Below are 56,951 nucleotides of genomic sequence, written 5' to 3' on the forward strand. Positions count from 1 at the left end.
AGGCACAGAAGCGCCGGAAGCTGAGAAAGGAGATCGCGTTGGGTTTGGGAGCATTCGCGATCGTATTTGCTGGAGGGATGCTGGCACTCAACTGGTCAGTCCATGATGCCAGCCTTGCTAACGACGATCAGCAGCCTCAGGCTTTATTCCAGCAAGCAAGCTCCCCACAATTCGACATCTGCGGATCCGTCCGGCGCACATGCGTCGTGGATGGAGATACTTTCTGGCTTGATGGCGTGAAAATCCGGATTGCCGACATCGACACTCCCGAGATCAGCGAGCCTCGTTGCGACTATGAATACCAGCTCGGCATGCGCGCGACGCACCGCCTTGTCGAATTGCTGAATGGCGGGCCCTTTGAACTGAGGACCATCGGTAGCAGAGACGAGGATCAGTACGGTCGCAAATTGCGGGTTGTAACGCGCGGCGGCCGCTCGCTTGGCGATCAGCTGGTCAGCGAAGGCCTGGCGCGAACCTGGACCGGGAGACGTGAACCATGGTGCTGAACCGCGATCAGGAATTGTGGGCCGTCGCGCTCTGGGTCGAAAAGAACCATGGCGGAGAGGGAACCGCGTATATCGCGCAGCAAATCCAGCGGCTATCCAACGAAGGGGACGAGGCTGGCATAGCAACGTGGAAGACTGTTGCTGAACGGTTCGATCAGCTTAGCTGCCAAAGCTCTACGAACTGAGGCTCGGCACGATGCGGAAGTGGCTTAAGGTCTGGGGCATCAGAATTGAGTTCGCCTTGCTCGCGTCAGTGTCCCTGATAGGGCTGGTCCTGAGCCTTCAATCCTGCACTGGCTGAGAAGAAATTCGATCTCCCGATCAACCCTTCGCAAACTTCCCCATGATGACCTTTCCTCCAGTCCGGAGCTCATCGAGGTAGTCGCTCCACCATTGAGCCATCCGCACGCGCTCGTCCCAATGCTTGCCGCGATGGTAGATGCCACGCACAACATTGCTGTCGCCATGTGCCAAGGCACGCTCGATCGCATCAGGATTCCAAAGGCCCGACTCGTTCAGGAATGTCGATGCTGTCGCCCGGAGTCCATGAGCGGTGACTTCTTCCTTCGAGTATCCCATGCGACGGAATGCGGCATTGAGCGTGTTTTCACTCATGGGACGCTTGGAGCTGCGCGCAGATGGGAAAACATATCCTTCGCGGCCGAGCATCTCGGCCAGATCAGTGAGATAGCCTCTAACCTGCTTGGAAAGTGGGACGGCATGCGCTCGGCGCGCTTTCATTTTACCGGCAGGGATCTTCCAGACCCCATCGACGAGGTCGATCTCATGCCATTCGGCGTGCCGGAGTTCGCCGGGGCGTACGAACACATGCGGCGCTATCTGCAAGGCCAACTTCGTCACCATGTAGCCAGTAAAGTCGTCGATTGCGCGCAGCAGCCCACCTAGCTCGGTGGGCTCGAGGATTGCTGCATAATGCGTGGCTCTCGGCGTTACGAGAGCGCCCTTCAGCATACTGGTCGGATCGGATTTGCAGCGGGTGGTAGCAACACCGTAGCGAAACACGCGGCCTGCGAACGACCGACATTTCTTCGCAGTCTCGTGCTTACCGGTGGCTTCCAGCCGTTTGAGGGGAGCCAGAACTTCGAACGGCTCGATCTCGTTGATGGGTCGGTTCCCGATGGCAGGCGCAAGCTTGTCGAGGAAATAGTTGGCCTTGACGATCGTGCCATCGGCGCGGCCGTTCTGGACCATCATCTGTTCAATATACTCACGTGCGACTGCCTCGAACGTCTGTGCAGAAAGGAACTCTGCGCGGATTTTCCGCTTCCGCTTCTCAAAAGCCGGGTCGCCCCCTGAAGCAACAGCTCGTCGCGCCTCGTAGGCCGCGTCTCGCGCTTGCTTGAGGCTGATGTCGGGATAGCTGCCGATGCAGAGCTTCTTTTGCGCGCCGCCGATCCGGTATCGGAATCGCCAAAGTTTGCCGCCGGTCGGCGTGACCTCAACATATAGGCCGCGCTCATCGGTTACCTTGTACGGCTTATCCTTGGGCTTGAGTGCGCGGAGGCGAGTATCTGTCAGCGGCATGTGGGGGCCTTTTCATCTGGGCCTTTGCGAAACGGCCTCAAAAGGCCCACAAAAGTGTCTGGAACCCCCGAGAACAGGCGGGACGATCCGGAACGATCCAAGGGCCAAATCCCTAGGATTTCTGCGGGTTTTATAGATTATTTGGGAGAACGTGAGAAGAACAAATGGTGCCCAGAAGAGGACTCGAACCTCCACGCCCTTGCGAGCGCCAGCACCTGAAGCTGGTGCGTCTACCAATTCCGCCATCTGGGCACACTTTGCAGAGAGCGGTCATCTAGGTCCGCACTGCAGGTAGGAGCGGGCCGATAGCGACCGCCGTAGTCTCTTGTCAACAAGATTGCCCAGTGCGCTCCAAAGAAAACGCCAAGCTACTCATCGTTCGAAATTCAATCCACTTGAGCTCGCTATAGCCGTCCGAACGCCATCCTTCAGAATGCCGCTCAATGTACTGAGCAACCGCGTCTGCGATTGCCTCGGATTCGGATCAGAAAGAACTCGTAATGTCTGCATAGTACGGGTTGAATATGGCGGAATCGGGGTTCTCAGTTAGCGCTGAATTTGCATCCCTTGACCGCTTCCCTATGAATGGGGAATGGCTTCAGGAACCGACACCCGCATGACACCGCCGCTGGTGGATCTGCCCATTGCCACCCACGACAGTGGATTTTACGATGGGTTCAGCCGGGCTGTAACGATCCCATCGAAGATCATCGTCTCGCTGCTGATCATGTGGGCGATCTTCTTCCCGGTCAGCGCCAATGAAACGCTATCTGCGGCCAATTCCAGCATTATCGCCAGTTTTTCAGGCTGGTACGTTTATCTTGTCGCGGCACTCATGGCCGTCTGCTTCCTCCTGGCTCTTTGGCCGAGTGCCGGACGACTCAGGATCGGTGCCGAGGACGAGGTACCCGAATTCAATCGTTTCTCCTGGTTCGCAATGCTGTTCGGTGCGGGGATCGGCATCGGTATGCTCACCTATTCGACCGGCGAGCCACTGGCCCATTTCGCCAATAATCCCGAGATCATTCGCGGTTCTATCGAGGCCCAGTCCGCCGAGGCGGTGCGTCCGGCCTTTATCTATACCTTCCTCCATTGGGGTTTTGCCGCCTGGGGAAGTTATGCCCTCGTGGGCTTGGCCATCGGCTATGTCGCCTATCGGCGAAACCTGCCCCTCACCATACGTTCGGCGCTTGCCCCACTGTTCGGGGTTCGCTTGTCAGGCCTTTCCGGCCATTTAATCGACATCGTTGCGGTAGTGGCGACGATACTGGGGGTGGCGGTAACCATGGGCCTCGGCGTCGAGCAATTCGTTGCCGGGCTTGCCCGCCTTGGTTTGGGGGACTGGCTTCTGGATGCCGATGGATCATCCTCTGCCGCCGCGGTAGTCGTGTCTCTCGTGATCCTTGTGGGAGCATCGACGCTGAGTGCCCTTTCGGGCGTCGGCCGCGGGATCAAGTGGCTGTCGAACCTCAATATGGGGCTATCGTTCGCGCTTCTTGCACTTTTCGCTATTATTGGCTCGGGTATGGTGGGCCTGAATATTCTGGGCGTAGGCCTGTGGGACTATTTCCGGACGCTGATACCGAATTCCCTGACCCTGTTTTCCGGCGGCAACGAGATAGGCGACGCGCTGGTTCGGTGGCAGCTGGACTGGTCGGTCTTCTATTGGGCCTGGTGGATCGCATTCGCGCCCTTCGTGGGCATGTTCATCGCCCGCATCTCCAAGGGAAGAACAATCCGCGAGTATGTCCTCGGTGTGGTCCTCGTTCCTTCACTGATGTGTTTCGTCTGGATGGCGCTGGCCGGGGGAACGGCCATCGACCTGGAATTGAGTGGAGCCGCTGGCGGTACGATCGTGAACTCCGGTATTTCGGACCAGCTCTTCGCGACACTGTCCGTGCTTCTGTCCCCTCCGGTATTTTCCGTCGTCTCGGGCCTCGTCGTGATTCTTTTAATGACCTACCTCATCACTTCGACCGACAGCGCCATATTGATCGTCAACACGATCAACGGTGCGGGGGAAACCGAGGGTCAACGCCGCCGCCATATCGTGTTCTGGGGCGTCGCCCTGGCCTTTGTGGTCGGTTCGATGCTGATTCTCGGCGGGATCGACGCCATCCGGATCACCATGATAATCGGCGCCCTGCCCTTCTCTTTCGTTGTTGCCCTGATGGCCGTATCGATCGTGAAGGCGGTTGTGTACGACCTGAAGCGGGAGCGCCACGGCGTGCCCACCACTGCCGCCGATTGCGCCGAGTGGACCGGGCAGAAATAGCCGCACAGGGGCAGGATAATTCCAGCCCGTTCTTTGCAACTCCGTTCAGGCCAGCCGCGCGCCATTGGGTACATCGCCCGGCGAAGCGAGCACTATCCTGCCCTCCCCGTCCGGAAAACCGAGCACCAGGACGTCGGACATGAAAGGTCCGATCTGGCGCGGCGGAAAATTGACTACGGCCATCAACCTTCGACCGACCAGCCCATCGCAAGTGTAAAGCTCGGTGATCTGAGCTGAACTCTTCTTCACGCCGATTTCGCTGCCGAAGTCGACTTGCAGTTTGATGGCGGGCTTGCGTGCTTCCGGAAAGGGCTCTGCGCTGATCACCGTGCCGCTGCGGATATCCACATTGAGGAAATCGTCGAACGTAATCTTATCCATACCCGATGATTAGGAGCGCCTGCCGTTTTTGTCGAACGGCAGACACAGGTTGAAGCCGGAGCATTGCGGGAATACGGGACAGGCTATGCTTTCCCCCGCCATCCCCGCGCGCACCTTGTTGCTGGCGATCTTCGTGCTGATGGCGGGAAGCGGGTTTCTTTCAACGCTGATCGCTATCCGGCTCGAACTGGCAGGGGCCTCCGCGCTTCTTATCGGATTGGTAGCCACGAGCTATTTCGGCGGCCTGATGGTCGGCTCGCTCCGCGTCGAAAGGGTGATCGCACGCATCGGGCACATCCGGGCCTTTGCTGCCTTCGTGACCGTCTACTCAGCGACCAGCCTGTCCTACGCTATCCTGGACCATCCCGGCATCTGGATAGCCCTGCGCTTTCTCGACGGGTTCATGATGGCAGGGGTATTCGTCTGCCTCGAAAGTTGGCTGAATGAGCAGGCGAGCCCGCAGACCCGCAGCACTGCGCTCGCGGCATATATGATTGCGCTCTATAGCGGGCAGGCGGCAGGGCAATTCCTGCTCAATCTCGGTGACAGGTCTCCCGATCTGCCGTTCATGGTTTCGGCAATACTCCTGTCGATCGCCTTGCTGCCCGTCCTTCTGACTCGGATGGAGCAGCCGAAGATGGAGGCCATCAAGCCTTTCTCGATCAGGCGACTGTACGAGGTTTCGCCACTGGGCATTGTGGGCACACTGGTGAACGGGGCGATGCTGGGGGCGTTCTACGCGCTCGGCGCGGTTTACATCCAGCGCATCGGCATGGGGCTTTCGCAGGTCGCGCTGTTCACCTCCTGCGTGATCGCGGGGGGAGTACTTCTCCAGTATCCGCTCGGTGTCCTGTCAGACCGGTTCGACCGGCGGCTGGTGGTAATCGGATGCTTCCTGGCGGCGGCGGCGATCTGCGCCCCTCTCGGTCTGTTTGTCCTTCCCGCGACGGCCACCATCGCCCTGGGCAGCCTGTTCGGCGGCTTTGCCTTCGCCCTTTACCCGCTCTGCGTCGCGCACTCGAACGACCATCTGGACGAACAGGAACGGGTGGGGGCAAGCAGCGGACTAGTCCTGACTTATTCGGCAGGTGCCGTGGCCGGTCCCCTCCTCGGTTCTGCAGGGATGGGCATTCTCGGCCCCTCGGGGCTTTTCGCTGTCCTCGGGAGCCTCGCACTGATGGGCGGCATTTTCGGCATCTGGCGGAGTTTCGCCCGAAGTGCTGTCCCGGCGGAAGATCAGCAGGCCTTTCAGAGCCTGCCCCGCACGACACCGATGGCTTCCGTCTTGGAAGGCGAGGACAACGGCTAGCCGTTATTCGAGACCTGCGCTTCACGACGGGCCAAGGAAAAGGCCGCCCATCCGGACGGCCTTCTCGTTGATATCAGGAAGCCTTCTCGTTGATATCAGGAATTGGTTACGCGGCTTCCGCAGTATTGCCTGTCTTGGGGGAACTCGCTTTCGCGCCGGGCGCAGCCTTCTCGCGTTCGTTCTTGTCGAACAGCTTTTTGGCCACGAAACCGCCGACACCCAATGCCAGCATCGCAGGAAGGCTCATCCGGCGCAGCGCCGTTGCCGCAACCACGCCCAGTGCCGCGCCTCCGGCGCCACCAATGCCGCTTGTCTTCTTGGCTAGCTTGTCGCCCGCATACGCTCCGATAATCTTGCCGATCATGTAAATTCTCCTTTGGTCAACCAACGGCGCCGACCGGCAAGCGTTCCTGTATGGATCAGCCCTCGATCCCCTTGCGAAGAAAGCGATTTGCGACCCTAGCCACCTCTTTCGGTCCCGGGTCCCCTTCGCGGCGCCAGATTGCATAGCGAAGCCCCAGGAACACGTTCATCCCCATGAGCGACCACGCCTCGATCTCGCCGAGGTCGCCGCGCATGGCCCCGTCTTGTCCTCCGCGCTGCAAACGCTCGACAATGCGCGTTCCGACAGTTTCATAGTGGCTTCGATAACTGTCCGGATCCACGAACTCGGCCTCGTCGATGATCCGGTAAACTTCCTTGTGATCGCCCGCGAATTGAAGGAACGCTTCCAGCGCGGCGCGTTCGATCTCGAGCGCCTGCATATCGGGTCGGATCGCCTCGCGGGCAGCGAATTTAACGGCCTCGCTCATGTCCGCGACCAGGGCGCGGAAGATTTCGTCCTTGCTATCGAAATAGGTGTAGAAAGTGCCGAGCGCCACACCCGCACGCCGCGTTATCGAACTGATCGACGCTTCGTGAAACCCGTGATCGCCGAACTCTCCGGCCGCAGCATCCAACAACTTGCGGAGCGTCTTGCGCCCCCGCTCGGTTCGCGGCGCCTTGTGATCTTCCGTCGCGCTTGCAGCCATTTTCATCCCTCCAGCCTCTCTTGGCTAAGCACCGCCCGCATCTCTTGCAAGAACAAACTTGAAAGGTGGTTCAGTTTTCAATAATGGTGCTGGAGAGAGATATTTTTGGGAGGGAATCAATGAAGTTTCACGTCTCACGTTCGTTCGCCGCCTTGATGGCTGGCACTGCGTCGCTCTGCTGGTCGCTGCCCGCAGCGGCTCAATCCCAGCAAGAAACCGTTGCCGATAGCGACAGCGGCACTGCTGCCGATCCCGATGCGGAAGAGAGCGATGTCATAATCGTGACCGCGCGCCGCCGCGAAGAGCGCCTGATCGACGTCCCTGTGGCAGTTTCCGCTTTCAGTGGCGAAGAACTCGCGCGACGAGGCGCACTCGATGTAACGGACATTGCGCAGACGGTACCGAACGTCACTCTCGAGGCGAGCCGCGCCACCAACTCGACGCTTTCTGCCTTCATTCGAGGCATCGGGCAGCAGGACCCTGTTTCGGGGTTTGAGCAGGGCGTCGGCATTTACCTCGACGATGTATATCTGAACCGCCCGCAGGCAGCCGTGCTCGATATTTACGACGTCGAACGGATTGAGGTGCTCCGCGGACCGCAGGGTACACTCTACGGACGCAATACCATTGGCGGAGCGGTCAAATACGTGACCAAGCGCCTCCCGCTCGACCCTTCCTTCAAGGCACGCGCCACCTACGGGACCTACGACCAGGCTGAAGGTGTTGTCACTGCTTCAGTTCCCATGGGCGATCTGGTTCGCGTCGGCGGTTCGGTCGCCCGCCTTTCGCGTGGCGGATTCGGAGACAATCTCACCACCGGCCTCGAAAACTACAACAAGGATATCTGGGCCGGACGCTTGAGCATGGAAGTCGGCGGTTACGGCGAACCGGGCTTCATCCGAATCCAGGGCGATTACACCAAGGACAAGAGCAATCCGCGCGGTGGACATCGCCTGATCCCCGGCCTCGCTTCCGGCGCTCCGATCCTCGACAATGTCTACGACACGCGTGGTGGATTGCTCGACCCGGAACAGGATGTCGAATCCAAGGGACTTTCGCTTCACGCCGAAATCGAGCTGGGCGATATGTTCACACTCCGCTCCATCTCCGCATGGCGCAAGGACGACAGCTTTTCCCCAATAGATTTCGATGCACTGCCCGCCGTCGACCTCGACGTACCTGGGGCATATTTCAACGAGCAGATCAGCCAGGAATTCCAGATCCTTCTGGACAATGGCGGAGCGCTGAACGGTTTGCTGGGCTTCTATTATCTCGATGCTAAGGCGGACACGTTGTTCGATGTGCGTATCTTCACGACTGTTCCGGGCCTGACAGCATTCACTCAAGCAAATGTTGATACCGAAACCTATGCGATATTCGGTGACTTCACCTACGATCTGACCGAGCAGCTGAGCGTTTCAATTGGCGGCCGCTATACTTGGGACGAGCGCTCTGCAGAAATTCTCAGACAGAACTATTTCGGCGGCGGCTCACCATTTTTCGGAGGCACAGGTCTCGTCCTGACGCCGCCGGACACGAATTTCGACGGTAGCGCCGACTTCAAGAAATTCACGCCGCGCGCCTCGATCAGCTACATGCCCACGCCTGATCACAACCTCTACGCAAGCTATTCTAAAGGCTTCAAGGGTGGCGGCTTCGATCCTCGCGGCGTGGGCAGGAACGCGCCTGCAGCTGATCCCGGCAATCCGACAGACGCGGAAGTCGCTGACTTTCTCAGCTTCGCGCCAGAGGAAGTGGACAGCTACGAGATCGGCTACAAGGGTAGCCTAGGCATCTTGAACGTGGCTGCAGCTGCATTCTATGCGGATTACACGGACGTGCAGATCCCCGGTTCGGTAGCTTGCGAAGTGGCTGGTACTCCGTCGTTCTGCGGCGTCGTATCGAACGCTGGCGCCGCGACATTCAAGGGACTTGAACTTGAAGCCAATGCCCGCTTCGATGGCGGCTTCGGCCTGTCCGGTTCGCTTGGCTACATCGACGCTGAATATGACGAATATATAACCAATATTGGCGGCGTTCCCACGGATGTCGCCCAGTTCCGCGTGGTGCAGAATACGCCCGAATTCACCGGCAGCATCACTGCGAGTTACGATGCGCAGCTGGGCGCGGGCGACCTCTATCTCGGCTCGACATTCTCCTACCGTAGCAAAACGAGCCAGTTCGAAATTCCGAACCCCTACCTCGACCAGGATGGATACGGCCTGCTCGATGCCAGCGCTGTATACACCGCGCCAAGCGGGCGCTGGACTTTCGGTGTTTATGGGAAGAATCTGCTCGACAAGGAATACAAGACCAGCGGCTATACCTTCGTGGCGACCGACCCGACTACCGGCGAGATCGCGAACGGCTCCAATGGTTTCCCGATACCGACCCTCGGGCCTGAGGGGACGCTGACGGCATTCTACGGCAACCCGCGGCAGGTTTTCGCTACAGTTACTTTCACCTACTGAACGACCTGCATTCTTTTCTGATGGCGGCGACCGGGCAACCGGTTCGCCGCCTTCATCTTATCCTGCAGCGATCGCTGGTCGCGTTTCTCCAATGCCACCTTCCACCGGAATGCCGTAACAACTCGCGTATTCGCCGAGCCGTTCATAGACCTCGCCTTCGCTGAGGCCGAATTCCTCGAGCGAGTAGGAATGCGGGACGCGTTTCGATGCAGCAGTTCGCGCCAGATAGGTTTTCATTCCGGGCAGCGCGGGCTCGATATCGAGATCGAGGAAGCGGTAGATACGCTCCATCGACGAACGCCAATCATTGTCCATGTCATCATATTGCACGTCGATCATCCGCTCTGCCGGGATGCTTTCGCGGGCGCTGCGCATGCGTTCGATCATCAGTTCTGTCTTGCGGAGCCACTCGCGTCCGTGCGGCTGCGGCATCACATCGTCGGAATAAATGATCGTCTGGTTCCAGGCGAGTGACGCTGCGCTGCCCACCACGGATTTGGGATCGCGATGGGTGAAGATCAGCCTCGCATCGGGAAAGACCTCCAGCAAGGCGGGCAGGTCCAGCATGTGTTGCGGGGTCTTGAGTATCCATGGCCGCAGCGAACTTTCCTGCTGCGACCACCCGATCAGGCGCAAGAGGTTGGCCATGTGCCGGTAGGCGGGTACGGCGCTCTCCTGCTCGCACCAGCGGGTATAGGTGGGCACGCGCCACTGCGCTTCGAACTTCATGCCGTAGAAGCTGGCAGCGATCAGCCCGAGTTCCTCTTCGGGTTCGAAGGGCCCGGTCGGATGGATCGATAGTGTGCGGGGATTGGCCAGCCGCGCAACCTTCAGGATCCGCCGGGCGAGGACCGGCCGGAAATCCTGTTTCTCGCCCGCCATGACCTGTTCGAAGTCTGGACGCGGCACGGGGCTGATCGTTTCGAAGCTGCGCAAATGCGCAAATCGCCTGTCGGCCGACAGGAGCCTGTGGAGGCGTGTCGTCCCGGATCGCATCGGCCCCACGATAACAACCGGGTTCTTTATCGGGCGCGCGAGAATTTCCGGATGCCTGTTGTACCACATCTGCGCATACAACCGGTCGCGGAGCAGGTGGTGGAACTGCTGCATCGCCGAAAAATCGCCAGCCGCGTTCAAATGGGCTTCGGCACGAGCGGAATCGAGCAGCACGTCGAGAGGCCGCGTGAACCATTCATCCCCGAAATCATCAAGACCGTAGGCATCAGCCGCCTCGCCCATCAGATCGTCGCGGCTCCATCGGGCATTCTCCACCATACCGAACTTTCGCCCGGTCCTGATGCCTGCATCGACGAGGTCGATGAAGCGGCTGCGCCGCGGAGGTGCGTAATTCTGGCTTTGCAAGTCTCTCGGCCTCGTCTTCTGTTCGGCGGCGGTCGGGAGGAGCGCCATAGACTGACAAACAGTCTGCCATCCAATCGGTGCCAGCCCTTTTCTGCACTGGAAATGAAGCCCGCCAATCGGCATAGCGCCAGCCCATGCACGATATCGCTTTCATTCGAGCCAATCCCGAAGCCTTCGATGCCGCCATGAAAAGGCGGGGGGCGGACCCTGTCGCCGACCGTATCGTCGCCCTCGATGCCAAGAAGCGCGAGGCGCAGACCCGCGTGCAGGAAGCCCAGAGCCGCCGCAACGAAGCCTCCAAGGCGATCGGTCAGGCCATGGGTCAGGGTGACAAGGACAGGGCCGAGGCGTTGAAGGCCGAAGTGGCCGAGATCAAGGCGGGCATGCCGCAGTGGGAAGAGGCGGAGCACGCTGCAGATGCCGAGCTGGAAGACCTGCTCGCCCGCCTGCCCAACATACCTGCCGACGACGTACCCGAAGGGGCCGACGAAACCGAGAACGTCGAGGTTGCAAGCTGGGGCGAAAAGCGCAATTTCGACTTCGAGCCCAAGGAGCACGCCGATCTGGGCCCCGCGCTCGGAATGGATTTCGAAACCGGGGCGAAACTATCCGGTGCGCGGTTCACCTTCCTGCGCGGCGACATCGCCCGCCTCCACCGTGCCCTCGCCCAGTTCATGCTCGACACGCAGACGCGCAAGCACGGCTATACCGAATGCAATCCGCCGGTGCTCGTAAACGATGCGGCGATGTATGGCACCGACAAGCTGCCGAAGTTCGCAGAGGATAGTTTCAGGACCACCGACGACCGCTGGCTGGTCCCCACTTCGGAGGTCAGCCTGACCGCCTCGGTGGCCGACCAGATTCTCGGCGATCTCGCCGAACCGGTGCGGCTTACTGCCCATACGCTCTGCTTCCGCAGCGAGGCGGGCTCGGCGGGACGCGATACGCGCGGGTTCATCCGCCAGCACCAGTTCGAAAAGGTGGAACTCGTCAGCATCTGCCGCCCGGATGATAGCGCCGCCGAGCACGAGCGCATGGTTCGATGCGCTGAACACATCCTTGAAGCGCTTCATTTGCCTTACCGCCGAGTGTTTCTTTGCACCGGCGACATGGGGTTCGGCGCGCGCAAGACCTTCGATCTTGAGGTCTGGCTGCCGGGCCAGGGGGCCTATCGCGAGATCTCCTCCTGCTCGAATACCGGCGATTTCCAGGCCCGTCGCATGAATGCGAGATACCGTCCCGAAGGCGAAAAGAAGACCCGTTTCGTCCACACCCTCAACGGCTCGGGGCTAGCAGTGGGCCGCACGCTGGTGGCGGTGATGGAGAATTACCAGAACCAGGATGGCAGCGTCACCGTCCCGCAATGCCTCGCCTCGTATATGGGCGGTGTCGATAAACTGGAGCCTGCGGCGTGAAGATCCTCCTGACCAATGATGACGGCGTCCACGCACCCGGTCTGGAAGTGCTGGAAGCGATAGCGCGCCAATTCTCGGACGATATCTGGATCTGTGCCCCGGACGAAGAGCAGTCCGGCATGGGCCATGCGCTCACCCTCACCCGTCCGGTCCGCCTGCGCAAGCATGGCGAGAGGCGCTTTTCGGTTACCGGTACGCCGACCGATTCCGTAACCATGGGCCTCAGACAAGTCATGGACGGCCCGCCCGACGTTATCCTTTCCGGCGTCAACCGAGGCGCAAACTTGGGCGATGACATTACTTATTCCGGCACGGTTTCCGCTGCCATCGAAGGCGCGCTTGCGGGCATCCGATCGATTGCGATGAGCCAAGTCATCGGGCGAGAAGACGCGGGTGGCGACATGTCTTTCGCAGCGGCGCAGGAATGGGGCGCCAAAGTGCTCGCTCCCTTGCTGGATACTCCCTTGCCGGAGCGAACGCTGGTGAATGTGAATTTCCCTCCACGCGCCCCGGCTGACGTAAAGGGTATTCGCGCAGTCTCCCAAGGCTTCCACGACTATTCGCGCGGCACAGTCGTGGAAGGCCGCGATCCTCGCGGGTTCCGTTATTTCTGGTTCGGTTTGCAGGCCATCGAACACACGCCCGACCATGGGACTGATCTTGAAGCAATTGCAGACGGTTACATCTCGGTCACACCCCTGCAACTGGATCTGACTCATCATTCCTCTCTGGAAGCGCTCGGACAGCGTTTCCTGAGGTGATTGCTATTGACCGCGTCCCTGCGGTCCCGCACCTAGGCGCCGGATGAGCGAGAGAAAGCAACTCGACCGTATTACACCGGGTGGTCGCACCAATCGGGTATATCGTGGCCCGCGATTCCAGCCGCTGCGTCGTGCGACGAGAATTCCCGTCTGGGGCGATCTGGGAATCCGGCTGGGTCTGGCGCTATTCCTGATATTCCTGGTGGTCATGATCCACTGGTGGGATCGAGAGGGTCTCGTCGACAATCTCGACGGAGAGGTCAGCTTCCTCGACGTGATCTATTTCACCATGATTTCCATCACCACCACCGGCTTTGGCGATATCGCCCCGATTTCGGATCGCGCGCGGTTGGTGGAAGCAGTCATCGTGACACCCGTGCGTTTCGCCGTCCTCTTTATTTTCGTGGGCACTGCCTACAACTTTCTTATCAAACGAACCTGGGAGAAATTCCGTATGGCCCGCATCCAGGAACAACTCAGCGGACACATAGTCGTGCTGGGCTATGGTATTTCGGGCAGCGAGGCTGTGGCCGAATTGATAGAACGCGGCACCGATCCCAGCACGATCGTGGTGATCGACCCGAGCGAGGAGAGACTTCTTGCAGCGGAATCGCTTGGCTGCAATGTGATGGCCGCAGATGCCACGCGCGACGAAACGCTGAAAGCGGTACGGATTGCCGAGGCTCAGAATGTTCTGATTTCCGCTGGCCGCGACGATACCACCATCCTGATAACGCTTACCGTGCGTGCGCTTGCGCCGCACGTGCCGATCAGCGTGGTGGTACGTGCGGACGACAACGAATCTCTCGCCCGTCAAGCAGGCGCGAACAACGTCATCAATCCCGTGCGTTTCACCGGCCTGTTGCTTGCCGGGAGCGCAAAGGGCGAACATATCGCCGAGTACCTGGCAGATCTCGCCAGTATTTCCGGCCGCGTACAATTGGTGGAACGCAAAGTCACGGAGGAAGAGATCGGATTTGCAATTAGCGAACTGCGAACCGGCGGCCGGGGACTGCGAGTCTACCGCGAAGGACGGGCAATCGGGTTCTGGGAAGAAGAATGCGAAAACCTGCAAGCCGGCGACATCATCGTCGAAATCATCGCCACTCCGAATGGCGAAAGCAAGGGCGACGGGCACATCAAGGATGATGTGATACGCCAAGGTCGCTGATGAATTTTTAGCTCATTAGCGCATGAACCAACCCCATGACCGTATAGAAAATCAGCCAGTAGCCGGCGTCTATCCAATAGAGCGGTCGCTTAGCGCCCTGAAATAGATAATTCGTCCACAAAGCGGGCACGATAAACCCGAGAGCAACGCCAAAAGCAGTCAGAATTTTGACGATGTCGCTGAGGTCGATGGCGTAGGTCGCGAAGGTGTGGGCCAGAGTCCAGCTCGCCAGCAAGGCGAGCAGGAAGGTGTAGCCATACGTTTTTACCGGATTGCTGCTTTTGAAATCGTCTTCCGTCTTGCCGACAGCAGACATCCAGCGTTTGCCCATGACAGGGCCATACCAGATGCCGCCTACCAGAAATCCTCCGAGCGCCGCCAAGACGACCGCCAGCCAGTTCACATCTAGCAGATTCATTTCCCCTCTCCCTGTAGCAACCCAAGGTGATGCTAGCGCAAAGCAGCGAAGCCGTGTAGGGCCGCGCCCGATTCACGGACATTGCTATGAACAATTTTACCACCTCGATCCCCGACCAGAAAAAGGTCGGCATGGTCTCCCTCGGCTGCCCGAAAGCGCTGGTGGACAGCGAACGCATTCTGACCCGCCTCCGCGCCGACGGCTATGCGATGAGCCCCGATTATGCCGGTGCCGACGTCGTTCTGGTGAACACGTGCGGCTTCCTGGACAGTGCGAAGGAAGAGAGCTTGCAAGCTATCGGGGAAGCCATCGCTGAGAATGGCCGGGTAATCGTGACCGGTTGTATGGGGGAAGAAGCCGACGCGATCCGCGCGGCGCATCCGCAGGTGTTGGCAGTGACCGGCGCGCACCAGTACGAACAGGTTGTAGAAGCGGTGCATCAATACGCCCCGCCCACCCAGGGGCCCTTCATCGACCTGATACCCCAGCCCGATGTGAAATTGACGCCGCGTCACTACAGCTATCTGAAGATCTCCGAAGGCTGCAATCATTCGTGCGCTTTCTGCATCATTCCTGACCTGCGTGGGAAGCTCGCCAGCCGCCGGATCGATGCAGTGCTACGCGAAGCGGAGAAGCTGGTTGAGGCCGGAACCAAGGAATTGCTGGTAATCAGCCAGGATACTAGTGCCTATGGTGTAGATACGCGCCACGAGAGCCGTGATTGGAAGGGCCGCGAAGTACGCGCGCATATGACCGATCTCGCGCGGGAGCTCGGTAAATTGGACATCGGCGGCGGCACCCCGCCATGGGTCCGGCTGCATTACGTCTATCCCTATCCCCATGTCGACGCGGTCATCCCGCTGATGGCAGAGGGATTACTGACCCCCTATCTCGACATACCCTTCCAGCACGCGAGCCCCAAAGTCTTGCGATCGATGAAACGGCCGGCCAACGAAGCCAAGGTCTTGGAGCGGTTGAAATCTTGGCGTGAGATCTGCCCTGAAATCGCCATTCGATCGAGCTTCGTTGTCGGATTCCCGGGTGAGACCGAAGAAGATTTCCAGTATTTGCTCGACTGGCTGGAAGAAGCGCAGCTCGATCGCGTTGGCGCCTTCCGCTTCGAACCCGTCGAAGGAGCGCAGGCAAACGCCTTGCCCGACCCTGTACCCGAAGAAGTTAAAGAAGCGCGTTACGCCAGAATTATGGAGGTTACCGAACGGATCAGTTCAGCCAAGCTGGCAGCCAAGGTCGGAAAGATCTTCCCAGTAATCATCGACGAAGTTGGCGAACCGGATGAGGATGGCGATGTTGGAGCCACTGGCCGCAGCGAGGCCGATGCGCCAGAAATCGACGGCGCGGTTTACCTGCGCAATGTACCGAAAACGATGGCCCCGGGCGATATCGTGAAGGTCGAGATCGAGGACGCCGATCCCCATGATCTTTTTGGCCTCGTGCACGTAGACTAGCGATTGAAGGTGGCGCTGTATCGAGTGTTTAGATATGCAGCACATAGTAAGAACCTGTTTAAAATAGGTAAAATACGACAGGATCAAACGCGTTCGGTTGGATTTCGTAGCTTTCCTTAACCTATTCTTCTTCTGCGGCCTTAACCACCAGAAAGCGCGGATTTACGTCGGTTGGTGAAAAAAGTGACCTCCGCGTAAAAACATTCTTAAACCTAATCTGACCATACGGGTGCGAGATGAACCTCGTCCGCACCCTGGACCGCGATGAAGCGCGCCCGCTAAACCAGCTCTCCGGCTTGCCGGCGGACGTATGGGAGCGCCTGAAGCAATTGCTGCTGGGAGGAATCTTGGCACTTGTTCTCTTCCTGCTAAGTGTTCTCGATCCGGTGGATCAATTGAGCTGGATTTTCCAGTCACGCATCGCAGAACACGATCCGTCAGGCGACATCGTATTCGTCGGTACCGAGCGCGACATGGCGGACCCGAATTTGCCTTATCGCCGTGTGGAACTGGCCAATGCATTGCGCAAACTCGACGAGCAGGGCGTCGGCCGAGTATATCTCGATATCCCATTTCCGGAACACTCTTCGGTGGACGCGGACCAGAGGCTAGCAGAGGCCATCGGGGCACTCGGCCCAAGGGCGATTATCGTCGATAAAATCGAGCGGACGGGATCGTCGAACGATCGCGTAATTACCACCATGCCCGGCATTGCCGGCGACGCAAAGCGGGTTGTTTCCCGTCAAGCGAGTAATTGGCTCGGCTTTTCTTGGACTCGAGAATTTACCAATGTCGTTGATGGTCAGCGCCTGCCTTCCCTAGCGGCCTCCATGGCCGGAATAGAGGATATGCGGGAAGGCAGCTTTCAAATCGACTACGCAATAAATTCGCAAGAGATTGCAGCATTGGATTTGGCCGAGATCAATTCTGGTACCAGTGGAGTTGAACTGGCCGGTCGCACCGTTATTATCGGGGAAGATGCGGGCCTGTCGGAGACGCAGCAAAGAGTGCCGGGTAACTATTCCGTTCCCGATAGCTTTGTCGCTATTTACGGGGCAGAAACCCTCAAAGCTGGTAGGACGGGCTTTCTCAATGCCCTCCTTGCCCTTGCAGTTTTTATTTCGGTGTTCGCAGCACTTGTGATGGTTGCCCGTTCGCGGAAGCGGCGGCGAATTGGCTATGCCATTATTATCGCTTCTCTTCCCCTAGGGCTTTTTGCAGGCAGCCTAGTTGGTTTCCGTGCCGAACTGTCTTACTGCGCTGCCACCCTTGTCGCCTACGCGATGCTTCGATCACGCACCCGATGGAAGAACCGGATGGCGCTGGTCGACAACGAGACCGGGCTGCCGAAACTTCGCGCTCTCGAACTCAATACCTCGCAGGATATTCATATCCGCGGCCACTTCGTAGTAGCGCGGATTCACGGCTACGAGCATGTATTCAAGACGCTCCCGAGGGTGGAACGTGCCCAGTATATTCTGAAATTGGTCGATAGGCTTCGAGCGACAGATGCGGCACTTACGATCTATTCGGAAGGTCACCATCTTGCTTGGCATGCAAAGGAAGAAGATGGTGAGAGGCTGGCGGAGCATCTCGAAGGTTTGCGAGCCATGTTCGCAGCTCCAGTCAATGTCGCTGGCTCTTCGATCGATGTAGGTATCAGTTTTGGTGTCGCAAAGCTGGATGGCGATCCTGCAGCGCGGCTCGCTGCCGCTGTGGCAGCCGCCGAGGAAAGCTCAGAGGCTCTTCAACCGATCAAAATTGCCGAAAGCAGTTCGCGCTTTGACGAACTTTGGGATCTCTCATTGCGTGCACGTATCGACGAAGCGATGGCGGCAGGTGAAATTTTCTGCGTTTACCAACCAAAGTTCGATACCAGAAATGGTACTATGACCGGTGTAGAAGCACTTGTTCGTTGGCAGGATCCTGCACGCGGCTTCATTCCACCGATGCACTTCATCGCCCAGTGCGAAAAAGCAGGGCGTATGGAAGCTTTAACTGAATTTGTGTTTGAACATGCTTGCGCTGCCGGCCGTCTAATGCACTTCAGCGGGCAAACGATCTCTATGTCCATCAACATCTCCGCAACCTTGCTTGCGGACATGAGAATTGTCGGCATGGTACGCAATATTCTTCAGGCAACCGGATTTGACCCTAGGTTCCTCGTACTCGAAGTTACGGAGACCTCACGTATCGGCAATCTCGAAACCGCCGAAACGGTTCTCAACGAACTCAAGGCATTGGGTACAAGAGTTTCGATGGACGACTTTGGGGTGGGCGAGACAAACTTCGAAACCTTCTTCGAATTGCCGTTCGATGAGGTGAAAATCGACAGACTTTTTATCGCGAATATGGCGAGGAGCCAGAAAGCCAAGGCAATAGTCGCTAGTATTGTCCAGATGGGGCGCGATGCGCGAATCGGCGTGGTCGCGGAAGGTGCTGAAGACACTGAGACTTTGAAATTGTTAACGGAAATCGGGTGCACGCACGTGCAGGGGTATATACTTGCTAGGCCCATGAGCCTCGATAACCTTATGAATTTTCAAGGATTTGATCTTAAGAATGCTCTAAAAGTATAGTTAATGCTTTACAAACAATCATAGTTAACAGACTATCTGCTCCTGTCCGTCAACAGGAGGCAAATTATGTGGAACATTTGGGAATGGCTCATGGGCAAGTAAGCCCACAAGCTTGTAAACGTTTTGAAAGGGCCCCTTGAAAGGGGCCCTTTCTGTTTTGAGTGCATGTTTGACCGCGCGGTTAGAAACTCCAAGGGCACTGCAACGTTGAGACGGTATGACTATCTCTATCGCGTCTCGCTTCTCCTTCTGCCTGCCCCAGACAACAGATATACTCCTTCAATTCGAGGCTGCTGCGATCCCAGAGCAGCGAATCTTGTCGAGCGACACTAACCTGACCGAAGCGGAACATTGCGCTTGGGTCCCGGCGCAAGATGACATCGGCGAACGCATCTGGATCAGGGCGCAAGGCGATTTCAGTGTCTCATATCGGGCGGAAGTGGAGCTCGAACGCCAACTCGCCGACATTTCCACGCTTCGCCGTCTTGAGCCTCACGACATGCCGGGCGAGGCAGTCCAGTATCTTTTCGATAGCCGTTATTGCGCTGCCGACCGATTTCAGACCTTTGTCGATGAAGAGTTCGCCGGCACTGACGGAGGCGAACGCATCGCAGCCATCAGCGACTGGATGAAGCGCAAGCTGACATACAGCCCGGGCGCCTCCGGCCCGCAAACGACCGCGCTCGATACCTTTATCGAACGACGCGGCATTTGCCGCGACTATGCGCACGTCATGATCGCTCTTGCCCGAGCCAGCACCATACCGGCGCGTTATGTAGCGTGCTATGCACCGGGCGTTGACCCGCCTGACTTTCACGCCGTGGCCGAAGTATTTCTAGACGATCCGAACACAGATGGCGGTGGTACCTGGCAGTTGGTGGATCCGACCGGCATGGCCGACCCGTCAGAAACAGTGAAGATTGGCGTGGGTCGTGACGCTGCGGATGTGAGTTTCCTTACCAGCTTCGGGATCGCCGACTTCGGCGACAAGAGCGTGGTGGTGAAGGCATTTTGATCGTCCTTAACGAATAGGAATGCGGCGGTCTGGCGCAGTTCCTGCCACGCTGATAACACGATGACCAAGGGAGAAGCGTGTCAATGGATCGTATATGGCGGAAGTGAAGTTCGAGGCCGATCGGCTGCTTTTGTTCGGAGCGACCGGCGATTTGTCGCAGCGGATGCTGTTGCCCTCGCTCTGCGCACTACACGCCGATGGATTGCTCGATCCAGACCTGAGGATCATTGCCACCGCACGATCCGAAATGACGACAAAGGATTTTCGGCAGTTTGCGCGCGAAGCACTGGAAAAACATCTGCCGAAGAACAGGCGCGGCCCGATGGCCGACTTCCTTAACCGGCTTAGCTACATCCCGGTCGATGCTACCACCCCGGAAGGCTATGACGCGCTCGCAGCAGAGGTGGGCCAGTACCGCGGCCTTGCCATTTTCCTATCGACTGCCCCGAGCCTTTTCGAACCAACAATTTCCGGACTTAAGTGGGTCGGACTGACGAATGGCACTGCCCGCATCGCGCTCGAGAAACCGCTCGGCACCGATCTGGCCAGCAGCTGCGAAATCAACGATGCGGTAGCAAAGGCATTCAGCGAAGACCGTATTTTTCGCATCGACCATTACCTCGGCAAGGAGACAGTGCAGAATCTTCTGGCACTGCGTTTCGCCAACATTCTGCTCGAGCCCGTCTGGAACTCGAACTACATAGAGCACGTCCAGATCACGGTTGCGGAAACCGTCGGCCTGGAATCGCGCGTTGCCTATTATGATGACAGTGGCGCCCTGCGCGACATGGTTCAGAACCACATGCTGCAGCTGCTGGCGCTCGTTGCGATGGAGCCGCCCACCAGTTTCGAAGCTACGGCTGTGCGCGACGAGAAGGTCAAGGTCCTGCGCGCATTGCGGCCGGTCAATGCGGAGGAGGTCGTCACCGGCCAGTATCGCGCCGGTGCGGTCGAAAGGAAAAGCGTGCCCGGCTATGATGAGGAACTGGGCAAGGACAGCGTTACCGAAACTTATGTCGCACTCAAGGCACATGTCGACAACTGGCGCTGGCGCGGCGTGCCCTTCTACCTTCGGCACGGCAAACGCATGCCTGAACGCGTAACCGAAATCGTGGTCCAGTTTCGCTGCATCCCGCATTCGATTTTCGAAGGTCGTGGCGCGAAGACCGAGCCAAACCGGTTGGTGATAGAAATCCAGCCGAAGGAAAACATTCAGTTGACCATGATGGCGAAGGTACCGGGCCTCGGAAACGAAGGGCTGCGACTGCGGCCTGTCCCGCTCGATATCACCATGCCCGATGCATTTTCGGACGTGGTGCGTCGCATCGCCTACGAGCGACTACTGCTCGATCTCATCAACGGCGACCAGACATTGTTCGTCCGTCGTGACGAGATCGAAGCACAGTGGGACTTTATCGACCACATTCGAAGGCTCTGGACAGAGAACGGCACGCAGCCGAAGCCTTATGCTGCGGGCACCTGGGGGCCGAGCGCCGCCATCGCGCTCGCCGAACGAGACGGGGTCACCTGGCACGATGACTAAACAGCTTAACGATACGATCCACCGCGTAACCCAGCGAGTGATCGAAAACTCGCGCAGATCGCGCAACGACTATCTCGACCTGATGGACCGCGAGGGTGATCGGCAGGTAAACCGCGGAACCATGTCCTGCTCCAACCTCGCGCATGCCTACGCGGGGGCCGAGGAAGACCAGACGGCAATCATGGCCGCGCGCGGACCAAACCTCGGCATCGTATCGGCTTATAACGATATGCTGTCGGCCCACCAGCCATACTATCGCTACCCGGAACGAATGAAGATTTGGGCGCGCGAAGTGGGCGCGACCGTGCAGGTTGCTGGCGGTACGCCAGCCATGTGCGACGGCGTGACGCAAGGCGAAGACGGGATGGAACTCTCGCTCTTCAGCCGCGATACCATCGCGCTCTCCACCGTCGTCGCGCTTAGCCACGCGATGTATGATGGCGTGGCACTGCTGGGAATTTGCGACAAGATCGTGCCCGGCTTGCTGATGGGCGCTCTGCGGTTCGGACACCTGCCAGCGATCTTCGTGCCTTCGGGACCGATGGGGACGGGCATCTCGAACAAGGAAAAGCAGCGGACCCGCCAGCTCTATGCCGAGGGCAAGGTTGGGCGCAAGGAATTACTGGCGAGCGAAATGGGCAGCTATCACTCGCCAGGCACCTGCACCTTCTACGGCACCGCCAATTCCAACCAGATGATGATGGAGATGATGGGTCTCCACGTACCGGGTGCAGCCTTTGTGCCTCCGGGTGTCAAGCTTCGGCAGGAAATGAGCCGGGCGGCGACGCAGCGGCTTGCCGCGATAAACAAGGACGGCGACGATTTCCGTCCGCTCGGTCGCGTAGTAGACGAAAAGGCGATCATCAACGCCGCCATCGGACTCCTCGCCACAGGCGGCTCGACGAACCATGCAATCCACATTCCTGCCATGGCCCGGGCGGCGGGCATCATCTTCGACTGGACCGACCTCGCCGAACTTTCGCGCGCCGTACCGCTGGTGGCACGCGTCTATCCTAACGGATCGGGCGACGTGAACCACTTTCATGACGCGGGCGGCATGGGTTATGTCATCGGGACGCTTCTCGATGAAGGGCTGGCGCATGGTGATATCCTCACGGTCTGGGATGGCGGTTTCGAAGCCTATTCGCACGAGCCGGGCATGGATGGCGATACGCTGACCTGGCGTGATCCCGGGCCTAGCGGCGATACCGAGATGCTTCGTCCCGCTTCCGACCCGTTTCAAAGCGATGGCGGAATGCGGCTGGTCGAGGGCAACATTGGCCGCGCCTGCTTCAAATCTTCCGCAGTCGACCGCGAGCGCTGGACGGTGGAAGCCCCCTGCCGCATTTTCGAGGACCAACCCTCGGTCAACGAGGCCTTCCGCAAAGGAGAACTCGACCGCGACGTTGTGGTTGTCGTCCGCTTTCAGGGTCCGCGCGCAAACGGAATGCCCGAACTGCACAAGCTCACTCCTGCTCTTGGGGTGTTACAGGACCGGGGCTACCGGGTAGCGCTGGTAACCGATGGACGCATGTCTGGAGCGAGCGGCAAGGTCCCGGCGGCGATCCACTGCACGCCCGAGGCCTTGGGGGGAGGCCCTCTATCCAGACTGCGCGATGGGGACGTGGTCCGGGTGTGTGCCGAAACCGGCACGCTTGCGACTACCGCTGACCTCGGCACCCGGGACCCGGCACCAGAGCCCCAGCCCAAAATCGGTATGGGACGCGAATTCTTCGCCATGTTCCGGGCTAACGCAGATGGTGCCGAGCAGGGTGCTTCGTCAATGCTAGCCATGGCGGAATTGTAAGATGGACCTCGTCAGCGTCGACATCGGCGGCACCCATGCGCGTTTTTCGATTGCCAGCATTTTGGCCGATGGATCGATCTCGCTCAGCGACCCTGAAACGATCCACACAGAGGATCATGCGAGCTTCCAGACAGCTTGGGAGGATTTCCGCGAGCGTATGGGGGGCAATCTCCCCCCGCGCGTTTCGATGGCGATCGCTGGCCCGGTGGGCGGCGAAGTCATCCGCTTTACCAATAACCCGTGGATCATCCGCCCAGCGCTGGTGCAGGAAAAGCTCGGGTCCGAAAAATACACCATCGTCAATGATTTTGAGGCCGTGGCGCATGCAGTTGCCCGGGTTGGTCAAGACGAGTTCATTCACCTCTCTGGTCCCGACAAACCGCTCTCTCCCACTGGGCGGTTGAGCGTGCTCGGCCCGGGCACGGGTCTTGGCGTCGCCCACCTGTACCGCGAGCCCGACGGGACATATCGCGTGTCGGCCACCGAAGGCGGCCACATCGATTTCGCTCCGCTCGACCAGATCGACGATGCGATCCTTGCCCGGTTGCGAAAGCGCCACAACCGCGTCTCCGTTGAACGCGTAGTTGCAGGGCCGGCAATCTCCGACATTTACCAGACGCTCGCCGTGATGGAAGGCAAGCCGGTCGCGGAGGAAGACGATATCGCGATCTGGACCCGCGGGCAGGATGGCAGCGACAGCCTCGCTGCTGCGGCCGTCGATCGCTTCTGTATGGCTCTCGGCAGCGTAGCCGGCGACATCGCGCTGGCCCAAGGCGGCTTCGGCGGTGTCGTTATCGCAGGCGGTTTGGGCTACAGAATTCGCGAAACGCTGGTGAAGTCAGGCTTTGCCGAGCGTTTCAAGGCCAAGGGCCGCTTTCAGGAGCTTATGGCCTCAATCCCGGTCAAGCTTATCGTTCACCCGCAGCCAGGCCTCTTCGGTGCCGCGGCAGCCTATGCTTCAGAACACGGGATTTCCGACTCATGACGACCATCGCCGACATCATGCAGACCGCGCCGGTTATCCCGGTGATCGTGGTAGACGAGGTGGAACATGCCGTACCGCTCGCACGCGCTCTCGTAGCAGGCGGATTGCGCGTGCTCGAAGTCACTTTACGGACGCCCGCAGCGCTCGATGCGATCCGTGCGATGAAAAACGTGGACGGCGCCATCGTGGGCGCGGGCACTGTCACCAATCAGCAAGAACTTGCCGCTGCCATCGAGGCGGGCAGCGAGTTCATTGTCTCGCCAGGCCTTACCGATACCCTCGGGAAAGCGGCGATCCGCGAGCGTATCCCTTTCCTTCCGGGCATCGCCAATGCGGGCGACATTATGCGAGGCCTGGATCTCGGCCTCACCCACTTCAAGTTTTTCCCGGCCATGGCGGCAGGCGGACTACCTGCGCTCAAGGCACTTGCAGCACCGTTCGGGCAATGCCGCTTCTGCCCGACCGGCGGCATCACACTCGAGAATGCACCCGAATGGCTTGGATTCGATCCGGTCCATTGCGTGGGCGGCAGTTGGGTAGCGCCGCGCGGCGCGGTCGATGAAGTCACGGTTGAGAAGGTGGCACGCGAAGCGGCTTCATTGGCCAGCTAGCCGGTTCGTCGGGGATTTTCGCGGCGGAAAATCCACAATCTTTCGCCTTCCAGATCGCGCACGTCCGCTTGCAACCCGGCAATATTGGTCTTGATACCCCGCGTGAGACTCTCGACCAGAGCCGCCCCCACGCGCTGGTCGATCTGCAAACCAAAGCGGCGAAAGATTGCGCGGATCACACCGCCCTTCACCAACGTCCCGCGGACGCCTGTGCGCAGTGCTTGATAGATCGCCTCCTCGCCGTCGAAACTCACGCGTTCGATATATTCGCGGTCGACCACCCATTTCAGTGTTTCATCGGCCTCCGCCAAGTAGCGAGCACTTCGACCGATTGCGGTCACATCGAGCCAGTCGCAACGGGAGAGGTTCTGCCGCATTCGCACCCGATCGAAATCGACATTCTCGTTCGAGGGGTCCTCGACAGGCGACCATCCCAAACTCTTCACCAAGTCGACCAGTTCGGCTCGCTTCCAGCCGAGCAGCGGTCTGACCAGTCTTATCGGTGCATTGGGCAAACTTCCCAAAGCTCTAATAGATGCGAGGCCTGATATTCCGCTGCCGCGATTGAGCCGCATCAGGAAGGTCTCGGCCTGGTCGTCCATCTGATGTGCTGTGGAAAGCCCGTCGAGATCGCGATCCACGCACCATTGCCCAAGCGCTTCGTAACGGGCGGCGCGGGCGCGGTCCTGGAGGTTACCCTCGGCCACTTCGACCTGAAGCGTCTGATGGGGTACGCCTATCTCTGAGCAATAGTTCGCCGCTAATTCTGCCTCCCTGGCGCTTTCCCTACGCAAACGGTGATCGACAGTTGCCGCCTCTACCCTCTCCGGCAAAGCTGCATGGGCCAGCAGCAGCAGGGCAAGGCTGTCACCCCCGCCGGACAACGCAATGCCCAGTTTCTGCGGTCCGCCCTCGGTGTATGGCCACAGTGCGGAAAGATCCGCCCGGAACCGCTCGACCAGTTCCGGATCGACAATCATCTCAGCTGCAAGTCACTTTGCTACGCGCGGCAGCATAGTCTCCCTGCAATCGACCGGTCGCGAGCGCAGGATAAGTCGCGCCAAACTCGGACAGTGCGATGCAGGCGCGCTCGGTGTCTTTCAGGGCGATCATAGCTTTCGCAAGATAGAGCAGGCTATCGCCGGCCCGTGCGCCGTTCTTGTCAGCCTGATAGTTGCGCAAGAACCAAGGCGCAGCTTCGGTGGGCTTACCATCGTCCAGATAGGCGCGGCCCAGCAAATTGCGGCCATAGCTGGTGCGGGAATGGTTCGGATACTTCTCAACGAACATCGTCAGTTGTTGCTGAGCTTCGGGAAAAAAGCCTGCATCCCACAATCGAAAACCATAGGAATATTCATCGTCCCCGGCATCGTCGGTCTGCGGCTTGGCAATAGCCTGAACGGCGGCAAGGCGCGCGGGGTCCGGCCGGGAAACGGGCGCAGGCGTGGAAACTGCTCCGGCCGAGGGATTTGTCCGGACAGGTTCCGGAGCAGGCGCCCTTGCTGTTTCCAATGTTTCGAGGCGAGTCTCCAGGAGCCTCATTGAATTGGCTCCTTCCTCATATTCGGAGGTCAGACGCTGAAGCTGACTTTCAAGCGCATCGAGACGGGCGAGAATATCCGTCACCGCCGTGGTCGATGGTGCGGGCGAAGCAGTCGCTCCGCCCGTCGTCGGGGCCGTGATCTGCGGCTCGAAATAACGCCCATCCCCACCTGGGAATACCTTGCGCTGCAATGCACGAACTTCCGATTCCAGCTTGCGGATTCTCGCTTCTTCACCATCTTGCGCTGCTAGCGGCATGGAGGTGGCGATCAGAGCCATTGCGATGCCGCCTAGGCCGAAAATGCGAGCACTACGAAAGATCATGGGGTGCAAGTTCCTTGCTGGATAATTCATCGATGCGAAAAATGCCGTAGCCCGGCGATGCTGTCGAGGGGATGAAGGCACCTTATCCGCCGCTGGCGTTGATGCGGCGGCTAGGTGTCAGGAGAAGCTGCCCCAGCAGATTCCGGGGGCTGCGAAGAGGTCGCCTGGTCACTGCGCGCCAGTAGCGCTTCCGCACTGACGGGGACATCACGTACGATGGTGTCTTCCTCAGTCAGCTTGGGTACCTCGCGACCGCCTATCGTGATGGCGAGCGCATAGGGACGACCGGTCCAAAGCTGCGGACCTTCGGCACCTTCAGGTACCGTGTAACTATCCCCTTGGTCCATCTGCGCCTCGTACAGGCGCGTCCCCCTCGCGTCGTAGAACTTCACCCATGTGCCATCCATCTCGCTTGTGAAGACAACCGGTCCCCCAACCGGCTGAGGCGTGGGCACTGCTTCTTGGGGAGGCGTGTCGCTGCTCGCGACCTGCTCTTCCGGTCCCTGCAAGGGAGCAGGTCCAAGTCCGGGCGCGAAGTAGCTCGAATAAAAGGCATAAACCCCGCCGAGCAGCAAAACACCAGCTAGGATAGCGAACCACACCAAGCCGCGACCCGGCACGCGCGCCGGATCGCCAGGCTCGAACTTGGCCGGTCGTTCGATTGCTTGCGGACGATCCTCTGCAAGTTCTGCGCGCACCATATCCAGCATCTCTTTCTCGTCGAGATTGAGCGTTCGGGCATAGGTGCGGGTAAAACCGATCGCGTAGGTTCGCGACGGCAGGGCCGCAAAATCACCGGCTTCTATGGTTTGAAGGTGTCGCTTGGGAATACGCGTTTCGGCTGCGACCTGATCAATTTCGAGGCCTTTCGCCTCGCGCGCCTGGCGCAATCGATCGCCCACCCGTCCTGAAGGCGCGGTGTTCTCTTCGACGATGTCGTCTTCTTCTTCCATGCGATTCCCGAATTCCTGAGGCCCCGCGGGTATTTTCGGTCCCGCGAAAACGCACAGAAGGTGTAGCAGCTACCATGTCAACCGGCCAGTCGGTACCGGAACGACCCGAAACCGACGAAGTGCGCCGGACGAGCGACGGTTCAATCGATATCGATATCGTTCGTTATCGCCCAATCGCTCAACGCTTCGCGCATATCTGGCGGCGGGCTGATCATCCAGCGCTGCATCTGTGCGGTCAGATCGGGCAGATAGACTTTCCGCACCAGTTCCTTGATGGGCCCCACAGCCGCGGGCGTGATCGAAAAGCGAGTGTAACCCAAGCCCATGAGCGCCAGAGCTTCCAGTCTGCGCCCGCCCATCTCGCCGCACACACCGATCCTGACAGGGCTGCCGACCATTTGGGTGGCGATCCGGGCTAGGAATCGCAGGATAGAAGGGCTGACCCAGTCATAGCGTTCAGCAAGCTTGGGATTGGCCCGATCTGCGGCGAAGAGGAACTGTGTGAGGTCGTTCGTTCCGATCGAAATGAAGGAAAGCTTCGGCAGCAAGATATCCAGTACTTCGGCAAGCGAGGGCACTTCTAGCATGCAGCCATATTCGATACTTTCCGGCATCTGCTTTCGCCGATCGCGCAGGAATTGTACCTGTTCTTCGAAAATCGCTTTCGCCGCGTCGAACTCCCAAGGTTCGGCAACCATGGGGAACATTACGGAAAGTTGTCTTCCCGTCGCGGCTTCGAGCAGTGCCCGGGCCTGCGCCTTGAGCAGCCCCTCCCGCTCGAGCGACAGGCGCAAGGCGCGCCAACCCATCGCAGGGTTTTCGTCCTTTTCCGCAGTGTCATTATCCAGATACGGAACCGCCTTGTCGCCGCCGATATCGACGGTTCGAAAAATCACGGGCTTCCCATCGGCCGCATCGAGCACGTCGCGGTACAGTCGCATCTGCCGTTCGCGCGCCGGCAAGGTCGAAGATACGAGGAACTGGAATTCGGTCCGGAACAGGCCGATCCCGTCAGCACCGGTCAGTTGAAGCGCACTGACGTCATCGCGCAGACCCGCATTCATCATCACCGTGATCCGGGTACCGTCGCGCGTGAAAGGTTCGACATCGCGCAGTTCCGCATAAGCTGCCGCTCGTTCGCGACTGCGGGCAAAGCGCGTATCGAAAGCTTCGAGCAACGTCTGCGAAGGTCGCAGCGTGACCGCGCCTTTGTCGGCGTCGACCAGCACCTCATCGCCCTCGGAAACGCGCGAACGTACCCGAGGCACTCGGCCGAGTACGGGAATACCCATCGCGCGTGCCACGATGACCACATGCGCCGTCAGGGAGCCCTCTTCCAGCACGACGCCCTTGAGGCGGCGGCGGTCGTATTCGAGCAGTTCGGCGGGACCCAAATTGCGCGCGAACAGAATGGAATCGCGCCGCAAGCCTTGCGTGGCCGCTGTGCCAAGCTGACCCGACACTATCCGCAGCAGACGGTTCGACAGGTCCTCGAGGTCATGCATCCGGTCCGCCAGCAGCGGGTCGTCGATCTCGCGCATGCGCATGCGGGTACGCTGCTGGACGCGCTCGATGGCGGCTTCCGCGGTCAGTCCACTGTCGATCGCTTCGTTGATCCGACGGCTCCAGCCCTCATCATAGGCGAACATCTTGTAGGTTTCGAGCACCTCGTCATGCTCGCCGCCCTTGCCGAATTCGGGTTCACGACCCATCGCGTCGATCTGGTCGCGCATCTTGTCGAAGGCGCGATAGACCCGCTGTCGCTCGGCTTCGATGTCTTCGGCGACGACCTGGTCGATTTCGACACGCGGCTGGTGGAACACCGCCTGCCCTGCTGCCAGCCCCTTCACCAGGGTCAAGCCTTCGATCACCTCGCATTCGGTCGGGATCTCGTCGAGATCGATCGCTTCCTCACCATCGACCAGTTCCTTGTGCGCGATCAATTCGGACAGCACCATGGCCGTCGTCTGAAGGGCCTCGATCTCGACTTCCTCGTACCGACGAGGTTCGACATGCTGGACGCATAGCACCCCGACCGCACGTTCACGGTAGACGATGGGGACGCCGGCGAAGGAATGGAACTTCTCTTCTCCCGTCTCCGGACGATAGAGAAAGTCTGGATGTGCCTTCGCTTCGGCGAGGTTCAAAGTCTCGATATTCTTGGCGATAGTGCCAGTCAGCCCTTCCCCCACAGCCATCCGAGTGACGTGAACCGCTTCGGCATTGAGACCATGGGTGGCGAAGAGTTCGAGTTCGCCTTCGCGGAGGAGATAGATCGAGCACACTTCGCTGGTCAGGCTATCTGCGATGATGTCCACAACCCGATCCAGCTTGTGCTGGGCGTGATGGCGACCGGCCATGACCTCATGCAATCGCGTGAGTATCTGACGGGCGGATGAAGCTGCTGACATGATCTGCAGCTATAGCAAGAAAGTTAAATAGCGAAAGCGGGGCCGGGAAGGCATTACCTTCCTGCCCCGCAGATTTTCACGCCTCTCAGGTTGCGGCGATTTCTTCCTTGATCTTCAGCTTTCGGCGCTTGAGTTGCTGGATCATCGTGATGTCGGGCGAAGGCCGTGCCTGTTCGTCGTGCAACCGAGCTTCGAGCCCTGCATGCTTGGCCTTGAGTGCGGCGACATGGGATGATTGCATAGGTTTGGCTCCTTCTAGAGTTAGCGACCCCGGAAGCGACTCGTGCCAGACGGCACGCGCCGCGGTACGATGATCAAACCACAGCTTCACGAATTTACAAACCCCCATAGAAGCGCCATGCGACGAGGCGAGATTGGGGAACGATAGCTGTGAACGAGCAGGAACTGCGCAAGCGCCTGGAATTGCTGAAGAGCGAGCATCGCGACCTCGATGCTGCAATCGCCGCGCTAAGTGAAGCTGGAGACGGCGGTTTCGTCGACCAACTGCAGATTGCGCGGCTCAAGAAGCGCAAGCTGCAGCTCAAGGATCGCATTTCCGTAATCGAGGACAATCTCATTCCCGATATTATCGCCTGATCGCAGTCTCAAAGCGGGACATCTGTCGACAGATCCGTGGTCTTACAGGACCCAAAACAGTAGCTCTTCGTTCACCATGGACATGGACCGTACGATTCACGAACAGGTTGTCGAAGACCTTTACACCGAAGCGCTTGCACTGGCGGACGAAGCACGTGCGGTATTCGATTTGCGGGAAGATGCGCGGCAAGGCATAGTTTCCGACCAAGTGCGGATGGCCGTTTCCGTCGAAGGTCTCCGAACCACTACCCGCGTGATGCATTCCCTTGCCTGGCTTCTGAACCAACGGGCCTATCATGCGGGTGAATTGACCAAGCTGCAGATGCTGCGGCACGGGTCGCTCGGCGAAGAGCGCCCTTCCGACCCGGATAATATGGAACTGCTGGAACCTGCAACCCGGGCGTTGATCCGCGATACCGAGCGTCTCCACGAACGGATAAAGCGGCTGGATGAAGAGCAACGCCAGATCGGCGAGGCGAGCGACCCCGTGCGCGATATGCAAGGCCGCATCGCCGCAGCCTTCGCCGGCAGCTAAGCCACAGAAAGCGCGCGTACATAACGCGCCAATCGGTCGCTCCTCGTACTTTCTTCCATGACGGGGACAAATACCTGCGTGTCTCCGCGCATCGCCTCTGCGGCCTCAATCAACGACCCATAAATGCCAGCCCCCACGCTGGCACAGATTGCGGCACCCAGAGCAGTAGTCTCGACGAAGTCCGGACGCTCGACGTCGAGGTCGAGAATATCCGCAAGATCCTGAGCCATCCAATCGTTGGCACTCATTCCGCCGTCGATCCGCAACGCTTTCCATGGCGCGCCGTCGGCCGCAAAGGCCGAGCAAAGATCGTGGGTCTGATGAGCCATCGCTTCCAGCGCGGCGCGTGCAATCTGTGCCCGCCCACTGGCGAAGCTGAGGCCGGAAATCACCCCGCGGGCATCGGGCAGCCAGTGCGGCGCGCCGAGACCGGCAAGCGCAGGGACTATAACGACTTCACCACTACTCTCGATCGAGCGTGCTAGACCTTCAGTCTCCGAGGCACTCCCGATCAGGCCGAGTTGGTCACGAAGATACTGGACCAGACTTCCTGCGACGAAGCACGCGCCCTCGATGGCGTAGGTGCGGGTACCCTCCGACTGGTGAAGGACGGTGCCGAGCAGCCGATTATCCGACCGCGGGAGATCACTGCCATTGTTCGTCAGGACGAAAGCACCAGTTCCGTAAGTCGCCTTGGTTTCGCCGAACGAAAGGCAGCCTTGCCCGATCGTTGCCGATTGCTGGTCGCCCACAAGTCCGCAAATAGGAATTTTGCGCCCCAGCCACTCGGCAGCGCAGTTCGCCAGCTTCCCGTGTGTATCGACCACTTCGGGCAGCGACGCCTTCGGCACCCCGAATAATTCGCAAAGGTCCTGATCGAATTCGCCACTGTCGAGACCGAGCAGCAGAGTTCGGCTGGCATTGCTGGCATCCGACACATGGGAGCCGCCGGAAAGCTTGTACACAAGCCAGCTTTCGACCGTACCGAATGCGAGCCGGCCCGTCCCGGCGGCCGCACGTACGGCATCGTCATTTTCGAGCATCCAGCGCATTTTCGTGCCGGAGAAATAGGGGTCGAGCACAAGCCCGGTGCGCTTCTGCAGTTCGGGTTCGTATCCGGCTTCCTTCAGCTGCGCGCAGGAACCGGCGGTCCGTCTGTCCTGCCACACGATCGCCCGCGCCAAGGGTTCGCCGGCATCTCGATCCCAGGCCACCACGGTCTCGCGTTGATTGGTGATGCCGATCGCCGCGATTTCCGAAGCATTCGCGCCCGCCGCTTCCCGCATACAGCCTAGGGTTTTTTCCCAGATTTCGGCAGCATCATGCTCCACCCAGCCCGGTTTTGGATAATGCTGCGTCAATTCTGCTTGTGCGACGGACTCCATCCGACCCCGACGGTCGAAGAGCATAGCGCGTGTCGAGGTCGTCCCCGCGTCGAGGACAAGAATTTTCTCTCCCATGAGGCCCTCCCTATCGACAAGCGATGCCATCCGCTACAGGCTTGGGACATGGCAGGCCCTCCCCCCAAACCCTGGCCGACCGGCGAGGCGATTCAGCTTGAGCCTCTGGTGCGGCGCGTGCTGGCGCCAAACCCGTCGCCCTATACCTATACCGGCACCCAATCCTACATTGTCGGCATTGGCGATGGTTGTGCGGTTATCGATCCCGGTCCGGACGAGGAAGACCATCTGCTCGCACTCGACGCCGCAATCGGCGAAGAACATGTCTGTGCGATCATGTGCACCCATACGCACCGCGATCACTCGCCTGCCGCGAAGTCTCTGGCCCAGCGCACCGGCGCGCCCATCGTCGGATGTGCACCGCTCGTACTCGACGATAGCGGGCCGCGCGCTGATGCGAGTTTCGACCGAACCTATGAACCCGACCGGGTGATGGAAGACGGCGAAGCAATGACCGGCCCCGGCTGGACCTTGCGCGCTATCGCCACGCCCGGGCATGTCTCGAACCACCTCTGTTTCGCGCTGGATGAGACCGGCGCCGTCTTCACCGGCGATCATGTGATGGGCTGGTCCACCAGCGTCGTCGTCCCTCCCGACGGCGATATGGCCGACTACATGACAAGCCTCGAAAAGCTCTACGGGCGCGAAGAGGACCGCATATATTACCCCGCCCATGGCGAGGCGATCGAGAAACCCCGTCAGCTGGTCAGGGGAATGATCGGCCATCGGCGCCAGCGCGAAAACCAGATCCTGCGCCATCTAAGCGAGGCTCCGCATGAGGCAGCCGATTTCGTGCCAAAGATGTACAAGGGTCTCGACGAGCGCCTACATGGGGCTGCCAGAATGTCGGTCACCGCCCACCTCATCGATCTGGAGCGCCGCGGACTTGTGACACGAGCGGGAGACGAATGGCGAGCCAACTGACAGTGCGTCACACCTCCGGCCATGCGCGTCAATTTCGTTGACCGAAGGCCTGAGACGGAGTAATTTTAAAGCATAGATGGTCGCTCGGTCTTTGGGGAGGTTACGGGCATGGCCACTATCGCAGCGCCGCAGAATTCTTCGATCCGCGGCAACACGCGCTTCTTCACCATTATGGCCTTCGTCATGGGCTCTGTCATCCTGGCGGGGTTTTCGCTCAATCTGGCGATGGGGCGATCCAGCTTCGATGCGCCGCTGGCCTATCACGTACATGCGTTGATTTTCATGGGGTGGATCGGGATTTACCTCGCCCAGCATGTCATTGCGTCAGCGCAGAACTGGAAGCTGCATGCTTCCTTCGGCAAGATCGCCTACATCTGGATTCCCACGATGGTTCTCGCGGCATGCATGATTTTGGTAGTCGTCGCGCGCCGTACGGGCGGACCATTCTTCTTCGATGTGAAGGAGTTCCTCGTGAGTAATCTCGTCGGCGTCCTGACGTTTGGCGGACTGGCTTGGTGGGCGCTGCGCCGACAGCGATACAATGGGTGGCATCGCCGCCTGATGCTTGTTTCCATGAGCATCCTCACGGGCCCCGGGATCGGACGCCTTTTGCCCCTGCCGCTGCTGATCCCCAATGCATGGATCATCATCTTTTGCGTCACGCTGTTATTTCCAATCATCGGAATGATCGCGGACAAGCGCAAGCTGGGTCACGTACACCTAGCCTACTGGTGGGGCACGGGCATTGTAGTCGGAACGTTCGTCGGCTCGATGCTGGTAGCATATTCACCACTCGGATACGCTTTCACCGAATGGGTCATTGCCGGAAGCGCCGGAGCTGAAAGGCCGATGCAGGCATTTCTTCCTCCTGGCTTTTCGATGTGATCGCGGACCAAGGAACCCCCTCGCCTCGCCGCCCGTTCCGTCTATAAGCGCCGCAAAGCCATCAGACGGGACGAAATTATGACCGCCGAAACCAGCCTGCCGACAGGCCAAGACCTGCTCTCGGAGATCGATCGCCTCCGCAAGGAGAAGAACGCGATCATCCTCGCGCATTATTATCAGAGCGCGCAAATCCAGGATCTGGCCGACTTCGTCGGCGACAGCCTCGAACTGTCGCGCAAGGCGGCAGAAACCGACGCCGATGTCATCGCCTTTTGCGGCGTGAAATTCATGGCCGACACCGCCAAAATCCTGAGCCCCGAAAAAATAGTCGTCTTGCCGGATATGGATGCCGGCTGCAGCCTCGAAGACAGCTGCCCGCCGGAAAAGTTCAAGGCTTTCCGCGAAAAGCACCCGGATCATATCGCGCTGACCTACATCAACTGTTCGACCGAGGTGAAGGCGCTCAGCGATATTATCGTAACGTCTTCCAGTGCCGAGACGATCATCAGCCAGATCCCGGAAGATCAGAAGATCATCTTCGGGCCCGACCGGCATCTTGGCGGCTATATGAGCCGCAAGTTCAATCGCGAAATGCTGCTTTGGCCGGGCGTCTGCATCGTGCACGAAGCGTTCAGCGAAACCGAACTGCTCAAGCTGAAGCAGCAACATCCTGGCGCCCCCGTCGCAGCGCATCCAGAGTGCCCGCCCACCATCATCGAACATGCCGATTATGTCGGCTCGACCAGCGGCATCCTGCAGTTTGCGGAGACTTTTGAAGGCGATACGCTGATCGTGGCGACAGAGCCGCACATTATTCACCAGATGGAAAAGGTGCTACCCGAGAAGAACTTCATCGGCGCGCCCGGAGCGGACGGCAACTGCAGCTGCAATATCTGCCCCTACATGGCGCTCAACACGCTTGAGAAGCTGTACAAGTGTCTCGACACGCTTGAACCACGCATCGAGATCGAAGAAGGATTGCGGCTGAAGGCCAAGCAGAGCCTCGACCGCATGCTCGAAATGGCCAGCGGCACCATCGGCAAGGGCGATTTGGGCAAAGTCTAGGCACCCTTCACCACACCGAGCGTTAGGCCCTTGTCCGCAATGACAGGGGAATTCGCTGTTTGGCTGCAAAAGGTCCGCTCAAGGGGATTCGCGATTGGGCGATCCATCGGCTGGTAGCGAATTACTGGTCGTTGCCGCTCGTCGCAGTCGTCGCCGCGCCGCTGGTGGGCGCTCTCGTGCTCTGGATAGACTGGGCCGTGGCCGGGCGCTGGCTCTATGAGCACGGCATCACTCTGCTGGTTGCGGGCGACACAGCTCAAGATCTCGCCGTCGCCATCGTCGGGATCAATGCCGCTTTCCTGACACTGTACTGGTCGGTCACGCTGATCGTACTTACTCTGGCGACCGGCAATCTCGGGGTCCGGCTGGTCGACCGCTGGCTCGACAAAGGGCTGGTCCGACTGTCAATGGCGGGCCTCACCTTCTGTCTTGTTTTCTCGATCATAGTTCTGAGCCGCCTGGATCCGGAATCGTCCGTGGCCGAGCTTCCCCACTTTGCATTGGCAGGGATGTTCGCACTCGAACTGGTCAATATCTGCATGCTGGGCGTGGCGATCCACGACCTTGGGCGCACGATGTTCGTCGACCGTTCCATTGCGCACCTCGGCACCGAAGCAGGCAACGTCGCGATTCCCATTGTCGCCGCCGATCCTTACGCGGGTGAGTGGTCTTGTACCCTTGCCGCGAAACGAGGGGGGTATGTCGAAGGCATCGATCTCTCCACGATCAAGGAAGAACTGGCAATTGAAACTGGAGCGGTCCGCTTCTGCGCCGCGCCGGGCCAGCACGTCCTAGAAGGCGAACCGCTGGTCAGGATCGAGACTGTCCGGGGTGATGCAGACCGCCTTCTCAAGTTCATACCAATCGGCGAATTCCGGTCTTCAGTGGAATCGACCGTTTATCAGGTGCGCCTGCTGGTGGAGGTCGCGGCCCGTGCCCTGTCGCCGGGGATCAACGATTTTTATTCTGCGATGGCGTGCGCCGACCAGCTGGCCGTTGCCATTTCGGGGCACGCCGGAACGTGGGTCGACGAAGGCAAGGTCGCCGGGTGGGAGAGAGACCCGCGCTTCGAATTGCCGGGACAGGATTTTCGAGGCCTTTTTGGCGGTCCGCTCAAGGCTTTTCGCCAGGCCGCTGCGGATTACCCTTCGGTTTCAATTCGCATGATTGAAAACTATGCGCGCGTCTGCAGGCTGATGGGCGAGCAGGGTTGTCCGCCGGGCCTGCTACATTATCTGCGGCGCTGCGGGGAGGAATTGCGAGATCACGCGATTGCCAACGCCGAGCAGGAATGCGATCGCACGGATATTGCGGACGCTTTTCGCCGCTTTGATCAACCCGCCCTCTAACTGCAGAGCATCGCATGACCGCCCGATTGATGAAGCTGTGGCACGACGTGAACGCGAGCTACTGGTTCCTGCCGGCACTCTTCTCGATCGCGGCGCTTTTGCTGGCAACGCTCACCCTCTGGCTCGATCGCAACGGCTGGGCTGGCTTCCTCAACGGTGTAAGCTGGCTCCAGCCCGCACGGCCCGATGGTGCCATCAACATGCTAACCGTCATCTCCGGCACGATGATCGGAGTGGCCTCTACCGTGTTTTCCATCACCATTGCCGCGGTCGCCTACGCCAGCGGGAATTACGGCCCCCGACTTCTCACCAATTTCATGGAAGACCGCGGCAACCAATTTAGTCTCGCAACCTTCATCGGCACTTTCGTTTACGCGATCACCGTGCTGCGGACAGTCCGGGCAGAGGATGAAGTGCCAGCGAACTTGGAGGATGCAGCCGCCTCTTTCCTGCCGGGGTTTGTACCCCAGTTATCGCTGTTGGTAGCTTTCGCCCTGATGATGCTGTCCGTTGCCGTGCTGGTCTATTTTCTCAACCACATACCTGCATCGATCCGCATCAATACGGTTCTCAAGGGGATCGGGGCACGCCTGCTCGAGGATATCAGGGACCGTTTTCCCGATGAAAACAGGGGCGAAAAGGCGCACTCTGCTCCAGAGGGCACCCCGATCCGCGCTTCCGACACCGGCTATGTGCAGGCCATCGGTTTTTCGCACCTTGAAAGGCTCGCGCAGCGGGAAAACGGGAAGCTGAAACTGGCTGTCCGAACGGGCGACTTTGTCCATCCCGAAGTTCCGCTCGCCTATTGGGCCGACATGGATGTGACCGCAGATTGCCCCGACGACGACGTCCGCAGTGCTTTTACTCTAGGGAGCATGCGCACCCCGAGCCAAGACATGCAGTTCCTCATCGACGAACTTGTCGAAATCGGTCTGCGGGCGCTTTCTCCGGGTATCAACGATCCATTCACGGCCGTGACCGCGGTTCACTGGCTAGGCGCCGCCACCGCAGAACTTGCCCGGCGCAATCTGACGCGAAGCTTCGCCAAGGACGGCGAGGAACCCCATCTCGTCCTCCTCGAAGACGACTTTTCCCATTTCGTGGAGCGCGGATTCGGAGCGATGAGGAGCGGGGTAGCGACCAATCGTATTGCCACGCTGGTCACTTTCGATGCATTAGTGGACGCGGCTTCCACGCTTGATGACGAGGCCCGCCGCGCAGTCCTCAAGGGCGAAGGCAAACTTCTCGCACAGCAGGCTCACGAACATCTGGTCGGACCCGAGCTCAATGCCGTCGCCGCCCGGTACCAGACCTTTCTCAATCGGATCGAACGCTAGCCAGACGCGGGGGCGGTGCGCTCTTTGCCAGCATCAAAGCCGCTGCGACCAGCGCCATTCCCAAGATATCGAGCGGGACCAGTACCTCCCCGAAGACCAGCCAACCGACAGTCGCCGCGAGTGCGGGCTGGGTGAGCAATGCCATGCCGATTATCAGCGGCGGAAAGTTGCGGAGCGAATAAACCAACAGTCCCTGACCGATAATCTGGCTGGACAGAGCGAGGAGCAGCACAGGCGTCCAGCCCTTTTCACCTGGCCAGATCGGCTCTCCGGCAAAGACCGCCATACCGAGCAACAGGGGCGACGCGGCAATGCAGACCAGTAGCAGGACGCTCCATTGCCCCAGCACCGCCCGCGCGCGTTGTGCGGGGAGCAGGTAGAAGGCGTAGCACACCCCGGCGAACAGGCAGAGCAGGTCTCCGACGAATGAAGTCGTGGAAATTTCGAGGCTGCGACCGAGCAGTATCGCCGCACCGACAAGGGCCGCGATCACGCCAGCCGCCTCGCGCCATGAAGGGGCCCGGCGCAGCGCAATCAGGCCCCAGATCATCAGGATCACGCTCCCCGAATTGCCGAACAATACCGAGTTCCCCAGCCGGGTCTGCTCGATGCCGATGTGCCAGCTTGCCAGATCCAGAGCGAAGAACACGCCTGCCATTACCACCAACAGCGCCAGCCGGAGGTCCATAGGACCGGGTGCTCTTCCCCGCCATGCCAGAAGGGCAATAATCGGAATAGGCAGAAGCAGGCGCCAGAACGCTGCGGAAATCGGTCCGGTATCGGTCAACCGAACCAGCCACGGGCCCAGCGCCAAGGCAGCATTACCGGCAAGCAGCGCGACGAAGTGCCACGCGCTGGCCTGAAAGCCATTCTTGTCCGGCTCTGCGCTTGTCTCGCCCATACCCGCCCCCTAGCTCTTGCGTCACACAAGGCCAGCCAAAAAAGGACTACGCCTCCATGCACGAAAAACTTTTCGAACCGCTTACCCTCGGCGCTATCGAGGCGAAGAACCGGATATTCATGGCCCCGCTCACCCGTGGCCGTTCGACCCAGCCGGGATCGATCCCCAACGAGATGATGGCGACCTATTACCGCCAACGCGCCGGCGCTGGCCTGATCATAACCGAAGCCACGGGTATCAGTGTCGAAGGCCTGGGATGGCCGGCAGCGCCCGGCATCTGGAGCGAAGCACAGACCGAAGGCTGGAAACAGGTAACCGAAGCCGTACACGAGGAAGGCGGCAAGATCGTTCTCCAGATGTGGCACATGGGTCGCCTTGTTCACCCGGACTTCCTCGGAGGAAATCCGCCCGTATCGGCCAGCGCCACCAAGGCCCCCGGGCATGCCCATACCTTCGAAGGACGCAAGGATTACGAAGCGGCGCGCGAGCTTTCCAAGGACGAAATCGCCCGAGTGGTGGAGGATTATCGCCATGCTGGCGAGAACGCGAAAAAGGCAGGCTTCGACGGCGTCCAGCTCCACGGGGCGAATGGCTATCTCGTCGACCAGTTCCTGCGCGACAGTACGAACCTGCGCGAAGACGAATATGGGGGAAGCCCCGAGAACCGGACGCGCTTCCTGCGCGAAGTTCTGACTGCGCTGGTCGACGTCTGGGGCGCACAGCGCGTGGGCGTTCGTCTTTCGCCCAATGGCGAAACGCAAGGATGCGACGACAGCGATCCTGCCGCCACTTTCGGCGCAGCCGCCAGGATGATCGAGGATCTCGGCCTCGATCACCTCGAACTGCGCGAGCCGGGGCCCGAAGGGACCTTCGGCTCGACAGATGTGCCCAAGCAGAGCCCGCTGATCCGCTCGATCTACTCTGGCAAGCTCATCCTCAACAGCGATTATACACCTGATCAGGCGGTGGCCGAAATCGAGGCGGGGCGCTGCGATGCGGTAAGCTGGGGCCGCGATTTCATCTCGAATCCCGATCTTCCCGATCGCTTCCGCAATGGCGCCAACCTGCAGCCCAACGTGAACGTGCCGCAGAGCTGGTATCTGCCTGGACCCGAAGGCTACATCGACTATCCCACGCTCGCCGAAACCGGTGAAACCGTCACCGCGTAACATGTTGCGATAGCCGGCCCGGTCCTGAGATCCAGGAATTAACCGGGCCGGCTTATTCGTCCGCTTCGGCTTCCGGTTCGATCGGCTCTGCCTGAGGCGCCGGTTCATCGGTGGGAGGATCAGCGGCCGCAGGTTCGTCGGTGCTGTCGATACCTGAAGGATCCTCACCACCCTCCTTGGCCTCGACCAGCGGCGGCGATTGCGAGCGCACGGTATCGAGCGGCAACATGTCGTCGCTTATCGTTCCGCCCAGCACTTCGCCGCGTGCATCGCGGGCAACGTCTTCCTGCTCGCCGGGGGCGGGATCGTCTCCGCAGGCAGCGAGAACCACGCACAGAGCGGCAAGGGCGGAAAATCGGATCATGGCAGCGAACAGGCCTTTCCTTCGAGCGCGGCGAGGAAATCGCCTGCGCGGTTCTTCAATGCCTCATCGAAAGCCGATGGCGCAAGATCGAGACCGAGCTTTGCGAGGCTCGTGACGTCGAACTCTCCGATTCCGCAGGGGACTATACCAGCGAAATGCGAGAGATCCGGCGCGATATTCACCGAAAAACCGTGCATGGTGATCCAGCGCCGGACCCGCACGCCGATCGCACCGATCTTGGCCTCACGCCCGTCGATATCGCGGGTCCAGATGCCGATACGGCCCTCGCTGCGCCAGCATTCCACCCCCACGTCGTCCAGCGTAGCAATGATCCAGCCTTCAAGCGAATGCACGAAGCAGCGCACATCGCGTCCGCGCGTCTTGAGGTCCAACATCAGGTACCCGATCCGCTGTCCGGGGCCGTGATAAGTATAGCGGCCACCCCGCCCTGCATCCACGACCTCGAAGCGCGGATCGAGCAATTCCGCGCCGTCGGCACTGGTCCCGGCGGTGTAAACAGGGGGATGTTCGAGCAGCCAGATCTGTTCTTTGGCGTCGCCTTCGCTGATCGCAGCGTTGCGCTCTTCCATCGTCACAAGCGCTTCGCGATAGGGAATTTGCGCATTTTCGGCGCGCCATTCGATGTTTTCGGGGAACGGGACAGGCATCGGCGATTGCGTGGCGATTGTGTTCACGCTTATCAAGAGCCAAGATCCGAAGGAGCCACGATGAAATTCGATCTCGACACTGCCTGGAAAGATACAACGCGCCTGTTGCGTGACAATTTCGGTTTGCTGGCTGTCGTTGCCGGGGTGTTCTACTTCATCCCATATGCTGCGGCCCTGCTCTGGATTCCAGGCCTTGCCGAGTTGGCCATAGGCCAGTTCGACCCGTCCTCCGCCGAGATGGAATCCATGGCTAACGAGATGCTGGCCGGTTACTGGTGGGCCCTGGTCCTCTTGGCCATCATACAGGGAACCGGCCTTCTCGCCATGCTCGCGCTATTGAGAAGGAGGGCCAACCCCACTGTCGGACAAGCCATCTCCACAGGGGGCAAATCCGTCCTCTCGTATCTCGCGGCACAGATGCTGCAGGCGATGGTTCTCGCCATCGTGGTTTTCCTGCTGATTGGAATTCCGGTGGCCACGGGCCTGACGCCCCTCGCCGTCATCGGTGGGATCGCAGGCCTAGTTGTCGTCGCCTATGTGCTGACCAAACTCTCGATTGCTGCACCGGTCATTGCAATAGATGGCCAATTCAATCCGGTCGCCGCACTCACCCGCTCATGGCGCCTGACCAAGGGCAATAGCGTGAGATTGTTCTTCTTCTTCTTCCTTCTTCTCATCGCCTACATCGTGATTTCGACCATCGTCTCGATGATCTTCGCACTCCTCTTCGCGATGGGCGGGGCCGAGGTGCAGAGCTTCGGTCAAGCGATCAGCGCAAGCCTGATGAACGCCTTGCTAGCGCTGTTCTTTGCCTGCGTGCTCGCTGCGATCCACACGCAGCTGACACGCCTTCACAGCACGTCAGCCGAGCGGAATTCCGCGAACGGGGACTAAGCCTCCGCGTCCTTCCAGCCCCAGAAAAGCTGGCAGGGAAGAACGTTCAGCGGTTCGAAACCGCTGTCGATACGCTCGAAATGACGTTCCATGAAATCTCGCGCTTTGGCAGAGAACTGGTAGACGAGAAACGCCCCGCCGGGGCGGATTACGCGGTGGGTCGCCGCAGCGATGGCCGGTCCGACGCCGTCCGGAAGCGTGGAGAAGGGCAAGCCCGAAAGCACGTAATCTGCATGCTCGTGCCCATGCGCCCTGACGATTTCCTCCACGTCCGCAGCTGAGCCGTGAACCGCGCTGAAGCGGCTGTCCCGGAAATGTTTCTTGAGATAATCGATATAAAGGGGATTTGTGTCGATGACGATCAGTTGGCCATCGCGCGGCAACCGGTCGAGCACAGCTTGGCAGAAAGTGCCGACACCCGGACCATACTCCACGAAGACCTTGCATTCGTCCCATTTGACCGGGGCAAGCATCTTCCGGATGGTAAAGCGCGATGATGGAATGATGGAGCCGACCATCTTCGGTTCTTCGAGGAAGCCCTTGAAGAATACGCCCCACTGCCCCAACAGCCGCGATGCGCGATCCTTCAGAGTGCGTCGTTCGATCACCCCGATACCCTGTTGTCCGCTCAAGTCATTTACCTTTTGCAACCCGGTAGAAAGTGGGCGGGTTTGGCAGGGAGCATGGAGCATTGCAAGCACGGGACCACAGGCTTAGCGGAGAAACCCATGGCTGAAGCCGATGCCGAGAACGCTCTGACACCGCCGCCATCGCGGCCGAAAAGCATTTCGCGCGAGCGTATGGCGCTGCTGTTCGCGGTGATGCTGACAACGGCGGCCGGAAATACCGCGATGCAATCGGTCATGCCTTCGATAGGGACGGCGCTGGAGATCGATGACGTCTGGATAAGTCTGGCCTACAGTTGGTCCGCCCTTCTTTGGGTGATCTGCGCTCCGCTCTGGGCTGAACGCTCGGACCGGCGCGGCCGGAAGGCGATGATGGCGGTCGGATTGATCGGTTTCATCGCCTCCATGGCCTTATGCGGCCTAGCATTATGGTTCGGCTTGATCGGATTGCTGGGCGGCACGGCAGCGCTAATCGCCTTTGCCGTGGCTCGCAGTCTCTATGGCGGTTTCGGGAGCGCGGCGCCGCCTGCGGTGCAGGCCTATGTAGCCAGCCGCACACCGCGTGCCGAACGCACGCAGGCACTTTCGCTGATTGCATCCAGTTTCGGTTTGGGCACGGTAATCGGGCCCGCGCTAGCGCCTCTGATGGTGCTGCCCTTTGTCGGCCTGACCGGCCCTTTCATAATTTTCGCGCTTATCGGGCTGCTCACGCTCACCGCGTTGCGATTGAGGTTGCCGAATGATGAGCCGCAATTTCCAGCGCGCGGAAGCACTTACGATGCGCCCTACACCAGTGGTTCGACCTCCAGCGAGCGTTCGGAAGAGGTGCCGGAGGACGAGCACGAAGAGGAAGATGAGGTAGAGCCGCACAAGCTGCGTTGGTTCGAGCCACGCCTGAGGCCCTGGGTCACGGTCGGCTTGCTCGGCGGCCATGCACAGGCGATGGTTCTCGGGATCATTGGATTCCTCGTGCTGGACCGGCTTGGCCTGCGCGCAACCCCTGCAGAAGGAACCGGACCGGTCGGGCTGGTGCTGATGTGCGGGGCCATCGCGACCCTGCTCGCACAATGGGGGCTTATTCCGCGGCTGGACCTCGGCCCGAGGGCGGCAACCCTCTCGGGCATCACCGTCGCTGCCGCAGGCGTCGTCTATCTCGGGGTCGCCGACGATCTTCATTCGATCGCGCTGGCCTATGCGATCGCGTCGCTCGGTTTCGGATTATTCCGTCCTGGAAGCACGGCCGGGACATCGCTTGCCGTTACCCGCTCTGAACAGGGCCAAGCTTCCGGAATTACCGCCTCGGTTGCCGGAGCAAGCTTCATTTATGCGCCTGCGCTGGGCGTCTGGCTGTACGGTCACTCGGATTGGCTGGGCTTCGGCCTGATCGCGGCCCTGTGCGTGGCGGTATTTCTTTACGGCTGGAAGGCGCTGCAAAAAGACAGCGCTCTCACCCGTAGCAGCAGCTAGAGGATTTCGAGCACCGCATCCTGCGGACGGCAGAGGCGAACGCCCTTTTCCGTCTCCACAAGCGGGCGCTCGATCAGGATGGGATCGGCCACCATCGCGGCCAGAACTTCGTCGGCGCTCGCATCGGGAAGGCCGCGCTCCTCGGCATCGGTGCCGCGAATCCTGAGTCCTTGGTTGGGACTGATACCTGCATCCCGATAGAGCTGCGCCAGCTTTTCCCGGCTCGGGGGATTCTTTAGGTACTCGATCACATCGACTTCGACCTTCGAGAGATTTTCGAGGATCGCGAGCGTCTTGCGCGAAGTACCGCAATTCGGGTTGTGCCAGATCGTGGCTTTCATTCCTTATCTCCTTTGGCGCAGCGGTAATTGAGCGATCCGATAAGCGAAAGCGCCTCTTCAGATTTTTTCCTCGCTGCTGGAAGATTTAGGGTTGCAAATGCGAATAGCTCGCAATAGCAGGCGCGATAAATCTGATAATCATTCTCAAGAAGAAAGTAGTCCATGAGGTTCTCCCCCACTGTCGCCGCCCTGCTGGCCGGAACTGCATTTGCGACACCTGCCATGGCAAACACCGGGGCAGATGCACAACCTGAGCGTGATTACCTTCCGAGCGACATCGTCGTGAAAGGCGAGCGCGCGGAAGAATATGGATCCGACGATGGGTCGACAGCCACGAAGACGCCCACCCCGCTGATCGACGTTCCACAGTCGGTCGCGTTCATCACCGAAGACCAGCTGGAGGACCAGGCAGTCCATCAATTGAACGATGCGCTGCGCTACGTGCCCGGCATCAGCATGGAATCCGGCGAAGGGCACCGGGACGAAGTTTTCATCCGCGGACAGGAGACTACCGCCGACTTCTACGTCGACGGCTTGCGCGACGACGCCCAGTATTATCGCTCACTCTACAATATCGAGCGCGTCGAAGTACTCAAGGGAGCAAACGCGCTCATCTTCGGTCGGGGCGCCGGTGGCGGCGCGATCAACCGCGTGGCCAAGCGCGCGGAATGGACATCAGCCATCAGCGGCGAAGCGTCAGTCGACAGCTTCGGTGCCTTCGCCCTGCTTGCCGACGTGAATGAGCCTGTTTCCGATACCATCGCGCTGCGCCTCAACGCCACGTACGAGGAGTTCGACAATGATCGTGATTTCTACGAAGGTCGTTTCATCGGTGTCTCACCCACGCTCACCGCTGCGCTCGGTCCGGACACGACCCTTGTCGCCAGCTACACCTATGATGATGACAGCCGCGTAACCGACCGAGGCGCTCCTTCCCTGGGGTCAGAACCGCTCGAAGGGTACGAAAGCACATTCTTCGGCGACCGCGACTTCAATCGAGCCCAGGCGCAGGTCCACATTGGCCGCGTCAGGTTGGAGCACGACTTCAACCGCGGCGTGACTGCCAATGCTACCTTGCAATTCGCCGACTATGACAAGCTCTATGCGAACATCGTCCCCTCGAGCACCGATGGGGAAACCGTGCTCTTAGGCGGCTATGAGGATTCGCAGCAGAGGACCAACTGGATCGGGCAGACAAATTTTGTCTGGGAGGCAGATTTTGGCAGCAACCTCGCCTCGACGCTCTTGATCGGCATGGAAGCCAGCCGTCAGGATTCAGCCAATCAGCGCAGCACCGTGAACTTTACGCGCCCCGATGGAGTCGATGGCCTCCGTTCGAACGAAACGCCGCTGGCGGACGTCCTTTTCATCCCGCCCTTCGGGTTGAATCCGGTGTCGCGCTCGCATCAGAGCGACCTTGAGACCCTGTCGTTCTACATCCAGGAGCAGCTCGAAATCGGCAATTACATTGAGCTGGTGGGAGGGGTTCGCTGGGACCGTTTCGACCTCGAGACCGAGAATTTGCTCGGGGGCGTGGAGACCGACCGTGTCGACGAGAAACTCAGCCCGCGTCTCGGCCTGATCATCAAGCCAACGCCGGATCTGTCCCTTTACGGATCCTACTCCCAGAGCTTTCTTCCGCAGGCAGGCGACCAATTTTTCATATTGTCGCAGGACGATACGCAGTTCGAGCCAGAGAAGTTCACCAATTACGAAATCGGTGCCAAGTGGGCTCCCCTCGACAAGGTACTGGTCAGCGCCGCGATTTTCCGTCTCGCACGGACCAATATTCAGGCCCCGTCTCCGACCGATCAGACACTGACTGTCCTCGCCGGAGAAAGCCGTGCGGAAGGCTTCGAAATCGGCGCAGTCGGTGAGATAGCCGAATTCTGGAAGGCCAATCTCGGCTACACCTATCTCGACGGCGAACTGGTCAATGAAAATGCCTTTGGCGCTGCCGGCCAGCGCCTCCAGCAGTTGCCCCGCCATTCGATCAGCGCATGGAACCGTTTCGATTTCAACGACCGGATTGGTCTTGGTCTCGGCGTAATCCACCAGTCGGAACAGTTTGCGAGTTTCTCTAACGATGTGGTCTTGCCCAGTTACTGGCGCGTCGACGCAGCGGCATTTTACACGGTCAGCGATAAGCTTAGCCTGCAGCTCAACATCGAGAACCTCTTCGATGAGACATACTACCCAAGCGCTCACGGCGACAACAATATCCAGCCCGCCGAGCCGTTCAGCGCGCGGATCGGGGTCCGTCTCGAAATGTAACGCTCGGTGGCAGAAGATGAAAAAGGCGGCCGGCAACGGTCGCCATTCTCGCCCTATCTCACTGGCGCGCCGGGCCTTAATCCGGTGCGCTGAGCGCGGGGACTTCCTGCGCTGCGTCTTCTGCGCTGATACCGGGCGCTGGGGCGGCGCTGATCCGTTCCTGGCGCCGCGCAACCCTCCCCGCCCGCTGGACCGCGCGCACGAGGCGAGGATAGACGCCGCAGCGGCAGATATTGGGGATAGCGGCCTTGATCTCCTCTTCGCTCGCACCCGGATTACGATCGATCAGCGCCGCCGCAGCCATCACGATTCCCGGCGTGCAGAAGCCGCATTGGATCGCCTGCTCTGCCACCATGGCTTGCTGAACTGGATGGGTTCGATCACCCGAAAGCCCCTCGATGGTCGTGACGAAGCGACCTTCCGCCTCGGCGATCGTGACGAGGCAGCTGCGTAGCGCCTCGCCATCGATATGGACCATGCAGGAGCCGCAATCGCCATTGCCGCAGCCGTATTTGGTACCGGTTAGGTTGGCGGCATCGCGCAGCGCCCACAACAGGGGCGTTTCCGGGTCCATCAGGAATTCGACCGGGCGGTCGTTGACCGTCATGCGCGACATGGCGGCGCCTTTGCCTCAATTGCGGGAAAAGTCGAGAGGTCTCAGCTTTTCCAGCTGTCGTCGATCTTGGATACCCGGCGCTTCCAAGCCTCGAAATCGAACAGCCCGGCCCCGCCCTGCGTTTGCATGGTCGACAAATCGCGCTGGTGCACGTCAACCACCTCCTGCTTGACGATATTGGGTTCGCCCTGGCTTAGCGTCGCAACCTGGATTTCGCAGGCGCGTTGCAGGGCCCACATCTTTACGAACATGCCCGGAATAGTCTTGTCCATCACAACCGGACCGTGGTTGCGCAGCATCAGGATCGAATGTTGGCCTAGGTTCTCGACCAGCCGGTCACCTTCCTCGGCACGGACGGTCACGCCTTCGAAATCGTGGTAACCGATTTGCCCCTGGAAGTTGCAGGCATAGAAATTGGTAGGCAGCAAACCATCCTTGTGGCTGCACACCGCCATGGTGGCGGTCGTGTGGACGTGGCAGATGGCCGTTGCCCGCTCGCCCAGGTGCTTGTGAAAATGGGCGTGCTGGGTGAAGCCGGCCTTGTTGACCATATATTGCGACTGGCCGACGTTGTTGCCCTCCACATCGATTTTCACGAGGTTCGAGGCAGTCACTTCATCATACAGCAGGCCGAAAGGGTTGATGAGAAAGGTGTCCTTCTCTCCCGGCACCGCCACTGAGATATGGTTGTAGATGCTTTCGCCCCAGCCGAGATGATCGAATATGCGGTAACATGCGGCAAGATCCTGCCGGACCTTCCATTCGTCTTCGCTGCATTCGAATTTCGGCTTCATCTGCGTCGCCATCGCACTCTCTCCTCAGTCTCTATTTGAAACCTCTATCGCACGGACGGGGCGGCCGGAGCAAGATGCCGGGGGGCAAATCGGCGCTTCCCAACCGCGCCCCGCCCCGCTAGCGCCGTGAGCGATGAGCGAGACGGCAAAACTGACCCGCGGGAGCATACGCGGCCATCTCGTCACTCAGACCCTGCCGATGATCATCGGCGTGGCCGCGATCATGTCGGTCGGGCTGATCGATGCCTATTTCATCGGGCAACTGGGCGCGGCCGAACTCGCTGCGGTCAGTTTCATCTTCCCCATCACGATAGCGCTCTCCAGCCTCGGCGTCGGCGTCATGGTTGGCATCAACTCGGTCATTTCCCGTGCGCTTGGCGAAGGGGATATCGACCGCGCAGAACGCCGCGCCAATTTCGGGGCGGTGTTCGCCCTCGGCATTGGCGTTGTGCTCGGCCTGGTGTTGTTCGCTCTTCTCGGCCCGCTGTTTCGCCTGATGCAGGCAAGCGAAGCGCTGATGCCCCTGATCTTTGAGTACATGCAGCCATTCGCGCTCGGCCTGCCCGTTCTGTTGCTGCAGATGGGCCTGGGCGGCGTGCTGCGAGGTCAGGGCGAGGCACGCCACGTTTCGATGATATCGATAACCTATGCGACGGTAAACTGGGTGCTCGACCCGGTCCTGATCACCGGTGCCTTCGGCTTCGAAGGTTTCGGCGTAGCAGGCGCAGCCTATGCCTCGATTACCGGCTATGCCGTCGCCTGCCTCATCGCGCTGGTCTTCATTGGCAGGACCCCGCTATCCATCAATCCCACAAGCATCCGCGAGTGCAACCTTGGCGCTTCGAGCCGGGCCATCATGCGCGTGGCGGGACCGGCCGCTTTCTCCAATGCCATCAACCCCATCGGCCTCTCCGTGCTGACCGCCCTGCTTGCGAGCCAAGGAGAGGCGGCCGTAGCGGGCTTCGGTGCCGCTGGCCGGCTGCAAAGCTTCGCGGTCGTGCCCTTGCTCGGTTTGTCGGGATCGATCGGCGCTATCATCGGCCAGAACTGGGGGGCAGGACGCGTCGATCGCGCACGCCGCGCAATGGTCTGGGCCGGGGGGTTTTGCATTCTTTACGGTCTCGCAATCGCCGTCATCCTCTTCGCTTTCGGCGACTGGCTTGCGGATTTCTTCACCGACAACCCCGCAGTAATTGACGAATTCTCGCGTTACCTCGCGATATCCGTCTGGGGCTATGCCGGCTTCGGCCTGCTGATAGTGGGAAATGGCGCCCTCAACGCAGTGGATCACGCGCCACTCGCGCTCGCGCAAAGCGCGGCGCGTGTCTTCCTCGTCATGCTGCCCTTCGGCTGGATCTTGCGGGCAAGTTGGGGCGCGGATGCGATTTATGCTGCCGAACTGGTAGCCAATCTCGCGGGCGGTGCGCTGGCCGCTTTCGTCGTCTGGAAGGTGCTCGGCGGGGCGCGAGAAAAGACCCTCGCGCTTCCAACGAAACGTTAACCATCCTCGTGCATAGCGGCTCCCGATAAGAATTGGGGGTCCAAGACCAATGGATGAATTGCTGGCCGATTTCGTCGCGGAAACGCGCGAGATGCTCGAGCAAAGCGGCACCGAGCTGGTCGCATGGGAAGCCGATCCCTCGGACAAGAAGCGCATCGATACGATTTTCCGCTTCGTCCATACCGTCAAGGGCAATTGCGGTTTCTTCGACTTTCCTCGCCTCGAACAGCTGAGCCACGCTGCCGAAGACGCTCTGGCCGAATGCCGTGCAGGCAGACGTGAGCCCGACAGTTCGCTGGTCACCGCCGTACTCGCGATTATCGACCGCATCTCCGAAATGACCGACGCGATCGAAGCGGGCGAAGACTTCTCCGAAGGCAGCGATGACGAGCTGATTTCCGCACTTGCTCCCGACGCCGAGATCGAGGTCCAGAGCGACCTCGAAATCGTCGAAGAGGTGGTCGTCGAAGCGCTGCCCAATGCCGAAAGTGAAGCCGCGGCTCCCAAGGCACCGCGCCAGGCTGTGCAACGTTCGATCCGCCTTCCGGTGGATCTGCTCGACGAAGTCATGAAGGGTGTGTCGGACATGGTTCTGGCGCGCAACGACCTCGCCCGGCGTCTGCGCGAGGCAGGCGAACAGCCGACCATCGACGGCCCATTCGAACGCTTGTCCGCCATTCTGGCCGATGTTCGCACCTCGATCACCCGGATGCGGATGCAACGGCTCGAACATCTCTTCTCTTCGCTCCCGCGCTTGGTGCGCGACCTGTCCAACGAACTCGGCAAGCAGGTCATGGTCGATTTCGAAGGCAGCGAAGTCGAGCTCGACCGCGAAATGATCGAAATGGTCCGCGACCCGCTGACCCACATCATCCGCAACGCGATCGACCACGGCGTCGAAACGCCGGCAACGCGCCTCAAGGCCGGGAAGCGCGAGATCGGCATGCTGAAATTCGCAGCGCGCCAGTCAGGCAACCAGATCAGCCTCGTCATCACCGACGATGGCAGCGGCATCAATATCGACAAGGTCGCTGCCAAGGCGATCGCCAACGGTCTCTACTCGCGTTCCGAGATCGACAAGATGTCGGACAAGCAGAAGCAGAACCTGATCTTCGAACCGGGCCTCTCCACGGCCGACCAAGTTAGCTCGGTCTCCGGCCGCGGTGTCGGGATGGATGTTGTGCGCTCCAATATCGAGCGTGTCGGCGGCTCGATCGAAGTTGCCAGCAAGCTTGGTGAAGGCACCAGTTTCCACCTCCAGTTGCCGCTAACCCTCTCGATCATCGCAGCCCTGACTGTCGGGTCCGGCAATCAGCGCTATGCCATCCCGCGCAGTTATGTCGAAGAAATCGTTTTCGGCAATTCGAGCCATGTTCAGTTTGCACAGGCCGGCGACCGCCGTCTGGTCACGTTCCGCGACAAGCGGGTGCCATGCCTTTCGCTTGGCGAAGTTCTCGGTGCCGAAAGCAATGCAAATTGCCGCTGGGAAGAAAAAACACTCATTCTAGTGCGCTTGGCCAGTGACGATATTTTCGCCCTCGCCGTCGATCGCGTATTCGATCACGAAGACGTTGTGGTAAAGCCCATCGCTCCGGCGATAATGGAAACCCGGCTCTATGCGGGGACGACATTGCTGGACGACGGACGCCCGATGATGCTCATCGATCTCCCCTCCATCGCACAGATGCGCGGGATGGTCGGCGGCGTTCGCACAAAGACGGTCGAATCCGACAAGGATGGACGTCAACAAAAGAGCAAGGCTGTGCCCGTGATGCTATTCGCCGGTCTCGACGGCCGCCACCGGGCCGTGCGTCTCGAACTGGTCCGCCGCATCGAGACCATCTCACGCGATGCGCTCGACATCGAGGGCGAGCGTGCACAGGCAGTCATTGATGGCGAGATCGTGACGCTGGCTGGCCATGACACCGGCCCGCTGCCCGACGGTCGGTGCCGTTTGCTGCGCCTTTCCGACGGAGACCACGAGTTGGTCTACATCGTCAAGGAAGTGCTCGACGCTGCGGATATAACCGACGATGTCGTTCCTAGTGAAGCCGACCGTTCGATCGAAGGCGTGACACTGGTCGGAGGCAAGCCGATTCCATTGCTCGACGGCCATGCCGTGTTCTCACGCTATCGCGCCACGAGAAAGATCGAACATACGCTTACCTGCCGCCTCCCGGGCGAAAGCGAGTGGGCACGCACCATCCTCGAACCGCTGGTGGCGGCTGCCGGTTATCGGATCGCATCGGACGACGACGAGTTCGAGGCCGATCTCGCGATCGCCCTGGCGGAGGAAGGCCAAAGTTCTTCGGCCGTAGCGCGCGAAATCATCCGCCTGCGTCCCGACCCGGAGGACGCCGGTGACGATACCATCTACCGCTACGATCGCGACGGCTTGCTCGCCGCGCTCAAACGCATCCGCACCGGGAGGGCGGCATGAACGAACTGCTACTCATGTGCACCATCGCCGGCCGCCGCGCCGCAATTCCCGCGATCGAAGTCCAGTCGGTGATCGAAGTCGAGGCCATCACTCCTATTCCCGGCACGGCCGACTTTATTCTCGGCCTTACCGCCCTAAGGAGCCAGGCCCTGACAGTCATCGATTGTGCCCTAGCACTCGGCGTTGAAGCTCCAAGCGCTTCGCTCGACAATCGAGCTGCGGTGGTCGAGGTAGAAGGGCATCTATATGCCCTGCTCGTCGAAGAAGCGCATGACGTGGGCGAAGCTCGAAGCGAGCCGGTCGCAGTTCCTGGCGGCTTCGGCGAAGGTTGGCAACGCGCCGCCAAAGGGATGGTCGAAACCGACGGCGGGCCCACATTGCTGGTGGAGATTGCCAGCCTCATTTGTGGACCAATGCGGGAAGCCGCTTAAGCGATTGGTTACCGCCTGCACGTATAAGGAGCAGGTAAGTGAAGGGATCACGAAGAATGAAAAACTGTCTTATCGTCGACGATTCGCGCGTAATCCGGAAGGTGTCGCGCCATATCCTTGAAACCCTCGGCTTTTCGGTGGACGAAGCCGAGAACGGTCAGGAAGGCCTGAACAAGTGCCTCGAGAACATGCCCGATGTGGTGCTTCTCGACTGGAACATGCCGGTGATGACCGGTATCGAATTCATCCACCAGTTGCGCAAGCACGAGGGCGGCGACAAGCCCAAGGTCGTATTCTGCACGACTGAAAACGACGTGGCCCACATCCGCGAAGCCATCAGCGCCGGTGCCGACGAATATGTGATGAAGCCGTTCGACCACGAAACTCTGCAGATCAAGCTCCAGCTCGTCGGCATGGCTTGATCCGAAAGGATACGAGCCGTGGTTACCGCGCTCCGATCGGCAACAGCCGCCAGACCTGACCGACAATCGTCGCCCGGCAACGTTCGTGTCATGCTGGTGGACGACTCGCTCACCGTTCGCACCGTCTTCTCGCGAATGATCGAGCGGGAAAGCGACATGACGATCGTCGCGAGCGCAAGCTCGGCCGAACGCGGCCTGCAAGAGCTGGACAATCGGCGGGCAGACGTGGTTCTGCTCGACCTCGAAATGCCCGGGATGGGCGGAATCGAGGCGCTGCCAAAGATCCTCAGGGCATCGCCGGACACCAAGGTGCTGGTGATCTCGTCGCTGACTGCCGAAGGCGCCGAGCATACCGTCGAAGCGCTGCGCATGGGCGCCGCCGACACGATGCTCAAGCCGCGACCGGGCGGTTTCAACGATGACTACCGCGAGCAACTGCTTGGCAAGATCCGCGCTCTCAAGGGACTGGCGCCCTATGAGCAACCCAGGCCCGCAGCACCTCGCCCCGCCCAGCGGCGGGCAGGCAAGAAGCCGCAAGTTCTCGCGATCGGCGCATCGACGGGCGGCATCCATGCGCTGAACCTTTTCCTGCGGCAGATACCGAAGACGTTCGACCTCCCGATCCTTATCACCCAGCATCTTCCCGACAGTTTCATTCCAGTCTTTGCCAAGCAGATGGAAGTTGCCGCGGGGCGCGAAGCCGTGCTCGCCGACGAGGACGTGGAGATCATGCGCGGCCGCATCGTCATCGCGCCGGGTCATGGCCACATGGTCGTGCGCCGCAAGGGAACGCGCTACGTCACAGGGTTAGCCTTCAACCCGGTAAAAAGCGGCTGTACCCCTTCGGTCGATCCGATGTTCGAAACTCTCGCCGAAGCTTACGAGGGCAAGGTCGCCGGTATCCTGCTGTCCGGAATGGGCCGCGACGGTACCGACGGGGCGGACGCAATCATCAATGCCGGCGGCTCGATCTACACCCAGAGCGCAGATACCTGCGCCGTCTGGGGAATGCCGCGCGACATCACCGAACGCGGGCTGGCTACTGCAGTCGCCCCCCCTGCAGAATTGGCGGACAAGATCCTCGCCAGTGTCGGAGCCGATGCATGGCGCTAGAAGACGCTTCCCACGACATCATTGCCGACCTCCTCAATGCTCGTACCGGACAAACCCTTTCCGAAAGCCGTCGCTGGCGGATTTCCTCGGCACTGTCGGGCCTGTTCCGCGAGTTCGGGATCGAGAACGTCGATCAGCTGGCCTGCATGCTCGAGCGCCCGGGCGAGCATCGGCTTGCCACCCGCGTGGTCGAGGCACTGCTGAATAACGAAACCTATTTTTTCCGCGACCACGCGTATTTTTCGACCCTGGCGAATATTGTCCTGCCCGAACTCGCGAGAAAGCGCGCCGATACCAGGAAAATCACTATCTGGTCGGCAGGCTGCTCGACTGGGCAGGAAGTGCTCAGTCTCGCAATGACCATCTGTGAACAACCGGGTCGCTGGGCGGACTGGACGATTGAGATTCTCGGCACCGACGTCTCGGGCAAGGCCGTCGAACAGGCGCGGACGGGCACCTATTCGCAGTTCGAAATTCAGCGCGGAATTTCGGTCGCGCAGATGCTGAACTTCTTTTCGGAAACGCCGCGGGGCTGGAAGGTCGCCGACAAGGTACTGGCGATGACCCGGTTCGAACAGCGCAACATCCTCGATCTGCCACCCGCGCCAGGACAGTTCGATCTCGTTCTGTGTCGCAATTGCCTGCTCTATTTCGATCCGCAGACACGGCGTAATGCGTTCGAACGGATCGCTGGAGGCATTGCAGCCGACGGATTCCTCATGCTTGGCGCTGGCGAGACGGTGGTAGGACAGACCGACCGGTTCGAACCTGCACCCTGCGGTTCGGCAATGTATGTGCCTAAGGCTGCAGCCGGAGTGTCATCCGTGCTCGGCCGCATTCCAGCACGTGCCGTTAATGGCTGAGCACCCCGGCACTCTTCCGTGTCCGGTCAACTCCGTGAGCGAAGGTACAAGGTAAATATAGGGTTTACCGTTAATTAGCGAATGCGCGCTAGCGATATCGAATATCGATCCGACCGCGCCACCGAGGGGAAACTTGCGTGCGATCACATTCCGACACGGCTCGGCAAGCCACCAGCCTGATGATTTTCGCACCTCTCGCGTCGCTTGCGGGTATCGCGATTGTCACGGCCGTGTTGGCCGTTTTTGGGCCGCGGTTCGGGATTGGCTCGATCAACGCCATCCTAGGTGGCGGTTTCATCGCCCTGCTTGCCAGCATTGGCAGTTTCGCGGTCATGGGCGTCAGGCACCTGCGAAAGCTGGAGAGGCTTTCCAACAGCGACGCGCTGACCATGCTACCCAATCGCCGCGCGCTGCATCGTGACATTTCCGAAATCATGTCGCCGGATCAGGAAGTTGCACTCGCAATAGTCGATCTGGACGGGTTCAAGATCATTAATGATCACTACGGCCATATCCTGGGTGATGCGACCATCAAGGAAATTGCCCGGATCATTCGCAACATCTGCGGCGAGGACGCTAACCTGTATCGGCTTGGCGGTGACGAATATGCCATCCTGATGAGCGGAGAGCTGGCCGGCACCCTGCTGGAGGGCCACTGCCGAAGAATTATCGAGCGACTGGCAAAATCCATCAAGATCGACGATCGGCGCCTTACGCTGGGCGCCAGCATCGGTCTCGCGCGAAACGCTCCCGGACAACAATTGTCTTCCTCCGAAACGCTGCGCCGCGCAGATGTCGCCATGTATGCCTCCAAGCGCGGCGGCAAGATGCGTTGCACATGGTTCAACGAAGCTTTCGACCGCAGCCGCGAACAGATAAAACTGCTCGACGACGAACTCCGTCAGGCGTTGGCACTCGGCCAGTTCCGGATGCACTACCAGCCGCTGGTGGACAGCACGACACGCAAGATAGTCTCAGTGGAAAGCCTGCTGCGATGGGATCGGCCTGATGGGAAGGCCGTAGGCCCCAATACCTTCATCCCGGTAGCCGAGGAATCCGGCCTCATCAATCCGATCGGGCTGTGGGTGCTCCGGCAGGCTTGCTGCGATGCGCTCGAATGGAAGGGCGTTACGCTGTCGGTAAACATTTCGGCCGCCCAGCTCCGCAATCCGGAATTCCCGATCCAGCTCGGTCATATCCTCGAGGAGACCGGCTTCGATCCCGAACTGCTGGAATTGGAGATCACGGAAACGTGCCTCGTGCTCGACCCGGTCGTGGCCGAGCGCAGTCTCAATTTGATCCGGGGTTTCGGAGTCAGCGTTGCACTCGACGATTTTGGCACCGGCTATGCGTCGATCGGTTTCCTACGCCAGTTCCGCTTTCAGAAACTCAAGCTTGACCGGAGCCTAGTGGTACAAGCTTCCAAAGACGAATCCAGCCGGGCGATGATGCTGTCCAGCATCACCATGGCGCAAGCGATGAAGATGTCGGTAACCGCCGAAGGTGTCGAGACGCTGGAACAAGCCGACATGGTCCGCGCGGCAGGCTGCGACCAGATTCAAGGCTGGCTCTATTTCAAGGCCATGCCGGCAGACGAAATCAAGCAACATCTCGGGAAAAGGATCGATGTGGTCGATGCCGGGGAAAATGACGGCCGGGAGGCCAAGGTAGCATGAACGCGATGACGGACAACTTCGCCACGGCCGAGTTGGACACTGGCAAATATTATTCGGATGAAATTGCCGAAGATCGCGCCATTCTGGCAGACATTGGTACGGGCGGCGAAGGTTTGCGCGGCAAGTTCGCCGACCTGTCGATCGGCGGGAAGCTGAGCCTCGTGGCTTTTGCAAACATCGGTGCGGTCGTCTTCATCCTGCTCTCCATCGTGGTAGGCGGCTGGACGGCAATAGAAATGCGGCAAGAGCGCATGCAGATCTCTGAGATGCTGATCCTTTCGACCGAGCTTCAATCGAACACCGACCGCGCGTTGCTGCAGATGCAGCGTTTCACGAACGGGAGCAACGTTGCCGCGCT

At 59.8% G+C, this 56,951-nt stretch carries 54 protein-coding genes and 1 tRNA gene (2 of these 55 cut by a window edge); 34 read left to right on the top strand and 21 right to left on the bottom strand.

All coding sequences use genetic code 11. From position 1 onward, the window contains the following. Together GRI69_RS15710 and GRI69_RS03590 are read left to right on the top strand one after the other, a co-directional pair. Positions 1-506: the 3' portion of a thermonuclease family protein gene (locus GRI69_RS15710; RefSeq protein WP_197458270.1), read on the top strand. It extends 46 nt beyond the left edge of the window; the window shows 506 of its 552 coding nt (coding positions 47-552); its start codon lies off the left edge, out of view; it ends in the stop codon at positions 504-506. Then, positions 497-691 (top strand): DUF6961 family protein, encoded by a 195-nt coding sequence (locus GRI69_RS03590; protein WP_067695924.1) that lies wholly within the window; start codon positions 497-499, stop codon positions 689-691. Before GRI69_RS15710 ends, GRI69_RS03590 begins: the two co-directional genes overlap by 10 nt. A 136-nt stretch (positions 692-827) precedes the next feature. Here GRI69_RS03590 and GRI69_RS03595 read toward each other — a convergent pair whose 3' ends face one another. Together GRI69_RS03595 and GRI69_RS03600 are read right to left on the bottom strand one after the other, a co-directional pair. Beyond that, positions 828-2,051, bottom strand: a complete 1,224-nt coding sequence (locus GRI69_RS03595; RefSeq protein WP_063506960.1) for a tyrosine-type recombinase/integrase — start codon at positions 2,049-2,051, stop codon at positions 828-830. Positions 2,052-2,216: 165 nt separating this feature from the next. Continuing rightward, a tRNA-Leu gene (locus tag GRI69_RS03600) sits at positions 2,217-2,303 on the bottom strand. A gap of 340 nt (positions 2,304-2,643) precedes the next feature. Here GRI69_RS03600 and GRI69_RS03605 point away from each other — a divergent pair. Then, positions 2,644-4,326, top strand: a complete 1,683-nt coding sequence (locus GRI69_RS03605) for a BCCT family transporter (protein WP_160726847.1) — start codon at positions 2,644-2,646, stop codon at positions 4,324-4,326. A 45-nt stretch (positions 4,327-4,371) separates the two neighbouring features. On the opposite strand, the gene GRI69_RS03610 is transcribed toward GRI69_RS03605, so the two are convergent. Further along, positions 4,372-4,707 carry a tRNA-binding protein gene (locus tag GRI69_RS03610; protein WP_160726848.1) on the bottom strand — a complete coding sequence of 112 codons (336 nt, stop codon included), beginning with the start codon at positions 4,705-4,707 and terminating at the stop codon, positions 4,372-4,374. 85 nt (positions 4,708-4,792) lie between these two features. Between GRI69_RS03610 and GRI69_RS03615 the strand changes: the two genes are divergently transcribed. Further along, positions 4,793-6,016 carry an MFS transporter gene (locus GRI69_RS03615; RefSeq protein ID WP_160726849.1) on the top strand — a complete coding sequence of 408 codons (1,224 nt, stop codon included), beginning with the start codon at positions 4,793-4,795 and terminating at the stop codon, positions 6,014-6,016. Between the two features lie 106 nt (positions 6,017-6,122). Here the strand turns inward: GRI69_RS03615 and GRI69_RS03620 are convergent, their stop codons facing one another. Beyond that, positions 6,123-6,380: a hypothetical protein gene (locus GRI69_RS03620; protein ID WP_202391795.1), complete on the bottom strand. Its 258-nt coding sequence runs from the start codon at positions 6,378-6,380 to the stop codon at positions 6,123-6,125. A gap of 55 nt (positions 6,381-6,435) precedes the next feature. Continuing rightward, complete coding sequence (locus GRI69_RS03625) at positions 6,436-7,053, bottom strand: TetR/AcrR family transcriptional regulator (RefSeq protein ID WP_160726850.1); 618 nt, start codon at positions 7,051-7,053, stop codon at positions 6,436-6,438. A gap of 113 nt (positions 7,054-7,166) precedes the next feature. Between GRI69_RS03625 and GRI69_RS03630 the strand changes: the two genes are divergently transcribed. Then, positions 7,167-9,518, top strand: a complete 2,352-nt coding sequence (locus GRI69_RS03630) for a TonB-dependent receptor (RefSeq protein ID WP_160726851.1) — start codon at positions 7,167-7,169, stop codon at positions 9,516-9,518. Between the two features lie 57 nt (positions 9,519-9,575). Here the strand turns inward: GRI69_RS03630 and GRI69_RS03635 are convergent, their stop codons facing one another. Next, a complete protein-coding gene (locus GRI69_RS03635; RefSeq protein ID WP_237452908.1) occupies positions 9,576-10,880 on the bottom strand; it encodes a sulfotransferase family protein in 1,305 nt (434 codons plus the stop codon). Positions 10,881-11,014: 134 nt separating this feature from the next. Between GRI69_RS03635 and serS the strand changes: the two genes are divergently transcribed. The 3 genes from serS to GRI69_RS03650 are packed head-to-tail and all read left to right on the top strand — an operon-like array spanning position 11,015 to position 14,227. Beyond that, positions 11,015-12,295: a serine--tRNA ligase gene (gene serS, locus GRI69_RS03640; protein ID WP_160726853.1), complete on the top strand. Its 1,281-nt coding sequence runs from the start codon at positions 11,015-11,017 to the stop codon at positions 12,293-12,295. Continuing rightward, the gene (surE, locus tag GRI69_RS03645) at positions 12,292-13,056 is read left to right on the top strand and encodes a 5'/3'-nucleotidase SurE (RefSeq protein WP_160726854.1); all 765 of its coding nucleotides are present in this window, start codon (positions 12,292-12,294) and stop codon (positions 13,054-13,056) included. Before serS ends, surE begins: the two co-directional genes overlap by 4 nt. A 43-nt stretch (positions 13,057-13,099) precedes the next feature. Next, positions 13,100-14,227 carry a potassium channel family protein gene (locus GRI69_RS03650; protein WP_202391796.1) on the top strand — a complete coding sequence of 376 codons (1,128 nt, stop codon included), beginning with the start codon at positions 13,100-13,102 and terminating at the stop codon, positions 14,225-14,227. Between the two features lie 7 nt (positions 14,228-14,234). Here the strand turns inward: GRI69_RS03650 and GRI69_RS03655 are convergent, their stop codons facing one another. Beyond that, positions 14,235-14,645: a DUF1761 domain-containing protein gene (locus tag GRI69_RS03655; RefSeq protein ID WP_160726855.1), complete on the bottom strand. Its 411-nt coding sequence runs from the start codon at positions 14,643-14,645 to the stop codon at positions 14,235-14,237. 86 nt (positions 14,646-14,731) lie between these two features. Here GRI69_RS03655 and rimO point away from each other — a divergent pair, with 86 nt between their 5' ends. From rimO to eda, 7 genes are all read left to right on the top strand, one after another. Continuing rightward, positions 14,732-16,111 (top strand): 30S ribosomal protein S12 methylthiotransferase RimO, encoded by a 1,380-nt coding sequence (gene rimO, locus GRI69_RS03660; protein WP_160726856.1) that lies wholly within the window; start codon positions 14,732-14,734, stop codon positions 16,109-16,111. 236 nt (positions 16,112-16,347) lie between these two features. Further along, entirely contained in the window at positions 16,348-18,690 is a 2,343-nt protein-coding gene (locus tag GRI69_RS03665) for an EAL domain-containing protein (protein WP_160726857.1), read from the top strand. Between the two features lie 217 nt (positions 18,691-18,907). Then, on the top strand, positions 18,908-19,705 hold the full coding sequence (locus tag GRI69_RS03670) for a transglutaminase-like domain-containing protein (protein WP_160726858.1): 798 nt from the start codon (positions 18,908-18,910) through the stop codon (positions 19,703-19,705). Positions 19,706-19,799: 94 nt separating this feature from the next. After that, positions 19,800-21,248, top strand: coding sequence for a glucose-6-phosphate dehydrogenase (gene zwf / locus GRI69_RS03675; protein WP_160726859.1), 1,449 nt, complete (start codon positions 19,800-19,802; stop codon positions 21,246-21,248). Next, positions 21,241-23,055: a phosphogluconate dehydratase gene (gene edd, locus GRI69_RS03680; protein ID WP_160726860.1), complete on the top strand. Its 1,815-nt coding sequence runs from the start codon at positions 21,241-21,243 to the stop codon at positions 23,053-23,055. The genes zwf and edd overlap by 8 nt, the downstream gene beginning before the upstream one ends. A 1-nt stretch (position 23,056) precedes the next feature. Then, positions 23,057-24,040 carry a glucokinase gene (gene glk, locus GRI69_RS03685; protein WP_160726861.1) on the top strand — a complete coding sequence of 328 codons (984 nt, stop codon included), beginning with the start codon at positions 23,057-23,059 and terminating at the stop codon, positions 24,038-24,040. Further along, entirely contained in the window at positions 24,037-24,651 is a 615-nt protein-coding gene (eda, locus tag GRI69_RS03690) for a bifunctional 4-hydroxy-2-oxoglutarate aldolase/2-dehydro-3-deoxy-phosphogluconate aldolase (RefSeq protein WP_160726862.1), read from the top strand. Before glk ends, eda begins: the two co-directional genes overlap by 4 nt. On the opposite strand, the gene tilS is transcribed toward eda, so the two are convergent. The 5 genes from tilS to GRI69_RS03715 form a co-directional block, all read right to left on the bottom strand. After that, a complete protein-coding gene (gene tilS / locus GRI69_RS03695) occupies positions 24,648-25,631 on the bottom strand; it encodes a tRNA lysidine(34) synthetase TilS (RefSeq protein ID WP_160726863.1) in 984 nt (327 codons plus the stop codon). The two genes, eda and tilS, sit on opposite strands and share 4 nt — an antisense overlap. Before the next feature lies 1 nt (position 25,632). After that, positions 25,633-26,517, bottom strand: coding sequence for a tetratricopeptide repeat protein (locus GRI69_RS03700; RefSeq protein WP_160726864.1), 885 nt, complete (start codon positions 26,515-26,517; stop codon positions 25,633-25,635). 110 nt (positions 26,518-26,627) lie between these two features. Continuing rightward, positions 26,628-27,470, bottom strand: coding sequence for a helix-turn-helix domain-containing protein (locus tag GRI69_RS03705; RefSeq protein ID WP_160726865.1), 843 nt, complete (start codon positions 27,468-27,470; stop codon positions 26,628-26,630). 140 nt (positions 27,471-27,610) lie between these two features. Next, a complete protein-coding gene (gene ptsP, locus GRI69_RS03710; protein WP_160726866.1) occupies positions 27,611-29,881 on the bottom strand; it encodes a phosphoenolpyruvate--protein phosphotransferase in 2,271 nt (756 codons plus the stop codon). 85 nt (positions 29,882-29,966) lie between these two features. Further along, the gene (locus GRI69_RS03715) at positions 29,967-30,122 is read right to left on the bottom strand and encodes a YdcH family protein (RefSeq protein ID WP_160726867.1); all 156 of its coding nucleotides are present in this window, start codon (positions 30,120-30,122) and stop codon (positions 29,967-29,969) included. A gap of 149 nt (positions 30,123-30,271) precedes the next feature. On the opposite strand from GRI69_RS03715, the gene GRI69_RS03720 reads away from it, so the two are divergent. Together GRI69_RS03720 and GRI69_RS03725 are read left to right on the top strand one after the other, a co-directional pair. After that, positions 30,272-30,478, top strand: a complete 207-nt coding sequence (locus tag GRI69_RS03720; RefSeq protein ID WP_160726868.1) for a DUF465 domain-containing protein — start codon at positions 30,272-30,274, stop codon at positions 30,476-30,478. An 82-nt stretch (positions 30,479-30,560) separates the two neighbouring features. Then, positions 30,561-31,013, top strand: a complete 453-nt coding sequence (locus tag GRI69_RS03725; RefSeq protein ID WP_237452909.1) for a DUF1465 family protein — start codon at positions 30,561-30,563, stop codon at positions 31,011-31,013. Here the strand turns inward: GRI69_RS03725 and GRI69_RS03730 are convergent. Continuing rightward, a complete protein-coding gene (locus GRI69_RS03730; protein WP_160726870.1) occupies positions 31,010-32,473 on the bottom strand; it encodes a glycerol kinase in 1,464 nt (487 codons plus the stop codon). The genes GRI69_RS03725 and GRI69_RS03730 overlap by 4 nt on opposite strands. Positions 32,474-32,521: 48 nt before the next feature. On the opposite strand from GRI69_RS03730, the gene GRI69_RS03735 reads away from it, so the two are divergent. From GRI69_RS03735 to GRI69_RS03755, 5 genes are all read left to right on the top strand, one after another. After that, the gene (locus tag GRI69_RS03735; RefSeq protein ID WP_160726871.1) at positions 32,522-33,397 is read left to right on the top strand and encodes an MBL fold metallo-hydrolase; all 876 of its coding nucleotides are present in this window, start codon (positions 32,522-32,524) and stop codon (positions 33,395-33,397) included. Positions 33,398-33,505: 108 nt separating this feature from the next. Beyond that, positions 33,506-34,282: a hypothetical protein gene (locus GRI69_RS03740; protein ID WP_160726872.1), complete on the top strand. Its 777-nt coding sequence runs from the start codon at positions 33,506-33,508 to the stop codon at positions 34,280-34,282. 78 nt (positions 34,283-34,360) lie between these two features. Next, positions 34,361-35,347 (top strand): quinolinate synthase NadA, encoded by a 987-nt coding sequence (gene nadA / locus GRI69_RS03745; protein WP_160726873.1) that lies wholly within the window; start codon positions 34,361-34,363, stop codon positions 35,345-35,347. Positions 35,348-35,406: 59 nt separating this feature from the next. Beyond that, on the top strand, positions 35,407-36,696 hold the full coding sequence (locus GRI69_RS03750; protein WP_160726874.1) for a DUF2254 family protein: 1,290 nt from the start codon (positions 35,407-35,409) through the stop codon (positions 36,694-36,696). A 14-nt stretch (positions 36,697-36,710) separates the two neighbouring features. Further along, entirely contained in the window at positions 36,711-38,033 is a 1,323-nt protein-coding gene (locus GRI69_RS03755) for a DUF2254 domain-containing protein (RefSeq protein WP_160726875.1), read from the top strand. Here the strand turns inward: GRI69_RS03755 and GRI69_RS03760 are convergent. After that, positions 38,014-38,934, bottom strand: a complete 921-nt coding sequence (locus GRI69_RS03760; RefSeq protein WP_160726876.1) for a DMT family transporter — start codon at positions 38,932-38,934, stop codon at positions 38,014-38,016. The two genes, GRI69_RS03755 and GRI69_RS03760, sit on opposite strands and share 20 nt — an antisense overlap. A 56-nt stretch (positions 38,935-38,990) precedes the next feature. On the opposite strand from GRI69_RS03760, the gene GRI69_RS03765 reads away from it, so the two are divergent. Next, complete coding sequence (locus GRI69_RS03765; RefSeq protein ID WP_160726877.1) at positions 38,991-40,103, top strand: alkene reductase; 1,113 nt, start codon at positions 38,991-38,993, stop codon at positions 40,101-40,103. Between the two features lie 52 nt (positions 40,104-40,155). Here the strand turns inward: GRI69_RS03765 and GRI69_RS15715 are convergent, their stop codons facing one another. Further along, positions 40,156-40,467, bottom strand: coding sequence for a hypothetical protein (locus GRI69_RS15715; protein WP_202391797.1), 312 nt, complete (start codon positions 40,465-40,467; stop codon positions 40,156-40,158). Beyond that, a complete protein-coding gene (gene lipB, locus GRI69_RS03770; RefSeq protein ID WP_160726878.1) occupies positions 40,464-41,135 on the bottom strand; it encodes a lipoyl(octanoyl) transferase LipB in 672 nt (223 codons plus the stop codon). Before lipB ends, GRI69_RS15715 begins: the two co-directional genes overlap by 4 nt. Positions 41,136-41,195: 60 nt before the next feature. Between lipB and GRI69_RS03775 the strand changes: the two genes are divergently transcribed. Then, positions 41,196-42,029: a DUF7847 domain-containing protein gene (locus tag GRI69_RS03775; protein WP_160726879.1), complete on the top strand. Its 834-nt coding sequence runs from the start codon at positions 41,196-41,198 to the stop codon at positions 42,027-42,029. Here GRI69_RS03775 and GRI69_RS03780 read toward each other — a convergent pair. Further along, positions 42,026-42,643 carry a class I SAM-dependent methyltransferase gene (locus GRI69_RS03780; RefSeq protein WP_337191022.1) on the bottom strand — a complete coding sequence of 206 codons (618 nt, stop codon included), beginning with the start codon at positions 42,641-42,643 and terminating at the stop codon, positions 42,026-42,028. The genes GRI69_RS03775 and GRI69_RS03780 overlap by 4 nt on opposite strands. A gap of 114 nt (positions 42,644-42,757) precedes the next feature. On the opposite strand from GRI69_RS03780, the gene GRI69_RS03785 reads away from it, so the two are divergent. Then, the gene (locus GRI69_RS03785; RefSeq protein ID WP_160726881.1) at positions 42,758-44,122 is read left to right on the top strand and encodes an MFS transporter; all 1,365 of its coding nucleotides are present in this window, start codon (positions 42,758-42,760) and stop codon (positions 44,120-44,122) included. Here GRI69_RS03785 and GRI69_RS03790 read toward each other — a convergent pair. Together GRI69_RS03790 and GRI69_RS03795 are read right to left on the bottom strand one after the other, a co-directional pair. Next, positions 44,119-44,463, bottom strand: coding sequence for an arsenate reductase family protein (locus tag GRI69_RS03790; protein ID WP_160726882.1), 345 nt, complete (start codon positions 44,461-44,463; stop codon positions 44,119-44,121). The genes GRI69_RS03785 and GRI69_RS03790 overlap by 4 nt on opposite strands. Next, a complete protein-coding gene (locus tag GRI69_RS03795; protein WP_160726883.1) occupies positions 44,460-44,627 on the bottom strand; it encodes a hypothetical protein in 168 nt (55 codons plus the stop codon). Before GRI69_RS03795 ends, GRI69_RS03790 begins: the two co-directional genes overlap by 4 nt. Here GRI69_RS03795 and GRI69_RS03800 point away from each other — a divergent pair. Then, positions 44,626-46,737, top strand: coding sequence for a TonB-dependent receptor (locus tag GRI69_RS03800; RefSeq protein ID WP_160726884.1), 2,112 nt, complete (start codon positions 44,626-44,628; stop codon positions 46,735-46,737). The two genes, GRI69_RS03795 and GRI69_RS03800, sit on opposite strands and share 2 nt — an antisense overlap. 76 nt (positions 46,738-46,813) lie before the next feature. Here the strand turns inward: GRI69_RS03800 and GRI69_RS03805 are convergent, their stop codons facing one another. After that, positions 46,814-47,353: a (2Fe-2S)-binding protein gene (locus tag GRI69_RS03805; RefSeq protein WP_160726885.1), complete on the bottom strand. Its 540-nt coding sequence runs from the start codon at positions 47,351-47,353 to the stop codon at positions 46,814-46,816. Positions 47,354-47,394: 41 nt separating this feature from the next. Next, the gene (locus GRI69_RS03810) at positions 47,395-48,159 is read right to left on the bottom strand and encodes a class II aldolase/adducin family protein (protein ID WP_160726886.1); all 765 of its coding nucleotides are present in this window, start codon (positions 48,157-48,159) and stop codon (positions 47,395-47,397) included. A gap of 121 nt (positions 48,160-48,280) precedes the next feature. Here GRI69_RS03810 and GRI69_RS03815 point away from each other — a divergent pair, with 121 nt between their 5' ends. The 8 genes from GRI69_RS03815 to GRI69_RS16005 form a co-directional block, all read left to right on the top strand. Further along, complete coding sequence (locus GRI69_RS03815) at positions 48,281-49,648, top strand: MATE family efflux transporter (protein ID WP_160726887.1); 1,368 nt, start codon at positions 48,281-48,283, stop codon at positions 49,646-49,648. Positions 49,649-49,697: 49 nt separating this feature from the next. Continuing rightward, on the top strand, positions 49,698-52,088 hold the full coding sequence (locus GRI69_RS03820) for a chemotaxis protein CheA (protein ID WP_160726888.1): 2,391 nt from the start codon (positions 49,698-49,700) through the stop codon (positions 52,086-52,088). Then, entirely contained in the window at positions 52,085-52,519 is a 435-nt protein-coding gene (locus GRI69_RS03825) for a chemotaxis protein CheW (RefSeq protein ID WP_160726889.1), read from the top strand. The genes GRI69_RS03820 and GRI69_RS03825 overlap by 4 nt, the downstream gene beginning before the upstream one ends. Before the next feature lie 56 nt (positions 52,520-52,575). Beyond that, positions 52,576-52,941 carry a response regulator gene (locus tag GRI69_RS03830; protein WP_160726890.1) on the top strand — a complete coding sequence of 122 codons (366 nt, stop codon included), beginning with the start codon at positions 52,576-52,578 and terminating at the stop codon, positions 52,939-52,941. A gap of 18 nt (positions 52,942-52,959) precedes the next feature. Beyond that, positions 52,960-54,054 (top strand): chemotaxis-specific protein-glutamate methyltransferase CheB, encoded by a 1,095-nt coding sequence (gene cheB / locus GRI69_RS03835; RefSeq protein WP_337191014.1) that lies wholly within the window; start codon positions 52,960-52,962, stop codon positions 54,052-54,054. After that, on the top strand, positions 54,045-54,917 hold the full coding sequence (locus GRI69_RS03840; RefSeq protein WP_160726892.1) for a CheR family methyltransferase: 873 nt from the start codon (positions 54,045-54,047) through the stop codon (positions 54,915-54,917). The genes cheB and GRI69_RS03840 overlap by 10 nt, the downstream gene beginning before the upstream one ends. Before the next feature lie 137 nt (positions 54,918-55,054). Next, positions 55,055-56,593, top strand: coding sequence for a putative bifunctional diguanylate cyclase/phosphodiesterase (locus GRI69_RS03845; protein WP_337191015.1), 1,539 nt, complete (start codon positions 55,055-55,057; stop codon positions 56,591-56,593). After that, positions 56,590-56,951, top strand: the 5' end (the start) of a protein-coding gene (locus GRI69_RS16005; RefSeq protein WP_237452911.1) for a methyl-accepting chemotaxis protein. Its footprint extends 1,417 nt past the window's final position; the window shows 362 of its 1,779 coding nt (coding positions 1-362); it begins with the start codon at positions 56,590-56,592; its stop codon lies beyond the right edge, outside the window. The genes GRI69_RS03845 and GRI69_RS16005 overlap by 4 nt, the downstream gene beginning before the upstream one ends.

The organism is Qipengyuania vulgaris, from assembly GCF_009827325.1.
Taxonomy (GTDB): domain Bacteria; phylum Pseudomonadota; class Alphaproteobacteria; order Sphingomonadales; family Sphingomonadaceae; genus Qipengyuania; species Qipengyuania vulgaris.

What these genes read in the sequence shown, in the direction of transcription:
- rimO (WP_160726856.1), top strand. Translation starts at nt 14,732, where the DNA reads ATGAACAATTTTACCACCTCGATCCCCGACCAGAAAAAGGTCGGCATG.
- GRI69_RS03725 (WP_237452909.1), top strand. Translation starts at nt 30,561, where the DNA reads ATGGACCGTACGATTCACGAACAGGTTGTCGAAGACCTTTACACCGAA.
- GRI69_RS03620 (WP_202391795.1), bottom strand. Translation starts at nt 6,380, where the DNA reads ATGATCGGCAAGATTATCGGAGCGTATGCGGGCGACAAGCTAGCCAAG.
- GRI69_RS03755 (WP_160726875.1), top strand. Translation starts at nt 36,711, where the DNA reads ATGACCGCCCGATTGATGAAGCTGTGGCACGACGTGAACGCGAGCTAC.
- GRI69_RS03655 (WP_160726855.1), bottom strand. Translation starts at nt 14,645, where the DNA reads ATGAATCTGCTAGATGTGAACTGGCTGGCGGTCGTCTTGGCGGCGCTC.
- GRI69_RS03730 (WP_160726870.1), bottom strand. Translation starts at nt 32,473, where the DNA reads ATGGGAGAGAAAATTCTTGTCCTCGACGCGGGGACGACCTCGACACGC.
- GRI69_RS03810 (WP_160726886.1), bottom strand. Translation starts at nt 48,159, where the DNA reads ATGGCGACGCAGATGAAGCCGAAATTCGAATGCAGCGAAGACGAATGG.
- GRI69_RS03700 (WP_160726864.1), bottom strand. Translation starts at nt 26,517, where the DNA reads ATGATCTTTCGTAGTGCTCGCATTTTCGGCCTAGGCGGCATCGCAATG.
- GRI69_RS03740 (WP_160726872.1), top strand. Translation starts at nt 33,506, where the DNA reads ATGGCCACTATCGCAGCGCCGCAGAATTCTTCGATCCGCGGCAACACG.
- GRI69_RS03820 (WP_160726888.1), top strand. Translation starts at nt 49,698, where the DNA reads ATGGATGAATTGCTGGCCGATTTCGTCGCGGAAACGCGCGAGATGCTC.
- glk (WP_160726861.1), top strand. Translation starts at nt 23,057, where the DNA reads ATGGACCTCGTCAGCGTCGACATCGGCGGCACCCATGCGCGTTTTTCG.
- tilS (WP_160726863.1), bottom strand. Translation starts at nt 25,631, where the DNA reads ATGATTGTCGATCCGGAACTGGTCGAGCGGTTCCGGGCGGATCTTTCC.
- GRI69_RS03760 (WP_160726876.1), bottom strand. Translation starts at nt 38,934, where the DNA reads ATGGGCGAGACAAGCGCAGAGCCGGACAAGAATGGCTTTCAGGCCAGC.
- lipB (WP_160726878.1), bottom strand. Translation starts at nt 41,135, where the DNA reads ATGCCTGTCCCGTTCCCCGAAAACATCGAATGGCGCGCCGAAAATGCG.
- GRI69_RS03605 (WP_160726847.1), top strand. Translation starts at nt 2,644, where the DNA reads ATGGCTTCAGGAACCGACACCCGCATGACACCGCCGCTGGTGGATCTG.
- GRI69_RS03590 (WP_067695924.1), top strand. Translation starts at nt 497, where the DNA reads ATGGTGCTGAACCGCGATCAGGAATTGTGGGCCGTCGCGCTCTGGGTC.
- edd (WP_160726860.1), top strand. Translation starts at nt 21,241, where the DNA reads ATGACTAAACAGCTTAACGATACGATCCACCGCGTAACCCAGCGAGTG.
- GRI69_RS03830 (WP_160726890.1), top strand. Translation starts at nt 52,576, where the DNA reads ATGAAAAACTGTCTTATCGTCGACGATTCGCGCGTAATCCGGAAGGTG.
- ptsP (WP_160726866.1), bottom strand. Translation starts at nt 29,881, where the DNA reads ATGTCAGCAGCTTCATCCGCCCGTCAGATACTCACGCGATTGCATGAG.
- GRI69_RS03650 (WP_202391796.1), top strand. Translation starts at nt 13,100, where the DNA reads ATGAGCGAGAGAAAGCAACTCGACCGTATTACACCGGGTGGTCGCACC.
- nadA (WP_160726873.1), top strand. Translation starts at nt 34,361, where the DNA reads ATGACCGCCGAAACCAGCCTGCCGACAGGCCAAGACCTGCTCTCGGAG.
- eda (WP_160726862.1), top strand. Translation starts at nt 24,037, where the DNA reads ATGACGACCATCGCCGACATCATGCAGACCGCGCCGGTTATCCCGGTG.
- serS (WP_160726853.1), top strand. Translation starts at nt 11,015, where the DNA reads ATGCACGATATCGCTTTCATTCGAGCCAATCCCGAAGCCTTCGATGCC.
- GRI69_RS03670 (WP_160726858.1), top strand. Translation starts at nt 18,908, where the DNA reads ATGACTATCTCTATCGCGTCTCGCTTCTCCTTCTGCCTGCCCCAGACA.
- zwf (WP_160726859.1), top strand. Translation starts at nt 19,800, where the DNA reads ATGGCGGAAGTGAAGTTCGAGGCCGATCGGCTGCTTTTGTTCGGAGCG.
- GRI69_RS15715 (WP_202391797.1), bottom strand. Translation starts at nt 40,467, where the DNA reads ATGATCCGATTTTCCGCCCTTGCCGCTCTGTGCGTGGTTCTCGCTGCC.
- GRI69_RS03785 (WP_160726881.1), top strand. Translation starts at nt 42,758, where the DNA reads ATGGCTGAAGCCGATGCCGAGAACGCTCTGACACCGCCGCCATCGCGG.
- GRI69_RS03705 (WP_160726865.1), bottom strand. Translation starts at nt 27,470, where the DNA reads ATGGAAGAAGAAGACGACATCGTCGAAGAGAACACCGCGCCTTCAGGA.
- GRI69_RS03665 (WP_160726857.1), top strand. Translation starts at nt 16,348, where the DNA reads ATGAACCTCGTCCGCACCCTGGACCGCGATGAAGCGCGCCCGCTAAAC.
- GRI69_RS03800 (WP_160726884.1), top strand. Translation starts at nt 44,626, where the DNA reads ATGAGGTTCTCCCCCACTGTCGCCGCCCTGCTGGCCGGAACTGCATTT.
- GRI69_RS03775 (WP_160726879.1), top strand. Translation starts at nt 41,196, where the DNA reads ATGAAATTCGATCTCGACACTGCCTGGAAAGATACAACGCGCCTGTTG.
- GRI69_RS03825 (WP_160726889.1), top strand. Translation starts at nt 52,085, where the DNA reads ATGAACGAACTGCTACTCATGTGCACCATCGCCGGCCGCCGCGCCGCA.
- GRI69_RS03840 (WP_160726892.1), top strand. Translation starts at nt 54,045, where the DNA reads ATGGCGCTAGAAGACGCTTCCCACGACATCATTGCCGACCTCCTCAAT.
- GRI69_RS03795 (WP_160726883.1), bottom strand. Translation starts at nt 44,627, where the DNA reads ATGGACTACTTTCTTCTTGAGAATGATTATCAGATTTATCGCGCCTGC.
- GRI69_RS03615 (WP_160726849.1), top strand. Translation starts at nt 4,793, where the DNA reads ATGCTTTCCCCCGCCATCCCCGCGCGCACCTTGTTGCTGGCGATCTTC.
- GRI69_RS03630 (WP_160726851.1), top strand. Translation starts at nt 7,167, where the DNA reads ATGAAGTTTCACGTCTCACGTTCGTTCGCCGCCTTGATGGCTGGCACT.
- GRI69_RS03765 (WP_160726877.1), top strand. Translation starts at nt 38,991, where the DNA reads ATGCACGAAAAACTTTTCGAACCGCTTACCCTCGGCGCTATCGAGGCG.
- GRI69_RS03625 (WP_160726850.1), bottom strand. Translation starts at nt 7,053, where the DNA reads ATGAAAATGGCTGCAAGCGCGACGGAAGATCACAAGGCGCCGCGAACC.
- GRI69_RS03595 (WP_063506960.1), bottom strand. Translation starts at nt 2,051, where the DNA reads ATGCCGCTGACAGATACTCGCCTCCGCGCACTCAAGCCCAAGGATAAG.
- GRI69_RS03815 (WP_160726887.1), top strand. Translation starts at nt 48,281, where the DNA reads ATGAGCGAGACGGCAAAACTGACCCGCGGGAGCATACGCGGCCATCTC.
- GRI69_RS03735 (WP_160726871.1), top strand. Translation starts at nt 32,522, where the DNA reads ATGGCAGGCCCTCCCCCCAAACCCTGGCCGACCGGCGAGGCGATTCAG.
- GRI69_RS03715 (WP_160726867.1), bottom strand. Translation starts at nt 30,122, where the DNA reads ATGCAATCATCCCATGTCGCCGCACTCAAGGCCAAGCATGCAGGGCTC.
- GRI69_RS03610 (WP_160726848.1), bottom strand. Translation starts at nt 4,707, where the DNA reads ATGGATAAGATTACGTTCGACGATTTCCTCAATGTGGATATCCGCAGC.
- GRI69_RS03790 (WP_160726882.1), bottom strand. Translation starts at nt 44,463, where the DNA reads ATGAAAGCCACGATCTGGCACAACCCGAATTGCGGTACTTCGCGCAAG.
- GRI69_RS03805 (WP_160726885.1), bottom strand. Translation starts at nt 47,353, where the DNA reads ATGTCGCGCATGACGGTCAACGACCGCCCGGTCGAATTCCTGATGGAC.